Annotated in this window: 33 protein-coding genes, 2 tRNA genes and 2 pseudogenes (2 of these 37 running past the window's edge); 23 read left to right on the top strand and 14 right to left on the bottom strand. The window is 48.3% G+C overall.

What is annotated here, in order from left to right; genetic code table 11:
* The 8 genes from MJ770_RS12975 to MJ770_RS12940 all read left to right on the top strand — a co-directional run.
* On the top strand, window positions 1-2149 hold the 3' portion of the coding sequence (locus tag MJ770_RS12975; protein WP_239255078.1) for a heavy metal translocating P-type ATPase. 104 nt of this gene lie to the left of the window's left edge; 2149 of the gene's 2253 nt are visible here — the last part of the coding sequence; the start codon falls outside the window, past its left edge; the stop codon is at window positions 2147-2149.
* Window positions 2150-3353: 1204 nt separating this feature from the next.
* Window positions 3354-5264, top strand: a complete 1911-nt coding sequence (locus MJ770_RS12970; protein WP_239255077.1) for a Tar ligand binding domain-containing protein — start codon at window positions 3354-3356, stop codon at window positions 5262-5264.
* 18 nt (window positions 5265-5282) lie between these two features.
* Window positions 5283-5696, top strand: a complete 414-nt coding sequence (locus MJ770_RS12965; RefSeq protein WP_239255076.1) for a response regulator — start codon at window positions 5283-5285, stop codon at window positions 5694-5696.
* 220 nt (window positions 5697-5916) lie between these two features.
* Window positions 5917-6486 carry a hypothetical protein gene (locus MJ770_RS12960; protein ID WP_239255075.1) on the top strand — a complete coding sequence of 190 codons (570 nt, stop codon included), beginning with the start codon at window positions 5917-5919 and terminating at the stop codon, window positions 6484-6486.
* A 48-nt stretch (window positions 6487-6534) separates the two neighbouring features.
* The gene (locus MJ770_RS12955; protein ID WP_239255074.1) at window positions 6535-8655 is read left to right on the top strand and encodes a response regulator; all 2121 of its coding nucleotides are present in this window, start codon (window positions 6535-6537) and stop codon (window positions 8653-8655) included.
* Window positions 8656-9328: 673 nt separating this feature from the next.
* Window positions 9329-10135: a hypothetical protein gene (locus MJ770_RS12950; protein WP_239255073.1), complete on the top strand. Its 807-nt coding sequence runs from the start codon at window positions 9329-9331 to the stop codon at window positions 10133-10135.
* Window positions 10063-10878, top strand: a complete 816-nt coding sequence (locus MJ770_RS12945; protein ID WP_239255072.1) for a hypothetical protein — start codon at window positions 10063-10065, stop codon at window positions 10876-10878. Before MJ770_RS12950 ends, MJ770_RS12945 begins: the two co-directional genes overlap by 73 nt.
* Window positions 10879-11229: 351 nt before the next feature.
* Entirely contained in the window at window positions 11230-11493 is a 264-nt protein-coding gene (locus MJ770_RS12940; protein ID WP_239255071.1) for a hypothetical protein, read from the top strand.
* Between the two features lie 20 nt (window positions 11494-11513).
* Here the strand turns inward: MJ770_RS12940 and MJ770_RS12935 are convergent, their stop codons facing one another.
* The 5 genes from MJ770_RS12935 to MJ770_RS12915 all read right to left on the bottom strand — a co-directional run bounded on the left by MJ770_RS12935 (window position 11514) and on the right by MJ770_RS12915 (window position 16675).
* Window positions 11514-11720, bottom strand: a complete 207-nt coding sequence (locus MJ770_RS12935) for an aldehyde dehydrogenase family protein (RefSeq protein WP_239255070.1) — start codon at window positions 11718-11720, stop codon at window positions 11514-11516.
* Between the two features lie 227 nt (window positions 11721-11947).
* The gene (locus MJ770_RS12930) at window positions 11948-12544 is read right to left on the bottom strand and encodes a hypothetical protein (RefSeq protein WP_239255068.1); all 597 of its coding nucleotides are present in this window, start codon (window positions 12542-12544) and stop codon (window positions 11948-11950) included.
* A gap of 286 nt (window positions 12545-12830) precedes the next feature.
* Window positions 12831-15194 carry a Tex family protein gene (locus tag MJ770_RS12925; RefSeq protein WP_239255066.1) on the bottom strand — a complete coding sequence of 788 codons (2364 nt, stop codon included), beginning with the start codon at window positions 15192-15194 and terminating at the stop codon, window positions 12831-12833.
* Between the two features lie 115 nt (window positions 15195-15309).
* The gene (gene gloA, locus MJ770_RS12920) at window positions 15310-15696 is read right to left on the bottom strand and encodes a lactoylglutathione lyase (protein ID WP_239255064.1); all 387 of its coding nucleotides are present in this window, start codon (window positions 15694-15696) and stop codon (window positions 15310-15312) included.
* Window positions 15697-16150: 454 nt separating this feature from the next.
* Window positions 16151-16675: a MarR family winged helix-turn-helix transcriptional regulator gene (locus MJ770_RS12915; protein ID WP_239255063.1), complete on the bottom strand. Its 525-nt coding sequence runs from the start codon at window positions 16673-16675 to the stop codon at window positions 16151-16153.
* A 253-nt stretch (window positions 16676-16928) separates the two neighbouring features.
* Between MJ770_RS12915 and glgB the strand changes: the two genes are divergently transcribed.
* From glgB to MJ770_RS12875, 8 genes are all read left to right on the top strand, one after another.
* The gene (gene glgB / locus MJ770_RS12910) at window positions 16929-18887 is read left to right on the top strand and encodes a 1,4-alpha-glucan branching protein GlgB (RefSeq protein ID WP_239255060.1); all 1959 of its coding nucleotides are present in this window, start codon (window positions 16929-16931) and stop codon (window positions 18885-18887) included.
* The gene (locus MJ770_RS12905; protein WP_239255058.1) at window positions 18884-20878 is read left to right on the top strand and encodes an alpha-1,4-glucan--maltose-1-phosphate maltosyltransferase; all 1995 of its coding nucleotides are present in this window, start codon (window positions 18884-18886) and stop codon (window positions 20876-20878) included. The genes glgB and MJ770_RS12905 overlap by 4 nt, the downstream gene beginning before the upstream one ends.
* Before the next feature lie 12 nt (window positions 20879-20890).
* A complete protein-coding gene (gene treS / locus MJ770_RS12900) occupies window positions 20891-24238 on the top strand; it encodes a maltose alpha-D-glucosyltransferase (RefSeq protein WP_239255056.1) in 3348 nt (1115 codons plus the stop codon).
* A gap of 20 nt (window positions 24239-24258) precedes the next feature.
* Complete coding sequence (locus tag MJ770_RS12895; protein WP_239255050.1) at window positions 24259-24942, top strand: mechanosensitive ion channel family protein; 684 nt, start codon at window positions 24259-24261, stop codon at window positions 24940-24942.
* A gap of 164 nt (window positions 24943-25106) precedes the next feature.
* Window positions 25107-26330, top strand: coding sequence for a glucose-1-phosphate adenylyltransferase (locus tag MJ770_RS12890; RefSeq protein ID WP_239255049.1), 1224 nt, complete (start codon window positions 25107-25109; stop codon window positions 26328-26330).
* A gap of 10 nt (window positions 26331-26340) precedes the next feature.
* The gene (gene glgX, locus MJ770_RS12885; protein ID WP_239255048.1) at window positions 26341-28494 is read left to right on the top strand and encodes a glycogen debranching protein GlgX; all 2154 of its coding nucleotides are present in this window, start codon (window positions 26341-26343) and stop codon (window positions 28492-28494) included.
* Window positions 28491-30326 (top strand): malto-oligosyltrehalose trehalohydrolase, encoded by a 1836-nt coding sequence (treZ, locus tag MJ770_RS12880; protein ID WP_239255105.1) that lies wholly within the window; start codon window positions 28491-28493, stop codon window positions 30324-30326. The genes glgX and treZ overlap by 4 nt, the downstream gene beginning before the upstream one ends.
* The gene (locus MJ770_RS12875; RefSeq protein ID WP_239255047.1) at window positions 30323-35461 is read left to right on the top strand and encodes a malto-oligosyltrehalose synthase; all 5139 of its coding nucleotides are present in this window, start codon (window positions 30323-30325) and stop codon (window positions 35459-35461) included. Before treZ ends, MJ770_RS12875 begins: the two co-directional genes overlap by 4 nt.
* A 512-nt stretch (window positions 35462-35973) precedes the next feature.
* On the opposite strand, the gene MJ770_RS12870 is transcribed toward MJ770_RS12875, so the two are convergent.
* Window positions 35974-38043 (bottom strand): TonB-dependent receptor family protein, encoded by a 2070-nt coding sequence (locus MJ770_RS12870; protein ID WP_239255046.1) that lies wholly within the window; start codon window positions 38041-38043, stop codon window positions 35974-35976.
* Between the two features lie 909 nt (window positions 38044-38952).
* Between MJ770_RS12870 and MJ770_RS12865 the strand changes: the two genes are divergently transcribed.
* Window positions 38953-41148: an InlB B-repeat-containing protein gene (locus tag MJ770_RS12865; RefSeq protein WP_239255043.1), complete on the top strand. Its 2196-nt coding sequence runs from the start codon at window positions 38953-38955 to the stop codon at window positions 41146-41148.
* A gap of 232 nt (window positions 41149-41380) precedes the next feature.
* Here the strand turns inward: MJ770_RS12865 and MJ770_RS12860 are convergent, their stop codons facing one another.
* The gene (locus MJ770_RS12860; RefSeq protein ID WP_239255103.1) at window positions 41381-42064 is read right to left on the bottom strand and encodes a Bax inhibitor-1/YccA family protein; all 684 of its coding nucleotides are present in this window, start codon (window positions 42062-42064) and stop codon (window positions 41381-41383) included.
* A 227-nt stretch (window positions 42065-42291) separates the two neighbouring features.
* Between MJ770_RS12860 and MJ770_RS12855 the strand changes: the two genes are divergently transcribed.
* Window positions 42292-42379: transfer RNA gene (locus MJ770_RS12855), tRNA-Ser, on the top strand.
* Window positions 42380-42693: 314 nt separating this feature from the next.
* Here the strand turns inward: MJ770_RS12855 and MJ770_RS12850 are convergent.
* The gene (locus MJ770_RS12850) at window positions 42694-43731 is read right to left on the bottom strand and encodes an IS5 family transposase (protein ID WP_239255101.1); all 1038 of its coding nucleotides are present in this window, start codon (window positions 43729-43731) and stop codon (window positions 42694-42696) included.
* Between the two features lie 623 nt (window positions 43732-44354).
* A pseudogene (locus tag MJ770_RS12845) lies at window positions 44355-44924 on the bottom strand (helix-turn-helix domain-containing protein); the annotation flags it as partial.
* A gap of 43 nt (window positions 44925-44967) precedes the next feature.
* Between MJ770_RS12845 and MJ770_RS12840 the strand changes: the two are divergent.
* Window positions 44968-45225 (top strand): annotated as a pseudogene (locus MJ770_RS12840) (transposase); the annotation flags it as partial.
* An 81-nt stretch (window positions 45226-45306) separates the two neighbouring features.
* Here the strand turns inward: MJ770_RS12840 and MJ770_RS12835 are convergent.
* On the bottom strand, window positions 45307-46245 hold the full coding sequence (locus tag MJ770_RS12835) for an RluA family pseudouridine synthase (RefSeq protein ID WP_239255042.1): 939 nt from the start codon (window positions 46243-46245) through the stop codon (window positions 45307-45309).
* Between the two features lie 372 nt (window positions 46246-46617).
* On the opposite strand from MJ770_RS12835, the gene MJ770_RS12830 reads away from it, so the two are divergent.
* Window positions 46618-49080: an Rne/Rng family ribonuclease gene (locus MJ770_RS12830; protein ID WP_239255041.1), complete on the top strand. Its 2463-nt coding sequence runs from the start codon at window positions 46618-46620 to the stop codon at window positions 49078-49080.
* A 130-nt stretch (window positions 49081-49210) separates the two neighbouring features.
* On the opposite strand, the gene MJ770_RS12825 is transcribed toward MJ770_RS12830, so the two are convergent.
* Together MJ770_RS12825 and uvrB are read right to left on the bottom strand one after the other, a co-directional pair.
* A complete protein-coding gene (locus MJ770_RS12825; RefSeq protein ID WP_256448833.1) occupies window positions 49211-49693 on the bottom strand; it encodes a low molecular weight protein-tyrosine-phosphatase in 483 nt (160 codons plus the stop codon).
* A 60-nt stretch (window positions 49694-49753) separates the two neighbouring features.
* Window positions 49754-51775 carry an excinuclease ABC subunit UvrB gene (uvrB, locus tag MJ770_RS12820; protein WP_239255040.1) on the bottom strand — a complete coding sequence of 674 codons (2022 nt, stop codon included), beginning with the start codon at window positions 51773-51775 and terminating at the stop codon, window positions 49754-49756.
* A gap of 76 nt (window positions 51776-51851) precedes the next feature.
* Between uvrB and MJ770_RS12815 the strand changes: the two genes are divergently transcribed.
* A complete protein-coding gene (locus MJ770_RS12815; protein ID WP_239255039.1) occupies window positions 51852-53045 on the top strand; it encodes a pyridoxal phosphate-dependent aminotransferase in 1194 nt (397 codons plus the stop codon).
* A 44-nt stretch (window positions 53046-53089) separates the two neighbouring features.
* Here the strand turns inward: MJ770_RS12815 and MJ770_RS12810 are convergent, their stop codons facing one another.
* On the bottom strand, window positions 53090-55207 hold the full coding sequence (locus MJ770_RS12810) for a hypothetical protein (protein WP_239255038.1): 2118 nt from the start codon (window positions 55205-55207) through the stop codon (window positions 53090-53092).
* A 121-nt stretch (window positions 55208-55328) separates the two neighbouring features.
* Between MJ770_RS12810 and MJ770_RS12805 the strand changes: the two genes are divergently transcribed.
* Window positions 55329-55404, top strand: a tRNA-Asn gene (locus tag MJ770_RS12805).
* Window positions 55405-56311: 907 nt separating this feature from the next.
* Entirely contained in the window at window positions 56312-56977 is a 666-nt protein-coding gene (gene ung, locus MJ770_RS12800) for a uracil-DNA glycosylase (RefSeq protein WP_239255037.1), read from the top strand.
* 311 nt (window positions 56978-57288) lie between these two features.
* Here ung and dnaB read toward each other — a convergent pair whose 3' ends face one another.
* Window positions 57289-57671, bottom strand: the end of a protein-coding gene (dnaB, locus tag MJ770_RS12795) for a replicative DNA helicase (protein WP_239255036.1). It continues 1006 nt past the right edge of the window; only the last 383 of its 1389 coding nucleotides appear in the window; the start codon falls outside the window, past its right edge; its stop codon occupies window positions 57289-57291.

Genomic DNA, 57671 nt, shown 5'->3' with positions numbered 1-57671 from the left:
AGCAGTAAATTTTGCTGAGCATACCGCCAATGTTACCGGTGATGTTTCTGCGGATGCACTGGTAAAAGCAGTCAAGGCAGCAGGCTACAATGCAGCTGAATTGACCGCGAGTGAAGCTGATCAGGTTGCAGAAAAAGAACAGCTTGACCGTGTGCATTACAAACAATCCCTACGCCAATCACTTGCAGCAGCATTAGTGGGTTTCCCATTAATGCTGTTTGACATGACTGGCCACCTGCCTGAAATGCAGACGGATGCCGACCGCGGACTCTGGTTTCTCATCGGCCTGATAACCTTAGCAGTGATGATTTATTCTGGCAGACGTTATTACACCGGCGCCTGGAAGGCACTGACCATTCATAACGCTAACATGGACACCCTGATTGCTCTGGGTACAGGTTCTGCCTGGGTATTCTCGATGTTTGTGGTGGTTTTCACCCACTGGCTACCGCCGACAGTTCAACATGTTTATTTCGAAGCTGCTGCAGTGATTCTGTCGCTGATTAATCTAGGCTCGGCACTGGAAAGCAAGGCACGTGGAAATACCTCTGAAGCCATCAAACGCTTGATTGGTCTGCAACCAAAAACAGCACGCGTAGTGCGTAACGGCAAAGAAATCGATGTGCCTATTGAAAATGTCGGTTTGCAAGAAACACTGCGAGTTCGTCCCGGTGAAAAAATTCCGGTCGATGGTACGATCATAGATGGCGCCTCCAGCGTCGATGAATCCATGCTCACGGGTGAACCCATGCCGGTAGAAAAATCAGTTGGAGAGGCAGTCGTCGCAGGTTCGATCAATAAAACCGGTTCGTTTTTATTTGTTTCAACACGCATCGGTAAAGACACTGCACTGGCACAGATTATTGGCATGGTACGCAAAGCGCAGGCCAGCAAACCAGCCATCGGTCGTCTGGTCGACAAGGTGGCTTCAGTGTTCGTGCCGACGGTGTTAATTCTGTCCGTGATCACCTTCCTGGTCTGGCTTAATTTCGGGCCGGAGCCAAGCTTTAGTTATGCGCTTGTGACCACCATGACAGTATTAATTATTGCCTGTCCATGTGCGCTGGGTCTGGCAACACCTATTTCCATTATGGTGGGTGTTGGCAAGGCAGCCGAATCTGGCATTTTAATTCGCAATGGCGATGCCCTGCAGCAGGCCGGCAAACTCACTACCGTAGTGCTGGATAAAACTGGCACCGTCACTGAAGGCCGTCCTGCAGTGACCAATATCATGTCAGCTCTGCATATGTCAGAAGATGAATGTTTAGCGCTCGCAGCCAGTATAGAAATTGGTTCTGAACATCCACTTGGAGAAGCCGTTGTTGAAGCCGCAAAGCAACGCAATCTTACCTTGTTCGAAATTGATAGTTTTACGGCAATTTCTGGTCAGGGTGTAAAAGCGAAAGCAAATAGTAAACACATTCTGCTCGGTAACAAAAAAATGATGCAGGAAAACAACATTAATATTAATGCCTTAGAAAGTGAGGCTAAGCTACGTGCTGCCGAAGCCAAAACCCCGGTATTTCTAGCAATCGAGGGTAAGGCTGCGGCCGTGATCACCATCGCTGACCCAATCAAGCAAGATTCGAAGCAGGCGATTGCTCGTATTCAGCAGACTGGCATTAAAGTAATTTTGCTCACAGGTGACAATGAAGTCACTGCGAGAGCAGTTGCCAAATCGGTCGGTATCGACACTGTAATTGCAGAAGTTATGCCCAATGAAAAAGCCGACGCGATTACGCGCCTGCAGCAACAAGGTGAACTGGTCGGCATGGTGGGTGACGGCATAAATGATGCACCTGCACTGGCAACAGCTGATGTTGGTTTTGCCATCGGCACTGGCACTGATGTTGCAATTGAAAGTGCTGACATTACTTTGATGCGCGGCTCGCTCAACGGGATTGTAGATGCGATTAATATATCGCGCGGCACAGTGCGCAATATAAAACAGAACCTGTTCGGGGCATTCATTTACAACTCTCTGGGTATTCCGGTCGCCGCTGGTGTATTGTATCCGGTGATGGGTTTATTACTCGACCCGATGATAGCTGGCGCTGCGATGGCGATGTCATCAGTGACTGTGGTGATGAATGCTAACCGCCTGCGTTTTTTGAAAACAACTCAATCAACACGAGGAGACTTATCATGATGATCGCGAACCTGATAGGCGTTGCTTTAATCGCTGTAATTATCTGGTGGTTCTGGCTTTCTCAACTGGATGATTGAGCAAGAGATATATGCAAAGTGGCAGTTATTTGTAAACCTTAAGAAAAAAACTGGGTGCCTCAGGACTGGTTGCAAAAAGGCAGGACATTATCTGTTTCTCCAATCAAAATAGAAGTAATAGATTGTCTAACTCTGAACAAACAGACTTTGAGCACCCAGCAAGCATCTCACTTTTTAACGCTTTCAGTTAAAGGGGAAAAAGCTCTTTACCGGATAGTTACACATCCTGCGGTTTTGTATTTGCCCTACCTCGACTTGCCTGCCCTACTTTACACCCAAGTTTACTTTCAATTTTTTGACCAAAACTATCATTTCCCAATGGCGTGCCCATTTGCCAGGCTGTTCGTATTTTACTCAAATCGTTGTCGTCAACATGCCTTGCAAATATCGCCCTATAGGCTGCACGTTTTAAATCCTCGGCCCCTCCCCGCCCATCCTTATGAAAACTTGACTATTGATATAGTCAAGATGTAGATACCATATTGGCACGCACCGGATCAAATTTTATATAACGCATACAGCCTATTAGATAACTTTATTACTACATGGGATTAGCTTATAGCATCCTTCCCAAATCGCCCCACTTCCTTGTTTAGGCATGGTTAATGCATGGAACGTAATGGCGTCCTATATATTGAACATCCTTGTAATCCCTTGAGCATCTGATGACTTAGCCAACAAATGAATATGATTTGTTAACCAAATATAAGCGTGAATTTGGCAAAAATATTATCTGCCGTTTCTTTTAATCGGCTGAGATAAACCTGATAGTCTGAATCATCATAAATACAGGCTCTCGGCTTCGCCCTCTTTGTACAACATGGACTGGTAAACCCGGGATGATAAAACGAGGTTTTCTCGCAATTGACAGCTAACTACTACAATGACGAGAAGGGTAGTAACAGAACATTTATACTAGAAGGACTTGACCTCTTTAATATTTTCGACATGAGTCAGGCTTACAATTTGTAAGATTGTGTACAGCGAAGCCTGAATTTGAACCGTTTTTCACGATGAACAATAACTCGACATGCAACAGGAAGAGATAAAGCTGAACGAAAACCACTTTTCCTACGTACATGTGTGGACTCTTGACAAAAGCATAATGAATAATAAAGCAGGTGCGTATGTTTAAAAATTTGACTATTAGAACGCGTTTAATTTTCACACTTTCTTTCTTGGTCGTATTTCTGCTAGGCGTTGAAATGCTTGGATTGTTTGGGATGAGTCAATCTAACGCCGGTCTAAAAAACATTTATGAAGATCGTGTAATTCCGCTCGCACAATTGGGTCAAATCAGTTCACTCTTGCAGCAAAACCGTTTTGTCGTTACTGCCGCTTTCATAACACCAACACCAGAAGTCATTGATAACAACAGTGCAATATTCGAAAAAAACGTCAAAGAAATTAGCATAATTTGGAAAAAATTTATAACAATCTATTTGACCCCAGCCGGGGATATGCTGGCTGATAAATTTGACGAAGACCGAACAAAGTTAATCAATGAGGGTCTGCTGCCTGCTTTATCTGCATTACGTGCCAGCGAACTCAAAAAAGCAAATCAGATTGTTTTAGCAAAAGTTGATCCTCTCTATGAATTAGTTATGGAAGACATCAGCACACTCACAACTCTTCAAATTGAGCTAACTAAACAGAAATATGAAAGTCAACAAATCCACTTCACAATCATCCGCAATATATTTATCGCTTTGATAATTTTTATCTTGGCACTGGCAGTATTGATCAGTGTTGCGTTCACGCGAGCTGTTTTCAAGCCGTTGGAGCAAGCATTCGAGGTTGCTCGTGGCGTTGCAGCCGGTAATTTTTCGCAGCACATCGAAGTTCGGTCGGCAGATGAAATTGGCCAACTAATGCAAGCCTTGAAAGACATGAACATTCACATCATTAACACCGTCGGCAAGTTGAAAGATAGAGAAGCGTATATACGTTCTCTGATGAACAGCCTGATAGAAGGAGTGATTTCAACTAATGAATATGGAGTTATAGAAACCTTCAATCCAGCGGCCGAGGATATTTTTGGCTACACCGAGAATGAGGCTATTGGTCAGAATGTAAGTTTTCTCACGCCAAATATATATCCAAATAATAATGAAAACTTTCTTAAACGCCATCTGGGAACCGGGGTGGCCAAAACGCACCTAGGGGTGGTCGAAGAGGTAAGAGGGCTGCACAAAAATGGAACAATATTTCCAATGGAAATTGCTGTGGGAGAAATGCGTTGGAAAGACCATATAGTGTTCACCTGTATTGTGAATGACATCAGCGAGCGAAAGCTTGAGGAGGAACACAAGATGCGTCTTATTCAAGAGCTCGAAAACACCCATGAGGAACTTAAAAACTTTGCATATGTGGTGTCTCATGATCTTAAAGCACCATTGCGGGCCATCAGTGCATTAGCAAGCTGGCTTTCCCATGATTATTCAGACAAGTTTGATGAGGAAGGCAAAAAACATATGCATCTCCTCATTCAAAGGGTATACCGCATGGATAATCTAATTAATGGAATTTTGCAATATTCGAGAGTTGGTCAAGTGAAGGAGAGACTTGTCGCAGTGAATCTCGACCAGTTAGTGCGAGAGGTTATTGACTCCATTTCTCCACCTTCCCATATTGAGGTAATCATTGAAAATATTTTGCCGACTATCATGATAGAGCCGACCCGTATCGAGCAAGTATTTCAAAATTTGCTCTCCAATGCTATCAAATACATGGATAAATCACAGGGCGAGATTCACATTGCTTGTAACTCAGGCGTTGGTTGTAATTCAGAGGATAAGTTGTGGGAGTTCAGCATTACAGACAATGGTCCCGGTATCGAAACGCGACATTTTGAACGAATCTTTCAGCTATTCCAGACATTGACGCCGAGGGATAAGGTAGAAGGTACTGGTGTAGGACTCTCTCTAGTCAAAAAAATTGTGGAAATGTATGGTGGTAAGGTATGGTTAAAGTCTGAAATCGGAGAGGGGAGTACATTTTTCTTCACGCTGCCCAAAACGTATAACAAAGTAGTTTAAATCAGGGAGAAATAGCGCATGAGGATCACCAATAAACCCATCCTGCTGGTGGAAGATGATGAAGTGGATGCTATGACAGTTATCCGCGCTTTTAAGGATATCAATGTTACAAACCCGCTAATCCGGAAGGAAAACGGAGAAGATGCGCTGAGTTATCTGCGCGACGTTCACATCGAGAAACCATGTATTATATTGCTTGATCTGAATATGCCTATTATGAACGGCGTCGAGTTTTTGCATGTATTTAAGCAAGATGAACTTTTAAAAAGAATACCGGTGGTTGTGCTGACAACATCTGAAGAGCAGCAAGACAAGGTTGAAATTTTCAACCTTGGCGTGGCCGGCTATATGGCCAAACCAGTGGATTATATGCGGTTCGTCGAGGTAATGCGTTCCATAGATTCCTATTGGACTATTAGTGAGATGCCTTGATTCGGATAGACCAAAAAAAAAATTTGGTTTGTTTAATCACATTTTGATTTTTACCTGGTCAATTACATTGTTCAGCTGCCTGAATGTCAACATCAGGTCGTGGGTTAGCAATCGCCGCAGAGCGAATAAGGCGCTTGAAGATGGTGCCAAGATCATAGCGCGGTTAAACGGTACTGAACCTCGGCCAGATAACGGTCTGCGTATTTACGGAAATTAAAGCATGATAGGTTCCATTGATAGCAGTTTCCAGGTTGGCCAGCACGGTGATCACGGCGCAGAATGCCAAGTGTTGCGTCGCTTCCTGACCCGTACCACCGTTCAAAATAATAATGGCAGAGTGCTTAACGCCGCTGGCAGTGACAACTCGGAAACATCTCAGTGCGTCGAACAGCACTTAAGCAGAAGTCGCCAGTACTTTCTTGACCCAGATTTCGACGGCCTCCTTGGTAAACGGGATGCGTACGAAGCGCGCTACGACCGGCGTGCCGTCCTCTGTGGTCTACACAGCAGCAACAAAGGAGACTTTGTTTTCAGAGCCTGGACCGCACTTACTCGGACGCTCAACGCACAGGTAAGCGTCGTCAATTTCGATTCTCCCTTCGAGGATGCGGAACGATTCGAGCTCAAACATGTCTTGCAACAGCTTGAGCTCCACCCTCCCGTATTGCTTCAGAACTTCAGACATCTTCAGGCCCTTTTGAAACTGAACACAGTTCATTGCCATGATGCATTTCCTTGGGTAAATGCGCCTATTATTAACTCATCAGTAGCTCATCACATGAACCCGTAAATAATAAAACTGTACCTAACTAGGGCATGTAACTAATCAGGTTTTCATATGACAAAACCAGAAATAACAAAACCACAAATACGTATACTAATAATCGACGATGACATCGTAGACCGCTTAGCCTGTCGCCGCGCACTTTCCGAATGCCTTGATTGCGATTATGTCTTGATCGAAGCCGAATCCGGCCGTGAAGGACTAATAATGGTTAATGAACACAAGCCGGACTGCATTTTGCTTGACTATCATATGCAGGATTTAAATGGTTTAGAGTTTTTGATTGAGCTGGTCGATAATTTAGGAGAGATTCCAATCCCCGTGATGATGCTGACTGGTTCTGACAGCGCCACAGTCGCGGTAGAAGCCATGAAGCGCGGCGCTCGGGATTATTTGGTCAAAGATGTAGATGGGCAATATCTTGAGCTATTGCATACCGTCATCCAGCGCGTACTTCATGAACGGTTCTTACAGGTGGAAAAAAAACTGACGGAGGAAAAACTACTTCAAACGGAGGCTAAATACCGTAATCTGGTAGAGCATATACCGGTCATTACTTATATCACCGCGCTGGACGAAGAGAATAAAGTTCTGTACATCAGTCCACAAGTCAATGTGCTGGATTATTCTCCAGAAGAATGGATGGCAACTCCAAATATTCATCTCACCCAGACCCATCCGGAGGATCGAGCGCGCGTCTTGGATGAACTGACAAAAAGTCGTGCTACCGGCACTTCCTTGCGTTGCGAATATCGCTTATTTTCACGCGGAGGAAAAATTTTATGGGTTCGCGATGAAGCGAGCGTAGTGCAGGATGGATCAGGGCACTCACTATTTCTTCAGGGTATTCTTGTTGATATTACAGAAAGTAAACTGCTAGAAGAAGAACTCCGGCAACATCGTGAGAGGCTTGAGGAGCTGGTGGCAAAGCGCACAGACGAACTTGCGGAAGCGAATAAACTTCTGCGTGAGGACATTGTTAGGCGCAAAAGCGTTCAAGCAGAACTGACAATGGCCAAAGCTGCAGCAGAAAAAGCCAATCTTGCGAAATCGAATTTTCTTTCGAGTATGAGTCATGAATTGCGCACACCGCTCAATGCAATTCTCGGTTTTGCCCAGTTGATAGAAACTGGTAACCCTAAGCCAACCTCCACCCAGATGGCGCGGCTTAAAGAGATTCTCCATGGAGGATGGTATTTATTGGAGCTGATAAACGAAATTTTGGATTTAGCAATAATTGAGTCCGGCAAACTCACTCTTTCTCTGCAATTAGTATCACTGGCTGAAGTTATAACTGAATGTCACACTATGATTGAACCGCAGGCTCAGAAATGTGGCATCCATTTAAACTTTCCAAAGTTCGACAACCCTTTGACTGTCAAGGCTGATCGAACCCGATTAAAGCAGGCGTTACTCAATTTATTATCCAACGCGATTAAATACAATCGCGATCAGGGAACTGTTGAAGTAAGTTATGTCGCAACCGTTGCAGGTTGTATTCGTGTCAACATTCATGACACTGGCGTTGGATTGCCGTCAGATAAATTGACCCAGCTTTTCCAACCATTTAATCGTCTTGGTCAAGAAATTAGTGGCGTGGAAGGGACTGGTATTGGCCTAGTGGTGACCAAACAATTGATCGAATTGATGGGAGGGTCAATCGGTGTGGAAAGTTCTGTCGGAGTAGGTAGCGTGTTCTGGTTCGAGTTAGTCTCGGCTACTGAACATCTACTTGCAGAAAAAGTGTGCAAACCTCAGGAGCTTACTGAGAAAGTTTATACTGACACACAGCAGCACACCTTGCTTTATGTCGAAGATAGTCCAGCCAATTTGTCGTTAGTAAAGGATATCATCGCGGCGGAACGTCCAGATATACGCTTACTGATCGCGAGTAACGGCAAGCTTGGTATAGAAATGGCTCGTACTCATCTGCCAGATGTGATTCTGATGGATGTTGCTTTACCGGATATTAGCGGGACCGAAGCGATGGAATTTCTACGCAAAGATCCGCTAACAGAAAATATTCCCATCGTTGCATTAAGCGCTGATGCCATGCCCAATAATATTTCAAAGGGGATAGAAGCAGGATTTTTTCGTTATATATGCAAGCCCTTTGAACTCACTGAATTTATGTATGCAATCGACAAGGCTTTGGAACTTCGAAATGAAGAATAGCCAACACGTGTCAAACAATTCAACTACCAATTACTAAATTTGGTGAGTTGAGGTTCCGACCACCGCCCACTAAAAGTGGAAAACCTTGGCGAACTCCGCTAACACCATATTCACAAAACGTAAAAATTCACATCTGGGTTAAAAGTGACCCGAAAGTGGGTCAACCTCACCCATTCCTTAGTTTCCAACGTATTCCAGCAAATTTACTGCCTGCAACACTCACTTTAATGGGTGAGACATGACCCACCTTCCTTCTCCTTATAAATACAATTCAACATATTAAACAATATGTTGAATAATATTGTATGCCTAGCACGATATATGCTTAGTAATAAATGAGTGCGACACAATAGTGCAGTCAATTTTTTCGGCTATAGGAGATTCGCAATGTGGATAAATAAAATCAAAATCAGATAGCACTGAGATGTATTGCTTGCAATTGCTCTTAGAAACATCTCGATTAATGGATTGTATGAAATCAGCTATATCAAGGACAGACTGAATTTAAGAAATTGATACTTGATTAACCTCCAATCCTAACAATTGGTTCCAAGGAAATCGGCAGCTAGCGCGCCGTCACTCTTGAGTCCAGACGTAGGCATCTGAGTCAACTCCCAACTCAGTTGATCTAAATTTTCTTGTGGGACAAGCTCGTTGAACTTGGAGAATGATAATGCGAAAAAAAATTCCGTTTCAAATTGAAAATTTGCAGTTGGCTATTCGTGACAGATGGGGAATTTTTGATTGGCAGCAACTTTACCCTTGGTGGCGTTTGCCTACGAAAGTCCGGATTCTTATGTATGCTGACAGTAGTGTACGCTTCAGCGGTGGACCTTTTCTGGGTTTGCAATATGTAAAAACACTGCTCGAAAGTCGCGCGTACGCTTATGTTGATTTTGATATATCGACCGCTCATCGTGATGGCATAGACTCTAACGCCTCGATTTCCGGTGCCAAGAAACTAACCGATCTCGATGTCGTGAACAAATACGACCAAATCTGGTTTTTTGGTTTAAACAGCAATCCCAATTTGTCACCCGCAGAGGTAACCCTGCTTGACCAGTTTATGGCGGCGCCCAAATTCGGCGGCGTGTTGGTTACAGGCGATCATGCCGATTTGGGCAAGGGAATTGCGGGACAAATCACTCGTGCGGGTCAGATGCGACAATATCCGGCTCCCCCAGCCAGTCCACCCGTTTGGAACACCACTTTGGAAGATGGACCTGATCCAGGCTCAGACTATAATTTTGACGATCAATCCGATGATCGTCCACAAACGATCCGCTACCAACGTTTTCCCATTTGGTCGGCTGTGTCGTTCAAGCGTCGCTACCGTCCACATCCTGTATTGTGTGGGCCGGATGTCCTATTAACGTGTTTCCTGATCATCAACACGAAGGTGAAGCTTTGGCTCCGATACCGGCAGCTGGTGACCCTAAGTGGCCGACCAAAAACGGGCATCAGGAAAGGCCCTATGTGATTGGCTGGGGAAAGATCAAAGATCCATCTGCAACCAGGCACGGGCAAGAAATTGGCGTCGCATCAGCCTACGATGGGCATAATGTAGATGTTGGACGGATTGTTGCTGATTCGACGTGGCATCACTGGTTCGATATCAATCTAACCGGCATTGCTGCTTCACCGTCACCTTATGCTGGATTTGATGCGACGGCGGCAGGCCAAGCGGCTCTTAAAAAAATCGATGCCTACTTCCTTAACTGCGGTGTGTGGCTTGCCCCCCCAGACAAACAAGCAGCTATGCGCAATTTTGGGTGGTGGTCTATTTTGTGGACTGATCGAATAGTGGAGCTACCAATTGATGCGCCAATCTGGTTTATTGGAGAACAAGCTATTGATGCTTTGGGGCGTCGGGCTTCACGTTGTACCAGAGAATCATGGATTTTTGATTTCCCAATTTTTAAAGAAAAGATTCCGCATTGGGAATGGCCGATGTTGTTCGAACGATTTCAGTTAATAAGTCTACCATTCGAACATTTTGTAGCTGGTGGCATTTTACGTCAGTTAATGCAGGAAGTCGGATCGCAAAATGCGAAAAACAGGTTCCCTGAGAAAGCGCCAAAGGATGAAATTCTTGAGCGAGCCATGCGAGTGGGAATCGACGAAGGCTTGTCAGCACTCTCTAAACAGCTTCAGAGCGAGACATCCCTCATTTCTAAACTTGTCGAAAAAAAATTTCGGCTCCCCGCCGGAACTTGTGGCTAACCGCATAGTGGGTTGGGGTGAGGTACTAACCCCAACCAATTACAAACCCGTCTAACGAGTAAGGTTAGATTGTGATCACCAAATCAAGCCGGGTGGGAACAAAAGCGTGCCCACCTTACATGGCTGAACGCAAGTAGCTAAAGGGCTTTGACCCCTTTAGCTGAACCTGCAGTCATTGCACGGCGATAACGTGACATAGCTGTCCACTCCAAAATATCGAAGCCCCATGGGCGCAAAAACGTGCCCACGCTAAATGACTGAGGTACACTGCAACGCATTATGCTTATCTGCCAAAATGCTTATCTGCCAAAACACGTTTTAATAATCAACCAGTGACACAGGGAGAGAAAAATGACAAATCGACTTTACGATATCGAGGATATTATCGAAAGCTTGAAGCAGCAGAAAGATGAAATAAAACTCCAGATTCATTTAGCGAAAGCTGAAGCGCGTGATGAGTGGCCTGAACTTGAAAAGAAATGCAAAGAGCTCATGAGCAAGACAGACGCGCTACGTAAAGAGGCGAGCGATGTATCGGGTGATGTTATTAAAGCCGCAAAAGTCGTTGCTGACGAAATCAAACGCGGATTTGATCGTATACAAAAACTAATGTAGCGGTGCTGTGCTTTTCCGTCCTATCTGATCCAAACCATTTTCGCATTCACGAATTCATGTATCCCGAGCTTGAACAATTCGCGCCCATAGCCCGAAGACTTCACGCCGCCGAAAGGCAGGCGCAGGTCAGATTTGATCATGCCGTTAATGAAAATGCAGCTGGCCTGAATGTGTGCCGCATTCTTCATAAAATACAGGCTCCCGGCTACGCCCTCTTTGTACGACATGGACTGGGACACCTGAGATGATAAAACGAAGCTTTCTCGGCATTGGTACCTTTCTTTTACAGTGACGAGAAGGATAGCAACAAAATATTAATACTTAAAGGGCTTTGACCCCTTTAGCTCTGCCTTTAGCTCTCACCTTTAGCTTTAACCGGATTGAATCGCTTCGTCATATAGAATCGACTTTTAGGAGCGTCATGGCCTTAACCGAGTACCACCCTCTGGTCAGGCTAGTTGTAGTTCTTGTGCCTTGCGGCCCGTTGTTCTTTTAAATCGTGAATTTTAGCTATCTTCTCGACCATAAATTGAACAGGACTCCACTCTTCAGGAGTTGGTTTCTCAAGGGACGGCAACCCACCAACCTTTCTTAGTTTTTTTGATAAGTCATGGGCTTTTAACCCAATATTTGCATACTGAAATTGGCGTTCTTCGAAGCCCTCTTCATAATCGGGTGGAGAAGCTGCGAACTCAAATGCCCCGGCAATTAGATGGTTGGAGGTTTTTATTAGGTTGGGAAAATTAAGAACTTCATACATCAGCTTAGCCGATAAGGATTTCCATTCAACGTCGAAGGTTAGAGGATCAAAATTTGGTGCTTCCACTTGAATTGATCGGCAACCATCAGTACCAGGCTGGCCATAGCTAAGACCATCATCGGCCACTACATCTGCGCAAGCATTTACGAAAGTATCGAGAAAGCATGCGATGCGGATAGTTAGGTATTCTAGATCTTTGCGGCTCTTTCTACGCTGAAACCACCATTCCTTAACTGTATTTAGAATTACGCCTATTACTACACCTACGAGCACATACGCCGCCTTATCCATTTTGTCTTAATCCTATTTGCGAATAACGCCCGCTTCATCGAACAACTTGTAGTTATGCAAGCAACGGAAAATAGTTCCGGTGCAAGCGTTTGTTAGACCATAGCGCCGTTTAGGAAAATGCCAACTTCCCAACATTGGAGGGAACTAAAAGGGTCAAAGCCGAATGCCACTAAGTTAAGCCTTTTCAGTAAGGTTAGACTATTGTGGAACCCGCGCCAATACTAGAATAAGTTCCTTATTTAGCATCGAACAAATAACAAATTAAGTTGAATCGTTAAACCAACTTTTACGTTTTAATTTTTGAAAAAGCATCTGCCATAGCATTTGATACGGTTCGTGGAACCTCTCGATTCTTGGCTCCCTCTGTGCTCTTTGTATGTCTCAGGCTATCTTGCCGCCTCGGTGTATTCCTTGATTCAGATTTACCATTTGGTTGCGGTGCAGCGTCGGTCAGACGCATGGTGAGCGCAATACGCTTACGCTTTTCGTCCACTTCCAACACTTTCACTTTTACCACTTGTCCCGTTTTAACGATCGTATGCGGATCTTTCACAAAGGTATTCGATAAGGCTGAAATATGTACCAATCCATCCTGATGCACGCCTATATCCACGAACGCACCAAAGGCCGCAACATTAGTGACTATACCTTCCAGGATCATGTCTGGCTGCAAATCAGACAATTGTTCTATGCCTTCCCTGAAAGTGGCGGTGGTAAATTCAGGGCGTGGGTCGCGCCCTGGTTTCTCTAGTTCTTTCAGGATGTCGGTAATCGTCGGCAGGCCAAATTGCTCGTTCACATATGAGGCGGGATTAAGCGCATTTAATAGCTGACTATTGCCAATAACAGATTTAATATTTTGTTTGATCTCCGTGAGGATACGTTGCACCAGCGGATAAGATTCAGGATGTACGGCAGAGGCATCGAGCGGGTTGTCGCCCTCCATAATGCGCAGAAAACCCGCTGCCTGCTCAAAGGTTTTGTCGCCCAGGCGCGGAACCTCGCGTAATTGAGCACGAGAGGTAAACATGCCCTTATTGTCCCGGTAAGTCACAATCCCCTGCGCCACGTTGCTGCTCAGCCCGGAAACGCGGGCCAGCAGAGGAACAGATGCGGTGTTAACGTCAACGCCAACGGCATTCACACAGTCTTCAACTACAGCATCAAGTGAACGCGCCAATTGGGATTGACCGACATCGTGCTGGTATTGTCCGACCCCGATCGATTTCGGGTCGATCTTCACCAGCTCAGCCAACGGGTCTTGTAAACGTCGGGCAATCGAGACGGCTCCACGCAGTGATACATCCATATCTGGCAGCTCACGCGAGGCAGTTTCGGATGCCGAATAAACCGATGCACCGGCCTCGGATACCACGATATTGGTCAACTTCAGCTCTGGATGGCGTTTGATCAGTTCCAGCGCTAATTTGTCTGTCTCTCGCGAGGCCGTGCCATTGCCGATAGCGATCACTGCTACGCGATGTTTTTCGGCTAATTTTGCCAGGGTGTGCAAGGAACCATCCCAGTCATTTCTTGGCTGATGAGGATAGATGACGGTGGTATCTACTACTTTCCCCGTCTCATCCACTACCGCCACTTTGACGCCGGTACGTATGCCCGGATCAAGCCCCATCGTGACACGTGGGCCAGCTGGGGCAGCTAGCAACAAATCTTTCAGGTTACGCGCAAAGACATTGATGGCTTCTTTTTCCGCACTGACTCGCAATTCGCCCATCAATTCGGATTCTAAATGCAAAAAACTTTTCACGCGCCATGTCCAGCGTACAGTATCGACCAGCCAATTATCTGCGGGCCGTTGTTGCTGAGAAATGCCGAAACGATTTGCAATACGGATTTCGCAAGGATTATGCGGCGCACTCCAAGTAGGTTTATCTGCCTCGCTGTCGAGGCGCAATCGCACACTCAGCATCTCTTCACGGCGGCCTCGCAAAATGGCCAAGGTACGGTGCGAAGGGATAGTCTTGATCGATTCGGCGTAATCGAAATAGTCGGCATATTTCGCTGCAAGTTCTTCTTTGCCTTCGATTACTTTAGCTTCCACGATGCCGTGTTCCTGCACATATTCGCGCAGAGATTGCAGTAAGGTGGCATCTTCCGCGAAGCGTTCTAGCAATATTTGGCGTGCACCATCCAGTGCCGCCTTAATATCTGGCACGCCAGGGTTGTCGCATTGTTCAATGGTAAAGGGTGGTTTCAGGTATTGGGCTGCTTCTTGTTCCGGTTGCAGCATCGGATTAGCCAGCAATGAATCGGCAAGCGGTTCCAATCCTGCTTCCAGCGCAATTTGTGCCTTTGTGCGCCGTTTGGGTTTGTAGGGTAGATACAGATCTTCCAGATGCGTTTTGTCTGCGGCATGCGTGATTGCATCCAGCAACACTGGTGTCATTTTATTCTGCTCGGTAATCGAGGTAATGATCGTAGCGCGACGTTCTTCCAGTTCGCGCAGATAACGCAAACGTTCTTCCAGCAGCCGCAATTGGATGTCGTCCAATCCCCCAGTCGCCTCTTTGCGATAGCGGGAGATGAAAGGAACCGTTGCACCTTCGTCCAACAAGGCAATGGCTGAGGCAATCTGTGCAGGCTTAGCAGCAATTTCTACTGCGAGCCGTTGTTCAATGGATGGGAGCATGGGTCAACTAACTTAAATGAATGAATAAAACCCCGTTTTATTACTCAAAAACTGGGGTTGTTTATGCGATTTATACGGAAGGTGTTTTATCCCGGTTGAAAAAGCACCTGCGAGGTTAACTCTTCTTTTGAATAAATTCGATTTTGTATCCATCCGGGTCGGACACGAAAGCAATAACAGTTGTGCCATGCTTCATTGGTCCAGCTTCTCTGATTACACTCCCACCTTTTTTCTTAACGAGCTCACATGCTTTTTCAGCGTTGTCTACTTCAACTGCCACATGACCATAACCTGTTCCCAGATCATATTTTTCCACGTCCCAGTTGTAAGTGAGTTCTAAAACAGCACCGTCTTTTTCATCTTGGTAACCAACAAATGCCAGTGTGAATTTTCCTTCTGGATAATCATTTCTACGCAGCAGTTTCATTCCAAGCACTTCTGTATAAAATGCTATTGAACGATCCAGGTTACCCACTCGGAGCATGGTATGAAGTATTCGCATAGGCGCCTCCAGTTAATTAATTATAAATACGAACATCTTTTGAAGTCATATGGGCACTTTACGAATCGAGCGTTGCCACAAAACTGCGATCGGGCCTGTATTCCATCAGACTTCAGTAGTGTTAAGCACTGAGTAACAATCAGTTCCCTATGAGTTACATTCCTGGCAGAACGACTCCCCTGCCCTGACTGTCGCGACTATTCTTACAACGACTCAAGCTTCAATTTAAGTCTACCATAATTATTTTTGATCTTTTATTGAGTGCACTTCAGGCCTCTGGGTAAACCTGCGCTGTTATTGAAACTCCAAACGTTAAGGCAATTCAGCACTGGATAACTGACAGTTATTAATCGCCGAAAATAAATGAGGTAAAGCTACGCAACAATATGCAATCCATTAAAAAATGGAACCAGGTTTGATCACAAACATACGCTTTATGCGGAATGTTTGAAAGCTACTGTTTTTTTGAAGTATTTTTCGGGAATTCGTTTAGCGTATCCAGCACTGATGTCACTCCCTTAAGGAAACCATCCAAAACTGTTGCAGGTGCTTCTCGCAATGCACGGCGCAGCCGACCTTGCATTGGGCCGGGAAGATTTTTCGCTAGGTCGAGCCCCGCATCGGCGAGATAAAGTCGTACAACACGGTTGTCAGTGTCACGCCTCTCCCTGCGCACTAATCCGCGCGCCTCGAGTTTGTCTAGGAGATTGCTGGCGGTAGATGGATGAATGTGTTGCATCTCTGCTAACTCAGTGACACGCAAGCCGGGTTGCGCGGAAAGCAACCACAAAGCCCAGAGTTGTGAGCCACTCAGACCGTGGCTGCCTTCTACATTTTGCATGCCGGCCTGAATCGTGCGCACGAGTTGCAAGAGCTTGATAAAGGCTTCCTCAGGACATACCAAATCCGGATCAGGTTGACTGCTGACAGCTAAAATTTTTGACTCCTCTGCGCTTTTCTTCTTTGATTCTCTTGCCACCGCCTACCCCCTTAAACTTGTCTAAGTTATATTATTGTGCAATAATATTTTGCCTAAACATAATATCAAAAATATTACTGCTTTGCCACATTGAATCAATAGATTTTTTTTGCACTCCAGCGAGCAATGAAAACGCTAGTCAATTTGATTTACTTACTTGCTTTCGTTAGTTTAATTATTCCCCCGCTGAAACTTGACAACGGACCCAAAGTATTTACCAAAAGACGTACAATACAACTCAGGAGACCCTCTGATGAAAGCAACCCACACCCAGAAAAAAAGCAGCCAACGCGGCAACGCAGGCTCGCTCTCCGAACACGACATATACCTATTCAAAGAAGGAACCCATGCATGTCTTTCTGACAAGCTGGGAGCTCACCTCATCAACCGCGACGGACAAGATGGCGTCCACTTCGCAGTGTGGGCGCCAAATGCTGCGGCCGTATCGGTCATCGGCGATTTCAATGGCTGGAACAAAACATCCCATCCTCTGGCCCCACGGATCGACGGCTCCGGCGTATGGGAAAGCTTTGTGCCAGATATCCATAGCGGCGTTTGCTACAAGTACCACATCACCTCACGCAACCAGAACTATCAGGTTGACAAAGCTGACCCCTGCGCTATGTTCAGCGAAATACCGCCTCTCACCGGCTCTCGCGTCTGGAATATGGATTACTCGTGGAATGACGGTGAATGGATGTCCCAGCGAAAATCAATCAACGCACTCGATGCGCCTATTTCTATCTACGAGGTTCACTTGGGCTCGTGGCGACGGGTGCCCGAGGATGCTAATCGTTCCCTCAGCTACCGGGAAATTGCGCCTCTGCTGGCAGACCATGTGCGCGAACTGGGTTTCACCCACGTCGAACTATTGCCGGTAACAGAACATCCTTTCTTCGGATCATGGGGATATCAGACTACCGGCTATTTCGCTCCGACGTCGCGCCAAGGTACCCCGCAGGATTTCATGTTCCTTATTGATTACCTGCATCAAGCGGGTATCAGCGTGATACTCGATTGGGTACCTTCACATTTTCCCAGTGACGAACATGGTCTTGCCTACTTCGACGGCACTCATTTATTTGAGCATGCCGATCCACGTCAGGGCTTCCACCCTGAATGGAAGAGCGCCATATTCAACTATGGCCGCAACGAAGTACGTGCCTTTTTGATTTCCAGCGCGCTTTTCTGGCTCGACAAGTACCATATTGATGGTCTGCGGGTGGATGGCGTGGCCTCGATGCTGTACCTCGACTACGGGCGCAAAGAGGGCGAGTGGATACCCAATGTCCATGGCGGGCGCGAAAACCTGGGCGCCATGCAGCTCCTGCGCAGCCTCAATGAGGCGACCTATCGTGATCACCCGGACACCTTGACCATCGCTGAGGAATCCACCGCCTGGCCGATGGTATCGCGCCCCACCTATATGGGTGGGCTAGGCTTCGGCATGAAGTGGAATATGGGCTGGATGCATGACACACTGAAATACTTCCAGCAGGATCCAGTATTTCGCAAGTACTACCACGAAAAACTCACCTTCAGCATCTGGTATGCCTTCACTGAGAACTTCGTCCTGCCAATGTCGCATGACGAAGTGGTACACGGCAAGGGCTCAATGATAGGCAAGATGCCAGGGGATGAGTGGCAACAGTTTGCCAATTTGCGCCTGCTTTACGGGCATATGTGGGGTCATCCGGGCAAGAAACTTCTATTCATGGGTGGAGAGTTCGGTCAGCGCCGCGAGTGGCAACATGATGAAAGCCTGGAATGGCATGTATTGCAATATCCACTGCATGCCGGCTTGCAGCGCTGGATGAGCGATCTGAACCGCTGTTATCGTGCCGAGCCGGCGCTTTATGAGAAAGACTTTTCTGGCGATGGTTTCAGCTGGGTGGACTTCCACGACTGGGAAACAAGCGTGATCAGTTTCCTGCGTCATGGTCGCAACCCCGAAGACAGCGTGCTGGTGATATGTAACTTCACGCCGATGGTAAGGAATAATTATATTGTTGGCGTTCCGAGTAGCGGCTACTGGCGTGAAATACTCAACAGCGACGCAACTATTTATGGCGGCAGCGGCATAGGAAATATGGGGGGTGTCGAGGCCTCACCAGTAGCAGCGCACGGCCACTATCATTCTCTCTCGCTGTCCCTGCCACCGCTAGGAGTGATATATCTAAAACACATATCAGAACATGGAGAAGCAGCATGAAGAAACCCACCCTTCCCAAAGCCAGCCGAGCCCGCGTAGTGATAGAACGGGTCAGCCCAGAAATCGACGGCGGACGCTTTCCTGTAAAGCGCATTGTGGGCGAGGAAGTGATCGTCGAGGCGGATGTCTTCGTCGATGGTCACGACCAGCTGAGCTGCCTTCTATTGCATCGACCGGTAGGTGCCAAGATTTGGGACGAAGTGCCCATGATCGCCACCAACAACGACCGCTGGCGGGCAAGTTTTTTTGCGGCCGCCTTGGGTCGGCACGAATACACCGTCCTCGCCTGGGTGGATCGTTTCTTGACCTGGCGTCATGACCTTGCCCGGCGCAAAGAGGCCGAAGACATCGTTGTTGCCCTACAGATTGGCACCGCGTTGCTGGATGCCGCTGCTAAACTGGCCGGCGGCGATGACGGTCGCCACCTTAAAGATCAGGCCGCTAAGCTACGTGCTGCCGCCACGCCCGAGGTGGGACAGGCCATGGCTCAAGACGAAAGCTTGGCCATTCTGATGGCCAAGCATGGTGAGCGGCTTTTTGTGAGCGAATACGATCGTGTATTGGAGGTTGTGGTCGACACCAAACGTGCGCGTTTCTCTGCATGGTATGAACTTTTCCCTCGTTCATGCCGCACCGGGGTCGCAGCTCACGGCAGCTTCGCTGACGTCATAAAGCGACTTCCGCAAATCGCCGCCATGGGCTTTGACGTACTTTATCTGCCACCCATCCATCCGATTGGTCGTACTTTCCGCAAAGGCCCCAACAATAGTCTCACGGCAAGCCCGGATGATCTTGGCAGCCCTTGGGCTATTGGTGCTGCCGAAGGAGGGCACCGAGAGATTCTCACCGAGCTGGGCACCGCAAAGGATTTCCGCCAACTGGTCACTGAAGCTCGCGCACTCGGCCTCGAAGTGGCCTTGGACATCGCCTTCCAGTGCGCGCCGGACCATCCCTACGTAACTCAGCATCCCGAGTGGTTTCGCCACCGCCCCGACGGCAGCATCCAGTACGCGGAAAATCCGCCCAAGAAGTATCAGGATATCTATCCCTTCGATTTTGAGAGCGAGAACTGCGATGCATTGTGGCTCGAACTAAAAGGCGTAGTCGATCACTGGATCGGCGAGGGCGTGCGTATCTTCCGAGTGGATAATCCTCACACAAAGCCCTTCCCATTTTGGGAGTGGCTGATTAACAGCATTAAAGTCAAATATCCGGAAACCATCTTCCTGGCCGAAGCCTTTACTCGGCCGAAAATCATGCACCGTCTGGCAAAACTTGGCTTCACACAGTCTTATACTTACTTTACCTGGCGTAACACCCAACAGGAACTGACTGAGTACTTCACTGAACTCGCCCAACACGACTCGCGCGAATATTTCCGTCCCAACCTGTGGCCGAATACCCCAGATATCCTGCCTGAATTCTTGCAGCATGGCGGTCGGCCCGCTTTTCTGCTGCGCGTGGCGCTGGCGGCGACCTTAGGCGCCAACTATGGCATATACGGCCCTGCCTACGAATTATTGGAGCACACAGCACTCAAGCCGGGCGGCGAGGAATATCTGGATTCGGAGAAATTTCAAATACGTAACTGGGAGCTCGACCGGCCTGACAATTTGCGTGACTTTATCTCTCGTCTCAACCATATTCGCCGTAATAACCCAGCATTACAGTCAGACTGGAGCCTGCGTTTCCACGCGATCGACAATCCTGTCATGCTCTGCTACAGCAAAACAGACGACGACGTCACTATGGTCATGGTCGCCAACCTCGATCCGCACAATGTTCAGAGTGGCTGGATCGAGTTACCTCTGACCGAACTAGGTATGCCAGAAGACTCCCCATATCAGGCGCATGACCTTCTGACTGACGAGCGTTATCTGTGGCAAGGAACGCGCAACTTCGTCAGTCTCAATCCGCATGCCTCACCAGTACACATTCTGCTTCTGCGTCGTTACCTGCGCAGCGAACGCGACTTCGACTATTTCCTTTGAGCAACGGACATTATGCATAAAATCGACAACAAGAATATTAGTGCCACATCCCCGGTGGAGTTGAATTGGGGAAACGATCCGCTCTGGTACAAAGATGCGGTCATCTATGAACTGCACATTAAAGCATACGCGGATGGTAACGGGGATGGTATAGGCGATTTCAGAGGCCTGACCGAGCGACTCGACTACGTCCAGTCGCTCGGCGTAAACACAATCTGGCTGTTGCCGTTTTATCCTTCGCCGCTACGCGACGACGGTTATGACGTATCCGATTATGAAAACGTGCATCCTTCTTATGGCACGCTGGACGACTTCCGCGCTTTTGTCATTGAAGCGCATCGCCGCGATCTGCGTGTCATTACCGAACTAGTAGTCAACCACACCTCCGACCAACACCCATGGTTTCAAGCTGCGCGCAACGCACCTAGGGATTCGCCCGAACGCAATTTCTACGTCTGGAGCGACGATCCTGGTAAATACGCGGGTACTCGTATCATTTTTACAGATACAGAGAAATCCAACTGGACCTGGGACGATGTCGCACAGCAATATTTCTGGCACCGCTTTTTCAGCCACCAACCCGATCTGAATTTTGATAACCCGGAAGTGCTTCAATCGGTAATGAACGCCATGGAATTCTGGCTGGAAATGGGTGTGGATGGTTTCCGTCTCGACGCGATCCCCTATCTGGTCGAGCGCGATGGCACCAGCAATGAAAATCTTCGTGAAACTCACGATGTCATTAAGGAGATCCGCCGCCGCCTGGAAGCTAAATATCCAGGTCGCTTATTGCTGGCCGAGGCTAACATGTGGCCCGAAGACGTTCGCGAATATTTTGGTGACGGTGACGAATGCCAGATGGCATACCATTTTCCCTTGATGCCACGCTTGTATATGGCCATCGCCCAGGAAGAACGCCATCCGGTAGTAGAGATTCTCGCCCAGACACCGGATATTCCGGAGAACTGCCAGTGGGCAGTCTTTCTGCGTAATCACGACGAGCTGACGCTGGAAATGGTGACCAACAAGGAACGTGACTACATGTACAGCATGTATGCCGCAGAGTCACGCGCGCGTATCAATATCGGCATTCGCCGTCGCCTCGCACCGTTGCTCGAAAATAATCCTGACCGCATTAAGCTTATGAAAAGCTTGCTTCTTTCCATGCTGGGCACTCCGGTATTGTATTACGGTGACGAGATTGGCATGGGTGACAACATTTTTCTCGGTGACCGAGATGGCGTACGCACCCCGATGCAGTGGAGCAGCGATCGCAATGGCGGTTTTTCGCGTGCTGATCTACAACGTTTATACCTGCCTCCAATACAGGATCCTATCTATGGATTTGAAGCTGTCAATGTAGAGTCGCAATCGCGTGAACCCTCATCATTGCTGTCCTGGATGCGGCAATTGCTGGCGATTAGAAACACCAGCAAAGCTTTTGGGCGCGGTACCGTGACTATGATGCATCCCGGCAATCGCAAGATTCTGGCCTATATGCGTGAGTATGAGGACGAGGTAATCCTTTGCGTCACTAACCTTAGCCGTGTCGCTCAATCGGTAGAGTTGGATCTCTGCGCTTACGAGGGACGCGTACCGGTCGAAATGATGGGCCGAAGCGCATTCCCTCCCATCTGCAAAGACCCCTATTTCTTGACCTTGATGGCCTATGGGTTCTTCTGGTTTCGGCTGTCGACTGATGCCGATCCGCCGGCTTGGCATCTCGATCGCACGCCAGTGGATGACCTGGCTGTGCTAGTACTATTTGATGGATGGAACAGTTTCTTTCGTAACCGTGTCGTGCCCTGGCGCATCAACATGGCTGAAAAAACAAAAAATCAGTTTGAGTGTGAAATACTGCCGCGCTTCCTGTTGCGTCAACGTTGGTACGCAGCAAAATCAGAGCTGCTGGTAAGGGCTGCCATCGCCGAACACGCCATACTTCAAGTGGGCAATACACAATGGCTGCTGGCATTGATTGACATCCACGGAGCAACCAATCCAACGCGCTATTTCGTGCCTCTGGCCTTGGAGTTTGATGTATCTGACGACCAATATCCACGAATTCTTGCGTCGTCGGCCATCGCCAAGGTGCGTCAACAGGCCACTACCGGGATGCTGGCCGATGCAATGGCAGACGAAGCATTCTGCCGTGCAATGGTCGATGCTATCGGCGCAAAACGCGAACTGAAGGGTGAGAGCGGCAAACTGAAATTTTCGCCCACCAATTCGTTCACGAAGATCGTTGGCGACACATTACAGGACGCGACACCACTGCAGCGCCTGACCGCGAGCAGCAACTCGGTTAGCCTGCTCGGCGATAAATTGTTTCTCAAGGCTTATCGGCGCCTGCATAGCGGTATCAGCCCAGAGTTGGAGATGGGGCGATTCCTGACCGATGTCGTCGGCTTTGAGCACTGCGTGCCAGTCGCTGGCAGTATTGATTTTCATTCTATGGACGGCGCAGTCTATACATTGGCGTTATTACAAGCCCAAGTGATGAATCAGGGTGATGCGTGGAGTCATACAGTTGACCAACTTACCCGCCTGCTGGAGTCATTCTGCAATACAAATAATGAAGTAAAGATACACGATGAGGTCAACCCGATGGTCGAGCGCATGCAAATGCTGGCGCATCGCATCGCCGAACTTCACATTGCACTGGCTCGCCGCACGGGAGACCCGGCTTTTGACCCCGAACCTGTACAGTCAGTCGACCTCAAGAGCTGGGTCGCTGCCGTGGAGGATGAGTGCCGCCACACGCTCGAGTTGCTATCTCAACGTAGCGAAGCTTGGGAAAAACCACTGAAAGAATTGGCACAACGAGTTACTGCGGCAGCTCCCGCACTCATTGCCCGCATTAACCAGGATTCGCTCGCTAAACCTGTTGGTGAGAAGACGCGCCTGCATGGCGACCTGCATCTCGGGCAGGTGCTGATTTGCGAAGATGATTTTCTGATCATTGATTTCGAAGGCGAGCCGCAGCGGACGCTGGCAGAGCGTCGCTCCAAGCACAGTGCATTGCGTGACGTCGCGGGTATGCTGCGTTCGTTTGATTACGCACGCCATGCCGCATTGCACCAATTCGTCATTGTTCCGTCCGAATTTGATCGCTTTACACCAGTTGCACGGCAATGGGAACAAAGCATGCGCAAAGGGTTTCTGCAAACTTACGGGCAGGTAGCAGTGGCGGGCGGTCTGTATGCCAGTGTCGCAGATTTTGAAGCAGCAGTATGGCTTATTGACCTTTTTGAGCTTGAGAAGGCATTGTACGAATTACGTTACGAAATGGACAATCGACCCGACTGGATCGGTGTCCCGTTAGCGGGAATTGCCGGACTGGCCGGCGTCTCCGGATAAACCAAAGGAGAAAAGCTACTATGAATAACATTAACGTTTTGCTGGAACCTGTTCGCGCGCTATTGAATCAAATTGGTGCTTTTATGCCTCGTCTGGCGATCGCACTGGGCGTTCTTGCCGTTGGCTGGCTCGTCGCCAAAGCTTTTCGTTATAGCATCGTTAAGGCACTGCGTGCGCTCAACTTCTGCGTTTTAACTGAGCGCGCCGGAATCGACGGCTTTCTACAACAAAGTGGCACAGAAAAAGACACGACCGAGATGGTCGGCTGGATTGCATTTGCGACCGCGATACTGGTGTCCCTGATTATCGCCTTCAACAGTCTTGGACTTTTGCTGGTTACTGACCTGCTCGGCAAGTTGCTGTTGTTCATACCTAAAATACTGGTGGCATTACTGATTATAATTTTCGGTAGCTACTTTACGCGCTTTATCGGCATGGCTGTTCAGAGCTATTGTCGTGGCGCCGACATCAACGACGGCGACCTTCTGGGGCGCATTGCGCGCTACGCTGTTCTGACTTTTGTTATTTTGTTGGCGATCGATCATTTGGATATCAGCGGTGGTATGATCCAACAAGCTTTTCTGGTCATCCTGGCTGGTATTGTATTTGCTGGAGCGCTGGCTTTCGGCCTTGGCGCACGCAATCATGCGGCAGCGTTACTTAATCGTTGGTTTCCCCTAGACCGTAGCGACGACACCCCATGAGTTCAAGCATCAAAATGCAGAGACAAACTTCTTTAACCAGAGAGCACTGTCAGCAAGACCATGAATAACAACTGCGCTGCCCTTTTCATGATCGACGCGACTGGCTGCCCATCCCACTATTCTGCCTGCTTAAAAAAACCAGACTACCAACAAGGAGAGAAATTATGAAAGTACTCGCTATTGTACTGGCCGGTGGCCAGGGTTCCCGTCTGAATCCACTCACGGCGGAAAGATCCAAGCCGGCGGTGCCATTCGGCAGTCGCTACCGCATTGCTGATTTCGTCCTCAGCAACATGATAAATTCCGAGATACGCAGTATCTACATGATGGTACAGTACAAATGCCAGTCGCTGATCGAGCACGTGAACAAGTCATGGGCACATGTTAATGCTTTCCCAGGACAGTTTGTCACCATCGTGCCACCACAGATGCGCGAGGGACAGGATTGGTTTCAGGGTACGTCAGACGCTGTATTCCAGAACATAAATTTAATCCAACGCCACGCACCTGATATGGTTGCGGTGTTTGGTGCAGACCACATTTATCGCATGGATGTGCGGCAAATGGTCGATTTTCACCGTCAGCATTCAGCACACGTGTCAGTGGCAGCGATTCCTGTACCGCTGAGTGAAGCTTCGGCCTTCGGCATCATTGAAGCAGATGCTGAAGGCCGAATCATAAAATTCCTGGAAAAACCGACAAACCCACCCTCCATCCCCTCTGACCCGAGCCGCGCCTACGGATCCATGGGAAATTATTTATTTAACACCGATGTCCTGCTGGAAGCATTGCGTGAAGCGCATGAACTTGGCGAACACGATTTTGGCGGCAATATTCTGCCTCGCCTGATTCATAGCCACCGGGTGCTTGCCTACAACTTCGCCGACAACATCATCCCTGGCACATCTAGCTACGAAGAACAGGCCTACTGGCGCGACGTCGGCACAATTGACGCCTACTATGCCGCACACTTCGACATACTGAGCGCAAAACCACGTTTTAACTTATTCAATCCGCAGTGGTTCATCAATTCCAGCAATTACCAGGGACCGGCGCCTCGTATTATCTCCGGTGATATTAAGAATATCGCCATAGGTGCCGGCTCTATGGTGAAGGGCGGAAAAGTCCACAACTCCATACTGCGCCGCGAAGTGATTATAGAAGAGGATGTTGAAATCGAGGATTGCATAATCTTGGATTACACTATCATTCGTCGTGGCGCGCGCCTCAAGCGCGTTATAGTTGACCGCTACAATGAAATCGCCGGAAACTGCCAGATCGGCTTCGATGCAGCTTTGGACCGCGCCCGCTATACCGTCAGCGAGAGTGGTGTGGTTGTAATACCCAAGGGGCGGGAAGTGCCTAACGTTACCAATTACGAAATTTAGGATACATATTATGAGTTCACCAATAAAGGATTTACCCGCCACTTCCGTCTGGCCTGGTACCCCCTATCCGCGCGGCACTACTTGGGATGGTGAGGGTGTCAATTTTTCCATTTTTTCAGAAAACGCAGAAAAAGTAGAGCTTTGTCTGTTCGACACAAGCGGGCGACATGAGATCCAGCGTATTGAACTACGCGAACGAACCGACCTTATTTGGCATTGTTATCTACCAGGAGTTCGACCCGGCCAACTCTACGGCTATCGCATTCACGGTCCTTATGACCCGGAGCGTGGGCACCGTTTCAATCCCAACAAGCTTCTGCTTGAGCCCTACGCCAAGGACATCGTCGGCACATTCCGATGGAATGATACCCACTTCGGTTACAAGGTCGGGCACCGCCAAGAAGATTTGTCCTTTGATCGCCGCGACAACGCTAGCCACATGCCAAAGTGTCGCGTTATCGATTCAGCTTTTACTTGGGAAGACGACAAGGCACCGAATATTCTGTGGCCTGATATGGTCGTGTACGAACTGCACGTGCGCGGTTTCACAAAAAACCACCCAGATGTCCCGCCGTCCTTGCGCGGCACCTATGCAGGCTTGGCAACGCAACCAGTAATCGACCATCTCAAGCGTCTAGGTATTACTTCGGTAGAGCTGATGCCGATACACGCCTTTCTTGACGACCGTCATCTTCTGGAGCGGAACCTTTCCAACTACTGGGGATATAATTCGATCGGTTATTTTGCTCCCGATCGTCGCTACACCTCCAGTCCCGACGGAGTTGTGGATGAGTTCAAATCCATGGTCAAAACCTTTCACTCGAATGGTATCGAGGTCATCCTTGACGTAGTCTACAACCACACTGCAGAAGGCAACCATTTTGGGTCAACAACCTCATTCAGGGGTGTTGACAATGCATCCTACTATCGACTGTCCGCCGAAAATAAACGTTACTACATGGATTACACGGGCTGCGGCAACACGCTCAACCTGCAACAGCCACGTGTGCTTCAGCTCATCATGGATTCGCTGCGTTACTGGGTACTGGAGATGCACGTCGATGGCTTCCGTTTCGATCTGGCCTCAGCACTGGCACGCGAACTACACGACGTCAACCGCCTCGGCGCCTTCTTTGATATCCTGCTTCAGGATCCGATACTTTCCCAGGTTAAACTCATCGCCGAGCCTTGGGATTTGGGCGAAGGCGGCTATCAGGTAGGTAACTTTCCGACGGGCTGGGGCGAGTGGAACGACCAATATCGTGACACCATGCGCTCTTACTGGAAAGGTGACGGCGGTCTGATCGGGAATTTTGCGCAACGCCTAACCGGCTCCAGCGATTTCTACGATCATAGCGGGCGCAAACCCTGCGCCAGCATAAACTTTATCTGCGCTCACGACGGTTTCAACCTGCACGATCTGGTGAGCTACAACGACAAGCACAACGAGGCCAACGGCGAAGAAAGCCGTGACGGTACCAACAACAACTATTCCTGGAACTGTGGCGTTGAAGGTCCGACCGAGGATGCAGCCATTAATGCCCTGCGCGCGAAGCAGAAACGCAATCTGCTGGCAACCCTGTTTTTCTCCCAGGGCGTGCCAATGCTGGTGGCCGGTGACGAAATGGGTCGCACCCAGCAAGGAAATAACAATGCCTACTGTCAGGACAACGAAATCAGCTGGGTAAACTGGGACATTTCCGACGCCGACAAGGAGTTCCTCGCCTTCGTGCAGCGCATCATCGCATTACGGCGAGAACACCCGGTATTTCGTCGTCGCAACTTTTTCCAGGGACGCGACATCCACGGCTCGGGCGTCAAGGACATCCACTGGTTCAAGCCCGATGGTCACGAGATGAGCGAAACAGAGTGGACACACGACTTCGCACGCTGTCTAGGTGTTTATCTGGGTGGAGATGCCATACAAGAAAATGACATGCATGGCCAAGCCATCCACGACGATAATTTCATTCTGCTCTTCAACAGTTACCACGATGCAATACCTTTTGTTCTACCTGTATTAAATGAAAACCGCGAGTGGCAGTGCATTCTAGATACCCACCTTGCCGGAGGTATGGAACCTGGCGACCAATTTCGGAACGGCGAGAGCTATCCCCTCGAAGGCCGCTCACTCGCTCTCTTGATCCAGCGGAATCGATCATGAAACGTCGTCACATCATGCCTTTCGGCGCCAATCTGACTGACGCCGGTGGCGTGCGTTTCCGCCTCTGGGCACCTGGTGTCGCGGCTATCGTGCTGCAGCTCGACGAGGTGCAGGAACTTCCTATGGTAGCAACAGACTCCGGATGGTTCGAATTGACCGTACCCACAGCAAATATTGGCAGCCGTTATAGCTTTCGACTACCTGATGGATTGCTGGTACCCGATCCGGCTTCGCGCTACAACCCAGAGGACATTCATGGCCCCTCTGAAGTTATCAATCCGGCCGCTTTCGAGTGGTCCGATGGTGACTGGCGCGGCCGCCCCTGGGAAGAGGCAGTGATCTACGAGCTGCATGTCGGCAGCTTCACTCCGGCTGGCAGTTTCTATGGCGTAATCGAACGGCTCGACTATCTTGCCGAGCTGGGCGTGACCGCGCTAGAGATTATGCCGGTGTCAGATTTTCCTGGTCACCGTAACTGGGGCTACGATGGCGTGCTCCCTTTTGCGCCCGATGCCGCCTATGGTCGGCCAGAAGACTTCAAGCGTCTCGTCGACGCCGCTCACAAACGTGGGCTGATGGTGTTGCTGGACGTGGTCTACAATCACTTCGGCCCTGAGGGTAACTACCTGCACGCCTATGCCCCGGATTTCTTTAATCCGCGCCATACCACCCCGTGGGGCGCGGCGATCAACTTTGACGGAGAAAATAATCGAGCGGTGCGTGATTTCTTTGTCCACAATGTCCTGTACTGGCTGGAAGAATTTCATCTCGACGGTCTGCGTCTGGATGCCATTCACGCTATCTGCGACGACAGTTCACCGGATATTATCGAGGAAATCGCCGAAGCTTTCATGTCAGTCAGAGGAAGTGACCGCCACGTACACATGGTGCTTGAAAACGAGCATAACCAGGCCCGCTACCTGGGCCGCGAAGATACCGATGTAATACGCCATGCCACAGCCCAATGGAACGATGACATTCATCATGTATTCCATGTACTCGCCACGAGTGAAAGTGATGGCTATTATTCTGACTATGCTGCCGAACCGACACGACTACTCGGTCGCTGCCTCACCGAGGGTTTCGCCTATCAGGGCGAAGCTTCGGCCTTCGCGCACGGCAAATTGCGAGGCGAACCGAGTGGTCACCTGCCGCCTGCTGCTTTTATCAATTTTCTTCAGAACCACGACCAGATCGGAAATCGTGCCTTCGGCGAGCGCCTGAGTCATCTCGCCTCCCCTGTAGTGATGGAAGCTGTAACGGCCATCCTGCTGCTTTCACCGCAACCGCCTCTGCTGTTCATGGGCGAGGAATTTGCCACCACTCAGCCCTTCCTGTTCTTTTGCGATTTCGGCCCCGAACTGGCCCAAGCCGTTACCGAAGGACGGCGGCGGGAATTCTCTCGTTTCGCCCGGTTTTCCGATCCTGCTGCGCGCGAGCGCATTCCTGATCCGAATGCTGAGGCTACTTTTAACGCCTGCGTACTCGACTGGGCCGCCATCGATAACGCGCCTCACCTAGCCGTGCTCGAACTCCACAGGGCTTTGCTCTCACTGCGTCGGCAGTGGATCACTCCGCGCTTGGCCGGAATGGGCAACGGCGATCCGAAAATGAACCAGTTATCTATGCGCGCTCTGAACCTGCGCTGGCGTCTAGGTGACGGGAGCCTGCTTACGCTGGCCGCCAATTTTGGTGAGGACGTAGTCGAAATGGCACCTACCGTCGGATCGTTAATCTTCGCTACAAGCAACCTCGATAACGTCATGACCAAAGCCGGACAAATGCCGCCCTGGTCAGTGGCTTGGAGTCTACAATCAGGAGACCATTCATGACACGTTTCACCTCAAACACCTCGGATGCGCTGATGCAACTTGCCGCACACTGTGGGATCGCCGCTGAATACGACGATATCTGGGGCACGCGCCATGCAACCACAGAGCACACGCTCCACGCCCTGATGGCCGCTATGCACTTCCCAGCTGACGCGGATCCATCTGTCCTGTTGAACAACTTGGATGAACAGGAATGGCGTCGGCCTCTGCCGCCCGTCATGGTGTTACAAGCTGATTCGACCCCAGCTGTGCCACTCTCATTACCTTTAACCAGGGCTGGCTGCCAACATCGCTGGATACTGACACCGGAAGACGGCGCGTCAACCACAGCCGAATTTCTGCCAACCGAACTGCCACGACTAGGTGAGCAACGCGTGGGCAACGAAAATTTTCTGCGCGGTGAACTTAATCTGCCGCTACTGGTAACGCCGGGCTACTATCGTTTCGAAGTCGATCAACCGGGATGCGAAGGTCAAGATCTAGCGTCGATGACGCTCATCATCACACCGCCAAACTGCTACCAACCTGAAGCGGTGCAAGGAGAAAACCGCGTCTGGGGGCCGACTGTTCAGCTCTATGGCCTGCGCTCGCGTCGCAACTGGGGCATAGGAGATTTTGGCGATCTGCGTACCCTGGTTGATCTTTCGGCGGAAGCCGGAGGGGGAATAATCGGAGTTAACCCCCTGCATGCCCTATTTCCAGACGACCCTGCACGTATTAGTCCTTACAGCCCTTCCAGCCGCTACTTCATTAATGTTCTGTATTTGGACGTAGAAGCAATTCCAGAGTTTACCGAGTGCGATGCAGCGCGAAATCTGGTTGCCTCTGAACTCTTCCAGGGCCGACTGCGGCGACTACGCGCAAGTGAACTTGTTGCTTACGACGAAGTGTCTGCGGCCAAGCATGAGGTACTGAATATAGTTTACCGCCACTTCCGAAATCACCACCTTGCTAACAACAGTGACCGAGCACGTGCTTTTCACTACTTTCGCGAAAAAAAGGGCGAAGAGCTAGAACTCCACGCACGTTTTGAAGCCTTGCAGCAACACTTTCGGCGCAAAAATCCAACTGTCTGGGGCTGGCCGGCCTGGCCTGAGGAATACCGCCATCCGCATGCCCCAGCAGTGGCAGCTTTCGCATCCGAGAATGCTGACGCCATCGAATTCTTTGTTTGGCTGCAATGGCTCGCCGATGAACAGCTTGGCGCCGTTGGCCGGCAATCGAGTCGCCGTGGGTTGGGCATAGGCCTCTATCAAGATCTAGCAGTGGGTGTTAATCCGGGTGGGTCGGAAGTATGGGCCTGGCAGGATGCCTTCGCCATCGGTGCCTATGTTGGCGCGCCACCCGACGACTACAATCGTATTGGCCAAAACTGGGGATTGCTGCCCTTGGTGCCGCATCGCATGCGGGAGGCGGCCTATGCGCCGTTCGTCGCAGTGTTGCGCGCCAACATGCGCCACTGCGGCGCACTGCGCATCGACCACGTTATGCAATTTATGCGCCTGTTCTGGGTACCTGTCGGTATGTCGCCGTCCCAGGGTGCCTACGTTGCCTATCCTCTGGACGATCTTCTCGGCATAATCGCGCTGGAAAGCCAGCGTAACCGCTGTTTGGTCATAGGCGAGGATCTTGGCACCGTTCCCGATGGCTTCCGCCCCAGACTCAACAAAATCGGCGTGCTATCGTATCGACCATTCCTGTTTGAACGTAATGAAAACGGCGGATTCAAGCCACCAGCAGAATATTCGCGTCAAGCCCTGGTGTCTGTCAGCACTCATGATTTGCCAACCATTAGCGGCTTCTGGAAAGGTAGCGACCTCGACACCCGTAGTTCCCTGCAACTTTTTTCCTCGGACGACCAGCATGACAAGTTGGTGGTAGAACGCGCGCAGGACCTCGCCCGCATTCTGATTGCTCTGGAGCGCGAAGGACTGCTGCCACCAGGTATGAGCGTCCATCCAAATGCCACTCCCGAAATAACACCAACTTTGATGGTGGCTATCCACGCCTATCTGGCGAGAACACAGGCACAGGTACTGGTGGTACAGCCCGAGGATATCCTTGACATCACCGAGCAATCTAACTTGCCGGGCAGTCTTGACGATCAACATGCTAACTGGAGACGGCGACTGCCCCTCGACCTGGAAGATTGGCTGGAGGACGGGCGCTTCACCGCTGTCGGAGAGGTCCTGCTTAAAGAACGGGGCAGCGCGGTGACACCCCATGAAGAAATCCTCCCACCTTCCCATACTGCAGTTATACCGCGCGCTACTTACAGGCTGCAATTCAACCGCGACTTCACTTTTTCTCAAGCGACAGGATTGGCATCTTATCTCGCCGAGCTGGGGATAAGCCATTGCTACGCCTCACCCTACTTGATGGCGAGACCTGGAAGTAACCATGGCTACGATATCGTCGACCATACCGCCCTCAATCCGGAAATCGGCACACCACAGGAATATGAGGATTTTGTTGCCGCACTCCAAGGAAATAATTTGGGCCAGATAGTTGACGTCGTCCCAAATCACATGGGTGTCATGGGCTCAGACAATGGCTGGTGGCTAGACGTTCTGGAGAACGGTCCCGCCTCGGCTTGGGGCGCATTTTTTGATATCGACTGGGAGCCGCTCAATCCGGACCTCAAGGGCAAAGTGCTGCTGCCTTTACTGGGCGACCACTATGGTGCCGTGCTCAACCGTGGAGAGTTGCGCCTGGATTACGACGCAGTGCATGGCGAACTCAGCTTCTACTATTACCAGCATCGACTACCGGTGGACCCAGCGACCTATCCACAAATTATTGGGCATCGCAGCGAACGCCTGGCAACTGCTCTCGGGGAAAGCCACGAGCGCTACGGGGAACTGCAGGCTCTGCTTACTGCTTTTGGCCACTTGCCGGCGCGCACCAACACAGACCCGACATGTATGGCCGAGCGGCAGCGCGACAAAGAGGTGCATAAACGCCACCTCGCCGTACTGAGTGAAGCCTGTGCCGATATCGCCCACCATATCGCCGACAATCTGGCAGAATTCAATGGCAGTCCCAACCATCCTGCCAGCTTCGACTTGATGCACGCACTGATCCAGATGCAGGGCTACCGTCCTGCCTACTGGCGCGTCGCTTCCGATGAAATTAACTACCGGCGCTTTTTCGATATCAACGACCTAGCCGCGCTACGCATGGAAGACCCAACGGTATTTAACGCAACCCACCGTTTCATTCTAGAACTAGTCGCTCAGGGTAAAATTGATGGGTTGCGTATTGACCATCCTGATGGGCTCTACGATCCGGGCGAGTACTTTCGTCACCTGCAGCAAGCCGTTGGTGGGAAATTCTACACGTTGGGCGAGCCGTTACCGCTATATTTGGTGATCGAGAAGATCCTCGCAGACCACGAACGTTTGCCGGACGACTGGCCAATCCATGGCGCTACTGGCTACCGCTTCGCCAACCTGGTCAACAATCTATTTGTCGATAGTTCCGCCGAGCGGCGTATGACGCGCACCTACCGAGACTTCAGCGGCATCGACAGCGATTTCGAAAAATTGGCCTACGACGCAAAGAAACTAATCATGCGCACCGCCCTGTCGAGCGAGTTCAACGTCCTCGCCAACCGTTTGGCGCGCATTGCCGCTGCCAGCCGGGACACCTTCGACTTCACCCTCAACGGGCTTCGCGAGGCGCTGGTAGAAGTAGTAGCCTGCTTCCCTGTCTATCGTAGCTACGTCGCCCACGGCGGGCTGTCTGCCGACGACCGTAGCCATATCTCCTGGGCGGTGGCGGTAGCCAAGAAGCGCAGCCCGGATGCCGATACCGGTATCTACGATTTTCTCGAAAGCGTGCTGACCACCGATATCGGTTGCGGCCGTTGTGCTGCGTTCCGCGAGCCGTTGCTGGCTTTCGCCATGAAGTTTCAGCAAGTCTCTTCACCGGTGATGGCAAAAGGCGTCGAAGACACTGCCTTTTATCGCTACTACCGCCTGACTTCGCTCAACGACGTTGGCGGCGAGCCACGTCGCTTCGGCATTTCAGTGGCTGCCTTTCACGCCGCGACGCGTGTCCGCGCAATCAGCTGGCCGCACAACATGCTGACTACCTCCACCCACGACAGCAAACGCTCAGAGGACGTGCGCGCCCGAATTAACGTGCTCTCTGAGATGCCGGCGGCGTGGAAGTTGATGCTCAAGCGTTGGAACCGCATGAACCGCGGCCGCAAGCGTCTGATTGATGGAGTCGAGGCACCTTCCCGCAACGACGAATATCTTCTTTACCAGACCCTGATCGGCACTTGGCCGCTGATCTTGCCTGATGAGGCAGGACTGGCCGACTACCGAACGCGTATCGACGCCTACATGATCAAAGCGCTACGCGAAGGCAAAGAACACAGTAGTTGGGTTCAGGTTAATACCGACTACGAAAGCGCGATGAGTGATTTTGTACATACCTTGCTGGCGTCAGGCGAGAAAAATATGTTCTTGGCTGACTTTATACCACTGGTACAAAACATCGCTCACTATGGCCTGATCAACGCACTCGCACAAATGCTGATCAAGGTCACCTCGCCGGGTGTGCCCGACATCTACCAGGGTTGCGAATTGTGGCAGTTCAATCTGGTCGACCCGGATAACCGTCGACCGATAGACTTTACTCAGCGACACGCAATGCTTGCGGAAATGCGGGCGCTGACTGACGCACCACCGGAACAGTGGCCAAAGCGTTTGCAACCGTTACTGGCAGACATGAGGGATGGCCGCATCAAGCTTTATACACTGTGGCAGAGTCTGGCACTGCGTGCGCGCTGGCCCGAAGTATTTCGTGACGGCGAATACCTACCCTTGACGGTGCGAAGCAAACTTGCTATTCATACTTGCGCCTTCGCGCGGCGCCACGGAGATCAAACCCTGATCGTTCTCGTGCCGCGTCTGCCGGTCCGCCTGCTGGACGATCGCAATCTTCTGCCATTGGGATTCGATGTATGGGGCGACGCCGTATTAGAACTGCCCGGTGAATTGTCTGACCTCGGATGGCATAACGTTTTCACCGGCGAACGCCATGCGGCAGCCAGCCAATTGCCACTGGGACAATTGCTGACCTGTTTCCCAGTGGTATTGCTGGCCTCTGACGCGATCGAATGATTGGTCGTCAATCCGGGATGATGTAGTGATGTTCGAAGCATACGCTGCGCTCACGCTTTCCCTGATTTTCACTTGAAGCTTCTCCTCTTTATTCGCCGGTAGAGGGGATATGGCTTTATGAGGTGAGCTAAACTGATAGTCGATTTTGTACAAACAGACTTCTCACTCACTAGCGGTAAGTCGAAAATAATTGATTCGCATGTAGGCTCAGCCGAACTATTGATCGATTGCGGCATGTAAAAGCAAGCAATACGAAAATTGACTGTCAGCCTCAGTGCCATTCATACTCATTGTTGACAACCAACCTCAGCATAATAGCTTGTGGGTACATCTGAAAATCCAATTTTGCGAACAGCCGCTTCGCATCTTGCCTGCTTACCCCGTTACATCACAATACTGCGTTATTCTAAAAATATTATCAATTACATATCAACGACATGCTGCGCTCAATTCTTTTAATCGTACCTTATCTTCTCTAGATATTAAATTTTTAGAGGTGTCCATACGCAATATTAAAATCGCCATTGCACACCGGTATAGGCTGAACGGCCATCACCTGGCAGAAAAAGTGCGCCATCAGCACCACCTTGATTGAGTACCACGCTGGTGGTAGCAGAATATTTACGATCAGCAAGGTTACGCCCTTCCAGAAACCAAGAAAGTTGCGCATTGATTTTCTGGCCCATCTTCAAGCCGAAAATAGTATAGCCGTCTGCGTAAAGAGTCTCTGCAAAATCAACCGCGTACCGGTATGGTGAAGATTCAATGGTAGGGCCGATATAAAAACCACCTGTACGGTATTTCAACTCACCTCGCAGCAAGGTCCTGGGTATACCTGGAAGGCGGCGATTGCCAAAGGTGCGATCATCATCAAAGCGAAATTCGTTGATCAACAGATTTTGACGCCATTCCAGATTGAAAGGTAAGCGTGCTGTCAGTCCCATTTCAAGGCCAGCGTGTATTGTTCGAGAAGCATTGGTAGTTTGCGCCGCTGGAACTGGATTATTACCACCCGTAAAAACGGCAATCTGCAATAACTCATTGCTCAATCGTGCATGATAGGCGGAGATGTCCCAATCAATATTTTTGCTATTACCGCGCGTGCCAATTTCAAAAGTAGTACCACTTTGAGCTTTAACAATGTTAGGTTGTAAACCGCCCGCCAGCTCGCCAAATGAAGGGGGCTCGAAACTGCGCGATAGATTCGCATAATATTGCACATTAGGAAGATGGTTATACAAGAGACCAATTTTAGGGCTGGTTTGTATATAGTTTGCATTGAAACTTTCATTCTTTGCTGGCGTGTCGAAAAATTTGTCAATAAATTCACGCTTCGACTTGGTATATTGCACGCCGGTAATAAGGGCGAGTTTGGACAATATAAATAAGCGATTCTCAGCATATAGGCTCATATTGGTAGCAATCTGATCAGATTTGTTGGTACGGTCACCCCGATTGCCTTTATCGTTTACCCAACGATCTTCCTGGGTGACACCCCGGGTAGGAGTAAAACCAAGCACGAATTCATTCTTATAACCGAATAGCTGACTATCATTTACCAGACGTACTTCTAGACCATAATCATGATTATCCTGATCCAGCACTTGAAAAATAGGGTGAAAAAGGTTTTTTTCAGAGTAGAAAGCGCCAATTTCCAGGCGGGTTTTACCCATGCGCAAGGTAGTTTTGTTGGCCAGTCGCAACAACTCAATATCACGCTTTTGTTGCAGGGTGGCAGGACTCAGAAAAGCTCGACTTGGATCAAGCTTCAGCTGAGCTTTAGTCAGATTACCTGGCAAATCAGAGTCACTATTCGCATAACCAAGATAAAAGCGGGTTTCTAGGTCGGGGTTAAATCTGTAGCCAATGTTTGCATTTGCCCGTTTTGCATTTTGTTTAGCAAAATCTCTGTAACCATCTTGGCTAAATGTACTTGCATTGATGAAATAATCCAGGTCACCAACAACACCACCTGTGGCAACGCCAAATCGTTTATAGTCAAAGCTGCCAATCTCTGCACGCGATTCAAATTTTGGTGCATCGTAACCTGTAGGCGAAACAAAATTGATTGCTCCGCCTAGGTTAGTCGCACCATAACGAAGTGCATTGGCACCGCGGTAAACTTCAATATAGCGAGTGGCCAGCGGTTCGATTGCCTGAAAATCAAAACTGCCATCAGCTTGATTGACTGGGATACCATCTTGCATCAGCTTGATACCACGGCCATGAAATGTACGCTGCAGACCTGATCCTCGTATAGATAAGCGTGATTCCTCAGCTCCAAATCGAGACTGAGCAAAGACACCAGTGGCAAGTCCTAAAGTATCGGCAAAATTTGATACTCGACCTTCACGAACCTTTTCGGCGTCAACAATAGTCACACCGCCAGCGGTTTGATTAATTTCATTAGTGGCTCGTTTTATATCTGGCTGAGTCAATGATGCACCTAGCTCATCACGAGTACCTGTCACAGTAACTGTAGGTAATGTCGTCTCAAAATCTTTTACTATGTGGTCTGCGTATGCGAGGCAGGGTAATACAAACAAGATTAATAAATACTGTGACTTGTATACATATTTCATATATTGTTCCTCTGAATTCTGCTAGCAAAACCTATTTCGTATCACTGATTTATACATTGCACATTCGCGCAAACCCTTCAGAATAATTATTGGGCACCTCTAAAAATCCAATTTTGTGAGCAGCCGCTTTGTGGCTTGCCTGCCTACCCCGTTTCGTCACAATATTCCGTTACTCTAAAAAAGTTAATCACTTACATATCAACTATATGACGCGCTAACATTTTTTATTCGCGCCTTGTTTTGCATAGAAATTCAATATCTAGTGGTGCCTTTATACTAGTTGCTTCAATTGCTGAGATATCGATTTGACAAATGAATGCCGCACTTAGTCCAGTATCAAAATTAGTATCAGTAATTTCGCCACCTGATTGGCTAGCCCAAGATATTCCAGAATTTTTAGTGCAGGTGTAGAAGTACTCTTGATGAACTGCATCGATTAGCAGCTAGCGAAGCTGAGTGGTATTTATCCAGATTCGCTATATTTTTATGATATAAATCGTTTTTTCCAGCAGGACAACTGTCATTCAATCTCAACTTCACCCGCTCACAATAATGTTGAGGCGCGATGTTAACTTAATGTTTAAACTGATGGAATGTGACAAATTGTCGCAGATAAGGTGATTAGCATGATTTGTAAAGATAAATTTCAAAATGGAATTATTGATGTTGGATTAGCTTAAAACAGAGAGCGGCTCCTCATAAAACGGAGAGTCCTTCGGATATTCAGCAAAAAATTTAGTGCCGATGCCAAACACAAAGCTAAATAGTTCGGCTGAATTATTTATCACCGCTGCATTAATCGCCAGTCACATAAAAACTGACTGCATAAACACACATATATCCATTATTGACAAGCGATTTCGGTGTAGTATGTTGTAAAATCAATTGATTCAAAAAAGAAAATTAACCATGCCAAGCAACCGAAATCCCAATGTTGTAGTTATTTTATGGATGTTAATAACGTTCATTTCCACCCCATCTCTCGCTCAACCGTTTGAACCCCATTCTGGCCGCGTAGAACCCTACACTCTGCCTGCATCCTCTGATAGCAGCACTTCGCCCGTAAAACCCCGTAAAACCAACCCCTCCCCCCCACCGTATTCAATCTCGATTGGCGCCATCTCTAAAGAGAACAAATCATCCGAAACTGATTTCGATTCACGCACAAGTACACCCCGCAAAATCGGCTCCGGCCGCAACGTGCCTCAATTAGGAAATATCACCGATACAACATCCAGACTAAAGTGGCAGAACACGCTCCAGGGCGGAAAAATTGCAGCGATAAGTATTACCTCACCACAGGCAATGGGAATCCGCGTGGGTATGCTGGTGCATCGCTTGCCATCGGAAGCCACCTTCCGCTTCTATTCTCAGGGGGCAGAAAATGCTTACGAAATTGTTGGCAGAGAAATCCTGGAGACCATCCAGCGCAATTTGGATGCTGGCGACAATAGTGACGCAGCCCGCACCTACTGGTCGCCCCATGTCGAGGGAGAAGAAGTGACCTTGGAAATCGAATTACCGTTAGGTACCAGCCCAGATAAACTTGAAATCGCAATTCCCAGCGTCTCTCATTTTTTTTTTGACACCCTCCTTCAAGCTGCGCGGGGAGATAAAGTTTCCAAAATTGGAGAAAAGGAAAGCTGTGAAATCGATGTCTCGTGCCACAGCGAATGGAGCCCTGAAAGTAGAGCCACAGCAAAAATAACCTTCGTCAAGTCTGGCAGTAGTTTTCTGTGCACTGGAACACTACTTAATGACGCAGCGTCAAGTGGCACGCCTTATTTTCTTAGCGCCAATCACTGCATAACCAATCAGACGGTAGCTTCAACACTACAAACTTTCTGGTTTTATCACTCTACGGCTTGCAACAGCGGCACGCTTAATCCAGAATTTCAAACACGCACCGGCGGAGCAACATTGCTCTATAGCAATCCGGCAACCGACACTTCATTTATGCAGTTGAGCAAACTTCCACCTGTCGGGGCGTTATATGCAGGATGGTCCCCGAATGCACCTGAACTGCTAGCTTATGTGGCAGGCATCCATCATCCGGATGGCGATTTGCAGAAAATAAGTTTCGGAAGGTTTATATCTTTTCAGGACTGCACTGCCACAAATCCAAACACGGGCACTTTTGGATGCTCATTCGCAAACAAAGTCAATGGAAAATATCTGGATATTGCCTATACTTCCGGGATTACAGAAGGTGGCAGTAGTGGCGCCGGACTATTCGAGATAATTGGCAATACCCATTATTTAATTGGGCAGTTGAGGGGGGGAGACCCAAGCTGCTTTGGAAGTGGATCAGATGAATATGGCCGCTTTGATGTCGTATATAACGATGCACTTCACCAATGGCTGAATGTTGGTCCGACCTACTTACTATCTGTCAGCAAGTTCAGTAACGGCAAAGGTACAGTAATATCGTCTCCTGATGGAATTAATTGCGGTACAAGCTGTAACGCACCTTTTACCCACGGAGCTAATGTTACACTTACAGCTACGCCTGCTTCAGGTTCGATTTTTTCCGGTTGGAGCGGAGCATGCAATGGCACCAATGATACCTGTTCAGTTGCAATGAATGCGCCTCGAAATGTGACAGCGATTTTCTCCACCATTGTCGCCCCTGGTACGGTCGTCGAATATTACAATCTCGACCTGGATCATTATTTCATTACCGCCGATGCCGGCGAACAGGCTTTTGTTGACAGCGGAGCAGTCGGTCGCTGGCAGCGCACTGGTATTACGTTCAGGTCTGGAGGGGAATTGCCTGTTTGCCGATTCTACGGAAGCATGTTGCCTGGGCCAAACTCCCATTTCTACACAGCTAGCGCAGATGAATGCGCCCAGCTTAAACAATTACAAATTACAACACCTGCAACACAAAAACGCTGGAATTTCGAGAGTCTTGACTTCCTGACGATTGTTCCCATGAATGGCACATGCCCCGCCAACACTTCACCAGTATATCGGGCCTATAACAACGGATTTAGTAGGGGCATCGATAGTAACCACCGGATCGCCAGCAGTTTGGCAGCAATTCAGGAGGTTGTGACACGTGGTTGGACCAATGAAGGCGTGGTAATGTGCGCACCGCAGTAAACCCTACCCGACCGTAACATCAGTCGATACCTTAAAGTACCCGTGGCTATAAGTGTCCCATTATCCTCTCTGCTTCTGGCAGAACAATACTGAATTTCAGCGTTGCAGCCTTAAACACGCCAACAGCTTGTTTTATCAAGACTTCAGAAGAATTACCAGTTTCAACATAAAGTTGTGACACAGCCTAAAAAAGGCGGCTTTCGCCGCCTTCGAAAGTTAAGCTCTTTCGGAATTAGTCACGATCACCACTAAATGCCATCAGCAAACTAAGCAGGTGAATGAAAATATTATAAATACTCAAATACAACGACATGGTTGCCATTACATAGTTAGTCTCACCGCCATTTATGATTCGGCTGACGTCATAAAGAATGTAAGCCGAGAAAAGCAGCACTGCAATAGCTGAGATGGTCAGCGATAAAGCAGGAATTGCAAAAAACAAATTGGCCAGTGAAGCAACTATCAGGAGAATCAAGCCTATGAACAAAAATTTCCCCATAAAGCTGAAATCTCTTTTCGTGACAGTAGCAATGGTCGCCAAGCTAAAGAAAATTAGTCCGGTTCCGCCAGCAGCCATACCAACCAGTTGGGCCCCATTGCTCAGATTAAGTGCATGTTGCAAAATTGGCCCAAGGAAAATACCCGCAACGAAAGTGAAGCCAAGCAACATTGCTATGCCCCACACACTGTTCCGCAACGCAGAAACTGCAAATAGCATTCCCATCATCACTGCGAACATAAGTAACGGAGCCATGATGGGACTCTGTGCCATGAACGAAAAGTTAGAAGATAGGCCAATCAATGCACCTATAACAGTGGGAACCATTGTTAGAGCCAGCATCATGTAGGTATTGCGTAGAACCTTATTCTGTTCCAGCCCTAACGCGCCTGGTTGCGAAATGGTTTGGTATTGCATCATAATTTCTCCATAAGGTTTATTAACAACACCCGTAAGAGTATCGAAGCAAGGGAAAAGTTGCAATGATTGTATAAAATTAATGCGTAATAGTTAAATTAATGCGTAATAGTTAAAAGTGACTTTAAATTAGTATGTGATTTCGGGTATCATATACGGACTTTGGATTTACGTAACTTCTACACGATCTGATTCGTTATGCTGTTACACGATCCGTATTCAAATTTGGAAGCTTGGGTGAGTGGTTTAAACCAGCAGTCTTGAAAACTGCCGAAGGGAAACCTTCCGTGAGTTCGAATCTCACAGCTTCCGCCAAGACACGGTTTTATTCAGTAGCAAATAATCTCACTAACCCGCATAGGCTAAAGCTTTAGCGGGTTTTAACGTCCACACTGTAGCAAACGATCTCATTCAAGCCTGCTTTACCTGGTGGCATAATTTACGCTTATGCCACCATATATAATGGGCACCTCTAAAAACCATAGCTTTCAAAGCTTCCGGCCCAAACTTTATGAACGCGAGCAAACCCGGTTCAGGTTCTTCGATGGATTGCATATTGTTTGCGCAGTTCCACTCCATTCTTTACCTGGAATCGCTATTTTTTTAAGCAATTCGGACTATTGCGAAAGTCAGAAGGCCTTAATTCCAGCCCGCTTAAGATAAACCAGACGCTTGAGGTTGTAGCTGGCCGCCATCATGGTCATGGCAAAATTCGCCCGTGCCTGACCGATAGTGCGAATCAGTTTGCCGCCCATCTGTTCAATGCCGGCAAAGATGTGCTCGACTCGGGCACGTATTTTAGCAATGCGCTTGTTCCGCTTTTCCTGCCGAGCCGAAAGGGGATGGTTGCGCGCACCCTTGCGCTGGATGTGGTTGCGGTATCCCGCCTCTTTCAACTGCGCTTCCCGCGCAGCACTCGGATAGCCTTTATCGGCATAGACTTCCCGGCAGGTGTTGGCCGAGTCCAGTACGGCGTCAAAGTGTTGGCTGTCATGGGTGCTTGCTGTGTCGGTCTCGATCTTGCGGATCACCTTGTAGCGTCGGTCTACGTTCACTGACAGCTTGTAGCCATGATGGCTTTTGCCATGCTTCTTGATCCAAGTGGCGTCCAGGTCTTTCTGGCGGCGCTTAGCCGGCTTCCAGTCTACAGGCATGGCGCCTTCCTTAAGCTGTTCCTTGTCGTCTCGGGTGAAATGCTGCTTCGGAGCCGGAACCAGGGTAGCGTCGATGATCTGGCCACCGCGGGCGATGTAACCTTGCTTGAGCAGTTGTTGCTCCATACCATCGAATAAAGCCTGGGCACCCAATTCGCCAATTCTGTTTTCGAAAGTCCAGACGGTGGTGCGATCCGGAATGCTCGCCGAATCAGTCAGTCCGCAGAAACGCTGGTAGCTCATCCGATCAAGCAGTTGATACTCCATCTGTTCATCCGAGAGGTTGTTGCACCGCTTCAGAAACAGAATGCGCACCATCGTCTCGGTAGGGAACGGTGGACGACCACCTTGCAAGCTCTTCGGCCTAGGCGCTAGCCGATCCACTTCTTTTGCTAGCGCAATAAAATCGATATGCTCTTCAAATGCCAGGAGCGGATCGCCCAGACGGTCTAACTTCTCCCGCCTCTGGTCGGCGGCAAACAGGTCTTTCTTGATCGCGCTACGGCGTTTCATCAGCATTGGTAGGACTCGAGTTCAGATAGGTGAATTGTATCGCAAGAGCTTCATGAAAAAGAGATTTTTCGAGGTGCCCTTTAGGTAAATGTGCCTGTTATTGGCCACTCAGTAGCTCACCATATGAGCCACTGAGTAAAATATTTTCTCAACTGAGGCGCATAATTAATCAGGAAATTTTAAACGGTGAGGGAGCCAAGCGTTTTGTTTGAGCCAAAAAAATCGCTCTCAGTCTGGCGGAAAGAGAGCGGAAAAGGGGGATAATCAAAGCCCTCAACCTCTTGCTGTCAGGGGAGACTATCAGCACAAATATAAATTAACAGAAATATTTGCACTATCAATCAAAAGGCTGAGAACAATTGTAAGATAGTCGAATGTAATGGAGGGAGTCTGTGCGGTGAGTCACAATTTATGGTTTTTCAGAAATCCACTTTGGTGCATACGCCTTGCATACGTGAAAGCGACATTTAACAGAGTTGTCGAGAACCCCAGTTTGGCACAACGAATTAAGACGCACGTTACGATGGAACAAAACGGTTGTGTAGCGGTTCAGAAGCAAATTAATACAACTAAATTTTTGTCAATAATTGCTTGATTTACAGGTAACTCTATTTTTAGAATGAGCGGATTATAAATTGTTTGTGTGATTCATAGACATCCTTGAAATCAAGTGTGTTAGAAGCGGTACGGCGATTGTAGAGCCGCAACACCCTATATTTAGTGCAATCATCTACAGATGTGTACTGAATTAAGCCCGGAGCAATCTTGCATGTGTCCAGCTGCACTCGATCACCAGGAGTAGACTTTTCGTATCGAGTATAGTCTTTTTTTCGGCGGCATATGACAATCGGCGCAACTTGGTTTCTCTGCAAAATCTTATGGATGGTAGCCAAACCCAACGACAAATTGTTTTGCCGTAATAGTTCGCTCTGAATTCGTCTGGCACCAAGATTTCTCAATCTTCTGAGATCTAGAATTAGTGCCTCCTCTACTTCCCCAACCTTAGTTGCTGGCAAATGATGTGGCCGCTGACTAAGGCTCTGTAATCCAGCTAAACCTGCTTCCTGATATCGGCACCACCATTTACGCAAAGTAGGGAGTGAGATGCCACAGCGCCTGCACACCAGTCCGGCATCCTTGCACTGGGAATACAGTTCAACCCAATGCAGTCGCTGTTGAATTTCTCTGTCCATAACACCCCCATTATATTGAAAGGATGTCTATGAATCACACAGCGGCACGAGTCGTGAAGCGGCGCAACATCCAGCATTTCGCGCGGTGAATACCGTGCTGGCCAACCTGAAAACAGCTATCAGTGGAACCTACCATGCTTTTGACTTTCGAAAATACGCAGACCGTTATCTGGCCGAGGTTCAGTACCGTTTTAACCGACGCTTCGATCATGGCACTATCCTCAAACGACTCGTTCGCGCTGCAGTGATTACCACCTCATACCCTGAAGCTGTCATTCGGGCGACTGAGGCATGTAACTAATCAGGGAAAAAAGTATCATTAAATTACATAATAGTATTAATAATCAAATTTATATTAAAATTAATTAATGTAAAATAGCTGCTAATATTTACCGTTTAATTCATCCACAAATTCTTGCAATTCATTCGGCAAGGATGCACTCAATTTCATAACCTCAGACGTTAGCGGATGAGCGAATGTAATACTGTGCGCATGCAGGAACATGCGTTTTAAGCCCTTCTTAATCAAGCCTTTGTTTCGCGCGAAATCACCGTATTTATCATCGCCAGCGATGGGAAAGCCCAGATGAGAAAGATGCACACGAATTTGATGGGTACGCCCAGTTTTTAGCTGAGCTTCAAGCAAACTAAACTCATGTAAATTTTTTTGCAAAGTAAAGATAGTGTGCGAAGCTTGCCCATCTTCACGCACCATTACGCGTTTTTCACCATTCTGAGTGTTAAATTTGTGTAGTGGCAACTTAACGTGCTGTTTAACATTCTGCCACTTGCCTAATACTAAACACAGATACCGTTTGTCGCTTTTCCCACCACGCATTTGCTCGTGCAGGTGGATCAGGGCAGAGCGTTTCTTCGCCAGTAGCAAAACGCCCGAAGTGTCTCGATCCAAGCGATGGACTAATTCCAGAAATTTTGCTTGCGGACGAGCGCTACGCAACTGCTCAATAATGCCGAAACTAACCCCACTACCTCCATGAACTGCTACTCCAGATGGCTTGTCGATCACCAACAGTGCATCGTCTTCAAATAAGATAGGAAATTCAAGTGCTGGGACATAGTCACGATTTTTTACTTCCGCTACTCGTACCGGCGGAATACGTACATGATCTCCCAGTTGCAGGCGATAAGTTTGATCTACTCGCTTCTTATCCACGCGCACTTCACCGCTGCGCAGAATACGATATATATGGCTCTTCGGGACACCCTTAAGGTGTTTGCACAGAAAATTATCAATGCGCTGATTGCAGCTGCCTTCGTCAATCTTAATATAGGCTACAGATATTTTGCGTAAATTATTCATTATGCTTATACTTCCCGATAACGCGTATTGGCTAACGGAAAAACGGGATGCGAATTCCCCGTGAGTGTGGAGCAGGCAACGATGCCGCCGCCCCGTTCCAACGTAATCCGGTTAATGTCACTCACCGGAAGAAGCAGTGATAGTAATTGATTTGCGCGCTCAAAGCACCTGTAGATTTTTTTCGTGTCGCCTCTAAAACAAAATTGGCGGCACCTGTTAATTTTTTAACAAGCTAATAACGAGAACAATATTTTTAACAACCGTCGGCATCGCTATATCAGCATTGTTTGCACGGCTCTTATTCTCTTTCTCGCGCGCGGCTAGCCGTGTGTAGACTTGTTCTGCCCGTGTCAGAGCGCGGGAGAAAATATAATGAAACGCATGTTATTCAATGCGACACAAGCGGAAGAACTCCGTGTCGCCATTGTTGACGGTCAAAAATTGATCGACCTCGACATTGAATCCGCAGGAAAAGAGCAACGCAAAAGTAATATATACAAGGCTATCATTACCCGTATTGAACCCAGTCTGGAAGCCGCCTTTGTCGAATATGGTGGTACCCGCCATGGCTTTCTACCATTCAAAGAAGTTTCCCCCATTAATTACCTGAATCAACAAGGTAGCGGTCGTCCCAGCATTAAGGAAGCATTGCGCGAAGGTCAGGAACTCCTCATCCAAGTGGAAAAAGACGAGCGCGGTAATAAGGGGGCCGCACTAACAACTTATATTAGCTTGGCTGGCCGCTATATTGTGCTTATGCCCAATAATCCAAACGGTGGTGGTGTATCGCGCCGTGTCGAAGGTGAAGAACGCAATGAACTGCGGGACGTCCTATCGCAATTGGAAATACCACAAGGTGCAAGTATTATTGCGCGCACTGCTGGAATTGGCCGCAATCTTGAAGAACTGCAATGGGATCTTAACTACCTCAAACAGTTGTGGGATGCCATCGAAAGTGCCGCAAACGCTGAAAAGGCACCATCGTTGATTTACCTCGAAAGTAGCTTGGTGGTGCGTGCGATACGCGACTATTTTCACCCTGAAATCGGTGAAATTCTAATTGATACGGACGATATCTACCAGCAGGCACGAGCTTTTATGAGCACGGTCATGCCAAACAATGTCCATGTAATCAAACGGTATCAGGACGACGTACCTTTATTCTCGCGCTTTCAAGTTGAACATCAGATCGAATCAGCTCATGCACGGCAAGTAAACCTGCCCTCCGGTGGGGCCATCGTTATTGATCACACCGAAGCGCTCACCGCAATCGATATCAATTCAGCACGCGCTACTCGCGGCGCAGATATAGAATCGACCGCGCTCAACACCAATTTGGAAGCTGCCGAAGAAATTGCACGGCAGATGCGTCTGCGTGATTTGGGTGGTCTGATAGTGATCGATTTTATCGATATGGAAAGTACCCGCAACCAACGGGAAGTGGAAAATCGTCTGCGCGATGCCTTGCATTATGATCGCGCGCGTGTTCAGACTGGAAAAATTTCGCGCTTCGGCCTGCTGGAATTATCTCGTCAACGTCTGCAACCCAGCCTGGAAGAAACCAGCCATACTCCCTGTCCCCGTTGTAACGGCATCGGCCATATCCGCGGCATCGAATCTTCCGCATTAAACATTCTGCGCATTATTAGTGAAGAAGCGATGAAAGAACACAGTGTTGCTGTCCACGTGCAAGTACCATTAGATGTCGCCACATTTCTACTGAATGAAAAGCGCGCTGAAATACATCAAATCGAATCGCGGTTAAAGGTGGTTATTACGCTGATCCCAAATTCAAATATGGAAACCCCGCACTATACTGTAACCAGATTGCGTCAAGATGACATGACGGTCGAAAATTTGCAGGCTAGTTACAAATTAGTGGCGATACCGGAAGCAAATCATAACATTGCCAAAGCCACCCGAGAAACCAAACCGCAGCGCTCCCAAGCTGCAGTTCAAAGTGTCACACCACCACAGTCAGCCCCAATGCGAGCAGTAAAGGGGGCCACGCAACCTTCTATTTTCATTAAGCTGATAGGCTGGCTCAAGTCTTTGGGTACAGTAGAAAAACCTCCCGAAAAACTGATCACTAAACCGCGGACCAACAACCCGCCTCGTCGTGAACGAGAAGCCCGCAACTCAAATGGTAGCAGGCCGGATGGTAATCGACCTGAAGGCGCTCGTCAGCGCAACAATCCTCGCCGTGACCGTGACCGTGACCGTGAAGAAACTAATCCACACACTGAAAAAACTGTGCAATCGGCACCCAAAACACGGGAACCGCGCGCTGCACGCCCGCCTAAGCCACCGCGCGTACCAGTCGAAACAGCGGTATTGGAAAGCATTACAAAAGTTGCAGCCATGACTGAGTCGGCGGAAGAAAATAATCAAAGCATTGGGCGTAAACGCGGTCGACGCGGTGGCCAACGCGAACGCGAACGGCGTGATCAACAGGCAGCTGGGCAATTAGCCGCTGAACAACCTATCCTAACTGAAAACACGCCCAATTCTGTAATGAACGCCGTTGACACCACTCCTCACAGCGAACCTGCTGAATCACAAAATATTCAAAATACAGAACCGCACCAATTACCTGTTGAGCAGGCAGTTACAGCAACTCAGACCAACCCTACAACGACCAGCCCTGCAACCAATGGCACCGGGTTGGTGCAGATCGAGACTGACGCAGTCAAACGATCTTCAGCTGCTACGGCCGTCCAAGCTGAAGTTACGCCGCCAGCGTCACGTCGCCGCTCACGTCCACGTGAAATTTACAGTGTGGAAAACAACGAGCCGCTAGTACAAATCGAAACTCAACAAACTTTGAATTCATAGTTGGATTGGTAACATTACAAACGCAAGAGTAGAACAAATATTAATAAAGCCGCGCAATTTTACTGCGCGGCTTTATTATTTTTCCTGCATCATTCGACAACAACAGACGCTACAAACATAGTCCGCCACTTTAAATAAGAGTCTTCTGTATATGCCGTAACAAGCCCTCTGACGCATCCTCCACCATATCAAGCACACGTTCGAAACCGTCTGCCCCACCATAATACGGATCGGGTACTTCACCCTCGGCATGTCGTCGGCTAGCATACTCCATAAACAATCCCAAACGTCCTCGTTGCATTTCCGGACATAAACGTCGCAAAATGCCAAGATTGTCACAATCCATCGCGAGCACAAAATCGAAACGACTAAAATCGGCAACCTCAACTTGTCGCCCACGTAACATACTCATATCGTATCCGCGCTGCGATGCAGCTCGCTGAGCTCGCGTGTCCGGCGGTTTGCCTATATGATAATCATGCGTACCTACTGAATCAATCAGAATATGCTGTGCCAACCCTGCTTCCTCAACGCGTGCGCGGAACACTGCTTCAGCAGTGGGTGATCTACAGATATTTCCCATGCAGCAAAATAAGATATTAATTTTTTTCAATTATTCTACTCACTTCAATGTAAACGTATTGCATAGTATATGCAATTTCAGTACACAAAATCAAAGTGGAGACATAAACACGCTCTCCCTCAGCTTCTTCAATTGGTCACGCAATTCACTTGCCCGCTCAAATTCGAGGTTTTTCGCCGCCTGCAGCATTTCTTTTTCCAGCCGTTTAATTTCCTTGGCAAGGTCCCGCTCACTCATCGCCAGATATTTTTCATGATCTTGTTCAATTTTCTGTTGCTTACGCGCAGCATCTGGTTCATAGCTACCCTCAATAATGTCCTTGATACGTTTCTGAACACCTTGGGGAACAATACCGTAAAGTTCATTGTGTAATAGCTGCTTGCTCCGCCTGCGCTCGGTCTCGTCGATGGCGCGATGCATTGAATTGGTAATTTTATCAGCATAAAGTATTGCACTACCGTTAATATGGCGTGCAGCGCGGCCTATAGTCTGAATAAGCGCACGCTCAGAACGCAAAAAACCTTCTTTATCAGCATCAAGAATAGCTACCAGTGACACTTCAGGTATATCCAATCCTTCGCGTAACAGGTTAATACCGACCAAAACGTCAAACATGCCCAAACGTAAATCGCGGATGATTTCTACCCGCTCTACAGTCTCAATATCTGAATGCAGATAACGTACTTTAATACCGTGATCGGAAAAATACTCAGTGAGATCTTCTGACATTCGCTTGGTCAGCGTTGTTACCAGCACACGCTCTCCTTTGGCTGTTCGCAGATTAACCTCAGACATTAAATCATCCACCTGATGTGTGGCCGGCCGCACTTCAATTAGGGGATCAATCAATCCAGTTGGACGCACCAATTGTTCTACTACTTGTCCGGCATGCTCTGCCTCGAAAACAGCCGGCGTTGCAGAAATAAATATAGATTGACGCATTACGCGTTCAAATTCGTCAAAACGTAGCGGGCGGTTATCCAACGCGGATGGCATTCGGAAACCGTAGTTGACTAGATTTTCTTTACGCGCTCGATCTCCTTTGTACATGCCACCGATCTGTGGGATGGTAACGTGGCTTTCATCTATAAACATCAGCGCATCGGAAGGTAAATAATCAATCAGCGTAGGTGGTGGCTCTCCCGCCTTACGTCCAGACAAATGGCGCGAATAATTTTCGATACCTTTACAAAAACCGATCTCATTCAGCATTTCCAGATCGTGGCGGGTACGCTGTTCGATACGCTGCGCTTCCACCAATTTATGTTCTCGCTGAAAAAAATCTATGCGCTCAGCCAACTCAACCTTAATGGTTTCTATGGCCTGCAGTACTGTGCTGCGAGGGGTAACATAGTGACTGGACGGGTACACGGTAAAACGCGGCACGCGGCTGAGAATGTGGCCGGTAAGTGGATCAAATAGCGACAAGCTTTCCACTTCATCGTCAAACATAGTCAGTCTCAACGCATGTTCGCTGTTTTCTGCCGGAAAGATGTCGATTACATCGCCACGTACTCTGAAATGCCCATGCGAAAAATCTACATCATTACGCTCATACTGCATCTCTGTGAGACGCTTAATTGCGTCCTGTCGAACTAATTTTTCATGCTCGCGCAGGTGCAGAACCATGCCGTGATAGTCTACCGGATCGCCGATACCATAAATAGCCGAGACGGTGGCCACAATCACTACGTCCTGTCGCTCCAACAGGGATTTAGTAGCTGACAATCGCATCTGCTCGATCTGCTCATTTATACTGGAATCTTTCTCAATAAACACACCTCGCGATGGAACATAAGCCTCTGGTTGGTAGTAATCGTAATAGGAGACGAAATATTCCACCGCATTCTCAGGGAAAAAGTCGCGCATTTCAGAATACAACTGTGCCGCCAGTGTTTTATTTGGTGCCATAATAATGGCTGGCCGCCCCATTTGGCCAATAACGTTCGCCATAGTGAATGTCTTACCAGAGCCTGTCACACCAAGCAAAGTTTGAAACGACAGCCCCTCATTTATCCCCTCGACCAGTTGTGCAATTGCAGTGGGCTGATCGCCCGCAGGTTCAAAAGGCTGATGCAACAAATATGGGCTATTTGGAAAGGTCTTTATCACTGTATAATTTCAGCCGAATTTGAATTGTAAATTTATAAAACGGGACAGTTTACTCTGAACCCATAAGGATACCATCTTGGAACTATCGAAACGCGTACAAGCGATCAAACCCTCCCCCACCCTGGCCGTCACCGCTCGAGCTTCCAAATTGAAAGCGGAAGGGAAGGACATTATCGGATTAGGAGCAGGCGAACCTGATTTCGACACACCGATGCATATTAAGGATGCGGCAATAGTCGCGATCAACCAGGGTTTCACAAAATACACCGCAGTGGGAGGCACGCCTTCTTTGAAGCAGGCTATCGTTGCCAAGTTCAAACGTGACAATGGTCTGGATTACACAGCGAAACAGATCCTGGTTTCATGCGGAGGCAAGCAAAGTTTTTTCAACTTGGCGCTTGCCTTAATCAATCCAGGCGATGAGGTAATTATAACGGCGCCTTACTGGGTGTCCTATCCGGATATCGTGCTCATCGCAGAAGGCATACCGGTAATCGTGCAGGCAGGCATCGAGCAAGACTTCAAAATGAGCGCTGCTCAATTAGCTGCAGCAATCACAGCTAAAACTAAAATTGTGGTGATTAATAGCCCGAGCAACCCCTCTGGAGCAGTTTACAGTTCGGAAGAATTACAAGCATTGGGGAAGGTGTTGCGCAAACATCCTCAGGTACTGATAGCCACCGATGATATGTATGAACACATTGCGTTGGCTGACGAAAAATTCGTCAATATTCTGAATGCCTGCCCCGATCTTTATTCACGCACCATGGTCTTGAATGGCGTTTCAAAGTCTTATTCAATGACAGGCTGGCGAATTGGTTATGCCGCTGGGCCAGAGCACATCATCACCGCAATGGAAAATGTGCAATCACAAAGCACTTCAAATCCCACTTCGATTTCGCAAGTGGCTGCGGAAGCAGCCTTGAACGGGGATCAAAACTGCATTGCGCCGATGCTAAAAGCCTTCCGTGAGCGACATTTATTCGTAGTGGACGCACTGAACAAAATTCCCGGTGTTATATGCAAAATGAGCGGGGGGGCATTCTATGCTTTTCCCGATGTGCGTCAGGTAATTACGACTTTGCACCAGAAGAACATCATTAAAGCAGCAACTGACGTAGCATTGTCCGAATACCTGCTGGAGCAGGCTGGCGTAGCTATAGTGCCTGGCTCGGCTTTCGGTAGTGAAGGCTATATTCGATTATCTTTCGCCACATCAATGGAAAATTTAAGAAATGCGATTAGCCGCATCTCCAAGGCTTTTTCATAATTCCATTTTTGTTTCTTTTGTTTCATTTCTCGAAGCACTGACAATTAATGCCTTGTGCTCCATACTGGTTCAGGAAGTGTACCGGATAATACTAACGGCACGCTTCCCAAATCAGCTCCTATTTTTAAAACGACATTTAACCTTCCTGATAACTGCTTGTCCGCAGCAACATCGACGTAGCCATTTGCGCTCATTACACCAGCTGAAATTTTGATCTGGCGCAAATGCTGTTTATTGTTATCTACCTGTAGCACACCACTCAATTCGTCAAAATGCGTGCGACCGCTAGACGCGCCCTTACTGTTAGGCATGCGTACGGTCTCTACTAAATCAATTTTATTTATAAGCCCATTCTTTACCAAGTACTCGCCATCCAAATGCGGTTTTTTAGCCAAATGAGGGAAACTCTCCCCTCGCATAATAAAATTAGCGTCACCATTCATTACACCAGTAACCTCTAATTGCGGCAACATATGGTGCAATTCCATTGCCTTTGCATTAACACGTCCCTGCATTTTCCAGCCCTTCAACCAAGTCATTTGCGCACTACCTGTTAGTAGGCCGCCATACAATCGACCGTCGATTTCATGGCAAATAATTTCTCCTGTGCCGAGCTCACATTTTATGGTTAGCTCGTTGAAAAAAATATTCGGCAACAGCGGCACATAACCTTCCTTAATAGCCAATACGATCTGCCAGCTAGATTCCTGCGGCTGTAACTCCATGCTGAGCTTGCCATCCTCGCTCATTAATACCGCCTTGACAAAACGTCTCTGCCCATCAAGATTCACCACACCATTTACTGGCGGCAGACTAAGTTCATCGTCGCTGACATGAGCACGCTGCAATACAATGCGTGCTACTGGATAATAAGTGTCCGCACCTGCGGCTTGTAGCCACTGCAGCGCCTTATCAAAACTCACAGCTCTAATTATTAGATCGTTAATTTCCAGACTGTGAATCGCTTTAATCTCGCTTAATAATACTGAAAAATCAAAATTCAGAACAACACTGCTCGCTTTTAATTCCTGGCTACCGCCTATGGATACATCCTCTAGCTCCAGTTTCGGTTGGGGAAGTATCCTCACGCGCAAATGGCCAACACGTACCGGTTGTTGCAGTTGGGCTGAAAGTTTCTGCTCAATTAGCGTGATATATCCCTGCATCGGCCAAACATAAGGCACAAAAACTGCTGCTAAACATAGAAGAACGAACAAGCCGCCCGTCATCTTGGCCCATGGCCATGCCTCACGACGCGTTACGGCGACACTCTGGACAAGCTTCACTTCCGGAATTCTAGTGGCCTGAGCCTTAACTGACGCTTCCATTTTGACCTTGGCTACGACCGGCGTCACCTCTTGATCAGCTCTAATTGTTGCCGCGCCTTGCTCAACTTTAGTACGTGCCGCAGATTCGGCGCGTACTTCCGCTTCTGTTTTTTCTTTGGCTAATGCGGCTAAATGTTCCGCCTTAACTCGTATGGCTTCCTGCTTTCTTTTAAGGTGCGCTGTCTCGACTTCAGCACTGGCCTTGATTTTCGCTTCTACTTGTAATTTGGCTTGCACAGCCTCCAGCTCTAATCTGATTTTTAACGCTTCCTGCTCTGCCTTTAGGTGGGAGGCATCAGCATGTGTTTTGGCTTCTGTTTCCATTCTTGCTCTTGCTTGCGCCACTTCAAATTCTATTCCAATTCTTTTAACTTCTTGTTCAACCTTAAGGCGCGCAGCTTCAGCATTTTCCTGTGCAGCCTCTATTTCAGTTCTACTTATTGCCTCCCTCTGCTCCGTATCGTCCTCTTCAATTGCCAAAGCTCTCCTAACTGATACAAGCAAATTACTGGCAGGTTCCTGCCGGTCATCCAAATCTTCAAACGTGGGAATTTGTACAATCTTATTTTCAACCGGCATACGAGGATACGCACATTTAACAACGTTACATACCTTATCTTTATTTTGAATGAAGCCGCCATCTAACAACTCCTGTAGCATATCGCTCAGCGATTCACGTAAACTGGGCGCAGCCCGTTGCATCAACTCCTTCACCGAAGACTTATTGTCGATTAAATCTAAGGCACGCTTAATATCAATGGATAAATAATTAGTTATCCTTTTGCTTTCGTTTTCACCTTTAGTGGTTTTAATAAATTGAATTTTTACATCCATATTGAGCTGTAGACCTGTATTATCTAAATTTCGTTACTTAATTTCCCAACAACTAACCACATAGAAGCATCTATCTATTGACTAGAAAGCTTACAGTCAGTAACATAGAGGGCTTATCAATTCCCTGATAGCTCAGTTGGTAGAGCGACGGACTGTTAATCCGCAGGTCCCTGGTTCGAGTCCAGGTCGGGGAGCCAAATTTAAAGCCTTGCAGTGATGCAGGGCTTTTTTTTTCTGAACCAATGGCCTGTGAGAGGGCTGCTTAGGATTGCTCAGTCACTATTCAATAACGATTGAATAGTGGGCATCTCTAAAAAAATTAGAGTCACAATACAGCGCTACTCATAATATTTTATTCGCGTCTTGTCTTAACATTGCAACGGAGTAAGCAGGCAAGCTAAGAAGTGCCTGCTCGCAAAATTGAATTTTTAGCGGCGTACTATTATTATCATAATAGCTGGCGAGCCATTAGATTGCCTTCACTTTCAGTATCGGCACTTTTGGCTTTTAGTTGAGGATGGGAGGTTAGAATTTTAAAATTTTAACTTTCAGTGGTGTTATCATTTTTTCATTCCAGCCTGCTTCCAGTGTCTTGAGCATGACGGCCTGTATTGGAAACGTAATAATTACTCCTTCGGCTGTAATTATTACCATGATATTTTTAGCGTTTCTTCTCGCATGCGTAAATTTCGTAATTGCTTTCAAAATATTTCTAAATCGTGTCCTTACCACTTTTTATTTTTCTGGGTGACAGCTCGACAACACCTCAGATCTGCACGCTTTCTACAGACAAATAAACTGGTAGCTTCTTCCAGTTCCTAAGTAAAGATGGCTAACGTTTTTTATAATGTCAACATTCATACTATGTCAAAGGCGTGGTACAACAGATTAGTGGTCTTAATCAAGTACACCTCATGGATAACATTCAGAACCAATTTAACCAATTTTAAAATAACATGTTAAAAAATTTGTAGCGTACATTTTTCGCATAGTTGCCGCAGGCTAAATTTACTAATCTTATTGATATACGGGTTAGAATCGACTGATTGATATCAATTCTCCAGCTAGCACCTTAAACCGAGACAATGTATATAGAAACCAATCATGCAAACCACCTGGCGCCCCATCCTAATTAAAGAAACTCGAAAGCCTTACTTCAAAAAATTGCAACATTTCGTCTCGGAGCAGCGACAACAGGTCAAGGTATTCCCACCTGATGCGGAAGTATTTGCGGCACTGCACCTAACACCTATCGAGCAGGTGAAAGTGCTGATACTGGGACAAGACCCGTATCACGATGACGGTCAGGCACATGGTCTGTGCTTTTCGGTGAGACCGGGAATTGCTATCCCACCCTCGTTGCTGAACATCTTTAAAGAATTACGCAGCGACCTCGGCTGCAAAATTCCAAACAACGGATATCTCAAGCACTGGGCGGAGCAGGGAGTGCTGTTGCTTAACTCAGTGCTGACAGTACAAGCGCATCAGGCCAATTCGCATCAAGGCAAGGGTTGGGAGACGTTCACCGATGCGGTGATTGCGGCGGTGAACGCCCAGTCCGATCTGGTGATGTTCGTATTGTGGGGAGCTAACGCACGAAAAAAAATGGCGTTGATCGATACCGGTCGTCATCTTGTGATCGAGTCACCTCATCCTTCGCCGCTGTCGGCACATCGTGGCTTCTTTGGCAGTCGCCCTTTTTCGCGAATCAATGCGGCACTACGCGACGCGGGAAAAACAGAGATAGACTGGCAAATACCTGATCTATAAAAAATGGCTACCTAGATATTACGGCAAACCATTTTCTTAATTGATTAAGTGAAATTTTCTCTATAAAAATGCGCATAACCTTTGGACCATAAGTTGCCACTCTGTAATATGCAAAGCATCAAGCATGACATTCAGATAGGCGCTTTCTCGTAAGCAGGACTGGACCCAATCGTGTAAAAACTGAATACTTGGTCTCGTAAATCACACGGATCCGAATATTCAGTAGAGTTTTTTATACCGGACACTTTTAATTTTTAGCGACGTCACGCTTCGCTTTCTTCACTTGATGCTTAAAGCCGCCATCTCATAAATTAATATTGAGCGTGAGCGAAATTATCAAAACGGGTAAATTCACCACGGAATGTCAGTTCAACCTTGCCAATCGGGCCATTCCGCTGCTTGCCTATGATAATTTCCGCCTTGCCCTTGTCAGGTGAGTCTGGGTTGTATACTTCATCACGATAAATAAACAGGATTAAATCAGCATCCTGTTCGATGGCGCCGGATTCGCGTAGATCAGACATCATCGGACGTTTGTTAGGCCGTTGTTCCAAGCTACGATTAAGTTGCGACAACGCCATCACGGGCACTTGTAACTCTTTCGCCAGCCCTTTCAGTGAACGTGAAATTTCGGAAATTTCTGTAGCTCGATTTTCACTTGTCTTGCTTGAGGGTGAGGACATTAACTGCAAAT

Source organism: Candidatus Nitrotoga sp. M5 (genome assembly GCF_927904885.1).
Taxonomy (GTDB): domain Bacteria; phylum Pseudomonadota; class Gammaproteobacteria; order Burkholderiales; family Gallionellaceae; genus Nitrotoga.
The sequence above is the reverse complement of the archived record's forward strand: the minus strand, read 5'-3'. Positions and strand labels throughout refer to the sequence as shown.

Bases quoted from the DNA above. Each gene is read 5' to 3' on its own strand.
- MJ770_RS12970 (WP_239255077.1), top strand. From the start codon at position 3,354: ATGTTTAAAAATTTGACTATTAGAACGCGTTTAATTTTCACACTTTCT.
- MJ770_RS12965 (WP_239255076.1), top strand. From the start codon at position 5,283: ATGAGGATCACCAATAAACCCATCCTGCTGGTGGAAGATGATGAAGTG.
- MJ770_RS12960 (WP_239255075.1), top strand. From the start codon at position 5,917: ATGATAGGTTCCATTGATAGCAGTTTCCAGGTTGGCCAGCACGGTGAT.
- MJ770_RS12955 (WP_239255074.1), top strand. From the start codon at position 6,535: ATGACAAAACCAGAAATAACAAAACCACAAATACGTATACTAATAATC.
- MJ770_RS12950 (WP_239255073.1), top strand. From the start codon at position 9,329: ATGCGAAAAAAAATTCCGTTTCAAATTGAAAATTTGCAGTTGGCTATT.
- MJ770_RS12940 (WP_239255071.1), top strand. From the start codon at position 11,230: ATGACAAATCGACTTTACGATATCGAGGATATTATCGAAAGCTTGAAG.
- MJ770_RS12935 (WP_239255070.1), bottom strand. From the start codon at position 11,720: ATGTCGTACAAAGAGGGCGTAGCCGGGAGCCTGTATTTTATGAAGAAT.
- MJ770_RS12930 (WP_239255068.1), bottom strand. From the start codon at position 12,544: ATGGATAAGGCGGCGTATGTGCTCGTAGGTGTAGTAATAGGCGTAATT.
- MJ770_RS12925 (WP_239255066.1), bottom strand. From the start codon at position 15,194: ATGCTCCCATCCATTGAACAACGGCTCGCAGTAGAAATTGCTGCTAAG.
- gloA (WP_239255064.1), bottom strand. From the start codon at position 15,696: ATGCGAATACTTCATACCATGCTCCGAGTGGGTAACCTGGATCGTTCA.
- glgB (WP_239255060.1), top strand. From the start codon at position 16,929: ATGAAAGCAACCCACACCCAGAAAAAAAGCAGCCAACGCGGCAACGCA.
- MJ770_RS12905 (WP_239255058.1), top strand. From the start codon at position 18,884: ATGAAGAAACCCACCCTTCCCAAAGCCAGCCGAGCCCGCGTAGTGATA.
- treS (WP_239255056.1), top strand. From the start codon at position 20,891: ATGCATAAAATCGACAACAAGAATATTAGTGCCACATCCCCGGTGGAG.
- MJ770_RS12895 (WP_239255050.1), top strand. From the start codon at position 24,259: ATGAATAACATTAACGTTTTGCTGGAACCTGTTCGCGCGCTATTGAAT.
- MJ770_RS12890 (WP_239255049.1), top strand. From the start codon at position 25,107: ATGAAAGTACTCGCTATTGTACTGGCCGGTGGCCAGGGTTCCCGTCTG.
- glgX (WP_239255048.1), top strand. From the start codon at position 26,341: ATGAGTTCACCAATAAAGGATTTACCCGCCACTTCCGTCTGGCCTGGT.
- treZ (WP_239255105.1), top strand. From the start codon at position 28,491: ATGAAACGTCGTCACATCATGCCTTTCGGCGCCAATCTGACTGACGCC.
- MJ770_RS12875 (WP_239255047.1), top strand. From the start codon at position 30,323: ATGACACGTTTCACCTCAAACACCTCGGATGCGCTGATGCAACTTGCC.
- MJ770_RS12870 (WP_239255046.1), bottom strand. From the start codon at position 38,043: ATGAAATATGTATACAAGTCACAGTATTTATTAATCTTGTTTGTATTA.
- MJ770_RS12865 (WP_239255043.1), top strand. From the start codon at position 38,953: ATGCCAAGCAACCGAAATCCCAATGTTGTAGTTATTTTATGGATGTTA.
- MJ770_RS12860 (WP_239255103.1), bottom strand. From the start codon at position 42,064: ATGCAATACCAAACCATTTCGCAACCAGGCGCGTTAGGGCTGGAACAG.
- MJ770_RS12850 (WP_239255101.1), bottom strand. From the start codon at position 43,731: ATGAAACGCCGTAGCGCGATCAAGAAAGACCTGTTTGCCGCCGACCAG.
- MJ770_RS12835 (WP_239255042.1), bottom strand. From the start codon at position 46,245: ATGAATAATTTACGCAAAATATCTGTAGCCTATATTAAGATTGACGAA.
- MJ770_RS12830 (WP_239255041.1), top strand. From the start codon at position 46,618: ATGAAACGCATGTTATTCAATGCGACACAAGCGGAAGAACTCCGTGTC.
- MJ770_RS12810 (WP_239255038.1), bottom strand. From the start codon at position 55,207: ATGGATGTAAAAATTCAATTTATTAAAACCACTAAAGGTGAAAACGAA.
- ung (WP_239255037.1), top strand. From the start codon at position 56,312: ATGCAAACCACCTGGCGCCCCATCCTAATTAAAGAAACTCGAAAGCCT.